We start from the raw sequence: 57,270 nt of genomic DNA, 5'->3' as shown, positions 1-57,270 counted from the left end.
AGATCGGATCAAGAGCGGCAGACCCGTCGGGCGCGCAGCCGACGAAATCATTGGTGAGGTTGGTGCCCCAGCCGAACGAGATACGGACGCGTCCCGCGAAATGGCGATAGGTCTCCTCGATCGAGTCGACATCCATGCCGTCGGAGAAAACCAGAAGCTTCTCTCTGGGATCGCGGCCCTTATGCTTCCACCACTTGATGATCTCCTCGCCGGCCGTGATCGGCGGCGCGCTGTCCGGGCGAAAGCCGGTCCAGTCGGCGACCCAGTCTGGTGCGTCGCGCAAAAACACCTTGGTGCCGAAGGCGTCGGGCAGGGCGATCAGAAGATTGCCGCCATAGGTGTGCCGCCACTGATCGAGAATGCGATAGGGCGCCCAGCGCAATTCCTCATCGGAATTCGCAAGCGCCGCTGCGACCATCGGCAATTCATGCGCATTGGTACCGATCGCTTCGAGATCGTTGTCCATCGCCAGCAGCACGTTGGAAGTGCCGGTGAACGAAGGCCCGAGGCCTTCCTTGACGGCCTCGACGCACCAGCGTTGCCAAAGATGCCCATGGCGGCGGCGGGTGCCGAAGTCGGAAAGCCGCAGGCCTTCGAGCTTGCGAAGCCGTTCGACCTTGGACCACAGCTTGGCCTTGGCGCGCGCGTAGAGCACGTCAAGCACGAAGCGGCCCTGTCCCTTGGTTGCCTGGCGCGAGCGCAGCTCGTTCATGATCGCAAGCGCCGGGATCTCCCACATCGTGGTGTGGGTCCACGGCCCGTGGAAGTGCAACTCGTACTGGCCGTCGACCTTGTTCAATTCGTATTCGGGCAGGCGGAAGTTGGAGAGCCAGTTGATGAAGTCGGGCGAGAACATCTGGGTCTTGCCGTAGAACGTATTACCCGCGAGCCAGATCAGCTCCTTCTTGGTGAAGCGGATGGAGCGCGCATGGTCGAGCTGCGCGCGCAGTTCGCCCTCGTCGATGATCTCGGCAAGGCGCACCTGCTTGGTGCGGTTGATGACCGAAAAGGTAACGCGCTGATCCGGATAGAATTCGCGGATCATCTGCTGCATCAAAAGCTTGTAAAAATCGGTATCGAGCAGGCTGCGCACGATCGGGTCGAGCCGCCAGCCATGGTTATAGGTCCGGGATGCAATATCGGTAACTGCCATGGCGGAACTCTATCGTGCCGGGGGCCGCCCAACCAGTGGGTTTTGCCGGCGGCATGGCTGCTCGGCGCGCTATTCCTGCCGAATCCGCCCGACCGCCGCCTGGATACCAGTCCAGGCAGGCTTGTCCGGGGCGAATTGCCGCCTGAGATAAGCGGCGAGTTCCGCGATCTGGCCGTCGGTCAGGCTGTCCCTGAAGGCCGGCATATAGCCGAGATCGGTTGCGGCCGGCTTGGCGATGCCGTGCAGGATGAGCTGGATCAGATTGTCGGGCACGGCGCTGTGCAGATTGCTGTTCAGCGCCAGCGACGGCCGGCTGCCGAACAGCGGTGCGCCGCCGACCTCGTGACACACCGCGCAGGCGCCCTGGTAGATCCGGGCGCCGGTGCCGGACGCAGCCGACGCGCGCGTGCCGGTCGAGGACTCCAGTTTCGCGGCGCGCGCTTGCTGTGCCGCGTGATCCATGGCGGTCTCGTTGAAGGAAGCGAGATAGGCCGCCATGGCGCGAATGTCGGAATCCGGAAGCGCTGTGAGCTCCTTCACCACGGGCGCCATCGGCCCGGCGGCGACGCCGTGAAGGCGCGACTCGCCGGTTCGCAAGTAAGCGTACAGCTCGTCCTCACTCCACGGGATCGGCGCCCGCGACAGCGATGTCAGCGCCGGCGCTTCCCAGCCTTCCGCGAATCCTCCGGCGAGGTAGGCGTTCGCCTTTTCCGCGCCCAGTGCATTGCGCGGCGAATGGCAGGCGCTGCAATGGCCGAGCCCTTCGACCAGATAGGCGCCGCGATTCCACGCTTCGGATTTGGCCGGGTTTGGCTGGAACGTACCGGGCTTGTGGAACAGCGCATTCCAGCCCGCCATCAGCGGGCGAACGTTGAACGGAAACGCCAGCGCAGTCCGCGGCGTCTCCGCGCGCACCGCCGGCTGTGCCATCAGATAGGCATAGAGCGCCTGCGTGTCGGCGTCGGTAGTCCTGGCGAAATGCGTGTAGGGGAATGCCGGATAGAGATGTCGTCCGTCGCGATGGATGCCCTCGCGCATCGCGCGCTCGAAGGCGGGATAGGACCACGCGCCGATTCCGGTTTCGACATCGGGAGTGATATTGGTGGAGTAGATCGTGCCGAAAGGCGTAGGCAGCGCCTTGCCGCCGGCGTTGAGGGTACCATTCGCCGACGTGTGGCAGACCGCGCAGTCGCCGAGCGCGGCGAGTTGCTGGCCTCGCGCGATGGTCGCGGCCGAATAGACCGAGGCATCGGGACGCGCGATGGGCGCGATCGCGCGCCATGGCAGCACGGCGGCGCCGATGCCGATCGCGGCAGCGCACAGGGCCGCGGCTGTCGCGAAAACGCCGCTGCGTCCGCCGAACGGATTCTGCCATCTGTTCTGATCGGGCTGCGGCGCGGATACCGGCGGCGGCAACGCTTCCGGCGTCGCCTGCGCCTCGCCGCGCAGCCCTCGCAGAATGCGATCCGGCGTGAACGGCAATTCGCGAAAGCGCACACCGGTCGCATCAAAGATCGCGTTGGCGATGGCAGCCGCGCTCGGGACCGAGGCGGATTCTCCGACGCCGAGCGGCGGCTGGTCCTGCCGCGGCAACATCAACACGTCGATCTCGGGGACGTCGGGGAATTTGATGATGGGGTAGGCGCCCCATTCGCGCGCCGTCACGGAGGTGCGGTCGAACGACACTTCCTCCATCAGCGCGCGGCTGGTCGACTGGATGACGTTGCCGTGGATCTGGTGCCGGACGCCGTCCGGATTGATCATCAGGCCGGAGTCCTGGCCTGCGACCACGCGCGTCACGCTGACGTCGCCGGTCGCCTTGTTGACCGCGACGTCCGCAATCCAGGCCGACCACGCCGCGCCATAACCGGGAAACTTGCTGTGTACATAGAGCGCATAGGCAAAGCCGCGTCCGCGAACGATGTTGCCCTCGGCTTCCAGCTTCTGCCGTACCGGCCGCGGCTTCCAGTCAGCACGCGCGGCCACCGCATTGACGAGATCAATCGCGCGCGGGTCCTTCAGGTAGCGCAGGCGATATTCGATCGGATCGACGCCGGCTTCGTCAGCGCATTCGTCGATCCAGGATTCATGCGCAAAGGTGTTAGGCAGCGCGGAGACGCCGCGCAGCCACGAAGCGCGCACGATCGGCGGCATGTCGTTCGCGACCACGCGCAGGTTCTCATAGTCGTAAGGCGGGATCGCGGTGCGGTCGCCCATCTCGAAGATGGCGGGCGTGTGCGGGATGGTTCCGGTCAACAGCAGCGCCAGCGTCGGCGCGCCGTTGGATGGATAGCGCGTGGCAAAATCATAACCGGCGACGCTGCCGTCGGCGTTCAATCCGCCGTTGACGTCCATCAACTGCGCGGTGCCCTTTGGCTCCCACGCATTTTCCTGCTCACGCGTCAATTGCACGCGAACGGGCCGGCCGACGGCCCGCGACAGCAACACTGCGTCGGCAGAAACGTCGTCGGCGCAATTGCGGCCGTAGCAGCCGGCGGCCTCCATCCGGATCACCTCGATCTCGGCTTCGCGGCGATGAATCAGCCGTGCCAGCTCGGTACGCAGATGATGCGGATTCTGCGTGCCGGACCAGACCCTGGTCTGATCTTCCTGATAGTCGGCGACCGCGCAGGATGGGCCGATCGAGGCATGCATCTGATAAGGCCAGACGTAGGTTCGCGGCATCGGCTTCGCGGCACCGGCAATCGCTGCATCGACGTTACCCTTGTCAATCAGCGTTCGCGGCGTCGACGGATTGGCGCGCAGCGCGGTTTCGATATCCCCGAGGTCGGGCAGCGTCGGCACCGGCTTCCAGATGACCTTCAATTGTGCCGCGGCCTTGATCGCGTTCTCCTCGCGCTCGGCGACGACGCCGACGAAGTCGCCGATACGGACTACAGCGACGAGGCCGGGAATGTCGCGCACCGAAGTCTCGTCGACGACGATCAGGCTGTTGCCGATGAAATCACCGACATCGACGCCGGCATAGGGCGGACGAACAACGCGGCCATGCAGCATGCCGGGCACGCGCATGTCGTGAACGTAAACCAGTTCGCCGGTCGCTTTCGCCGGCAGATCGACGCGCGGCACGGACTGTCCGACGATGCTGTAGGCATCGGCAGACTTCACGGGAACATCATCGGCCAGTTCAAGCTGGATGGTCTCGCCCGCGATCAGTTCGCCATAGCTGACGCTGCGATTGTCCTTGCCGCGGACCAGGCCGTCTTCAACGATGAGATCCTCGATCGGAAGCTCCAGCCGCGCCGCCGCGCGCGCGACCAGAAACTGCCGTGCCTGCGCCGCGGCCTTGCGCAGCGGCACGGCGGTGATCTGGATCGTTTCGCTGGCAATCGTCGCGCCCTGGTTGGGGACCAGCGATGTATCGCCAAGCACGACGACGACACGCGCGAAGGAGACGTCGAGTTCCTCCGCAACGATCTGCCCGAGCGCGGTACGAATGCCGGTGCCGAGATCGACATGGCCGTTATAGGCGGTGACCGATCCGTCAGCGGTGATTTTGATGAAGGTCTCGAACTTGACGGCCTCGACAGGCGAGGCAGGGCGAAAGACCGACAGCGTTCCCTGCGGTCGTTCACGATCCCCGAGAGAGTTCGGCGCCATCATCACGTCTGTGCCTCAACGGCACGGCCCGCGGCGCGCATTGCCGCGCGCATGATCTCGATGTGCGCGCCGCAACGACACAGATGATGCCGCAGCGCTTCCAGCACTTCGTCGTTCGACGGGTGAGGGGAACGCAACAGCAAAGCCTTGGTCGCGATGATCATGCCGTTGAGGCAATAGCCGCATTGCGCAGCCTGTTCGCGGATGAAGGCCTGCTGCACCGGATCGGGATGCTCGCGCGAGCCGAGGCCTTCGAGCGTTACGATGTCGCGCCCGCTGCAGCCCTCGATCGGGATCACGCAGGACCGCGCGGCGACGCCGTCGATCAGCACGGCGCAGGCGCCGCATTCGCCGAGACCGCAGCCGTATTTCGGTCCGTTCAAGGCGAGGTCGTTGCGCAGCACGTACAGCAGTGCAGTGTCGGGCGCGGCATCGACATCGCTGGTCTTGCCGTTGACGGTCAGGCGCATCGTGCTCTGCGTCATGCTCCCCTAAGCCTTCGTTGCGCTGCAAAACTCTGTGCGGAACGCCCGGGGAAAGATACCGTTTGTGTACAAACGTGCAAGTCGTGCGATCCCGCGCTGCAGCGCGCTGCTTGCTTTATGAACAGAGCGGCGAGGCAAATGCGGTATTATGCGGCAAGTCGGGCCTTTCGCTGCAGCGGCGGCTTGACAGCGTTTCCGTCCGCGCGCAACATCATTCGTATACGAACAAGATGGTCAACCCCGCGAAGCAGCGGGTATGATCGGCGCCTTCTCGACTGCAGGCTTGTTCATGACCGATGCGATGACCGCCGGCGGTGGCGACAAGATCCGCTGCGATGCCTGTCCGGTGATGTGCTACATCAAGCCGGGCTCGGCCGGCGCGTGCGATCGATACGCCAATCACAACGGCGAGCTGGTGCGCGTCGATCCGCATATCGTGCTGGAACAGACGGTGTCGCATGGCGGGCGGCTGGTGCCGTTCCAGGCCGGCGGCGATTGGGACGGCAAGATCGTCCACGAGCCGAACGTGTTCGTCACCGCCATCGGTGCCGGCACCACCTATCCCGATTACAAGCCGGCGCCCTTCATCGTGTCGTCGGAAGTCGATGGCGTCGACATGGTCACGGTCGTGACCGAAGGCATTTTCAGCTATTGCGGCGTCAAGGTGAAGATCGACACCGACCGCTATCTCGGCCCGGAAACGGCGACCGTCCGCGCGGAAGGCGAGGCGATCGGCCATGTGACAACCAGCGAATACGGCTCGCAGATGCTCTCCCTCGGCGGCGTGCATCATCTGACCGGCGGTTCCAAGAAGGAAGGCCGCGTCACCTGCGACGCGCTGATGGACCTTTCCAACTGCAAGCCGGTGGAGCTGACGATCGACGGTGGCGCCACGGTCGTGGTGCAGGCCGGCTATCCCCCCGTCGTCAATGGCGTTGCCGAAGAGCGCATGCGGGTGGGGTGCGGCTCGGCGACCATCGGCATGTTCGCCAAGCAATGGCATGGCAAGGTCGACGAGGTCGTGGTCGTGGACGACCACATCACCGGCGTTCTCAGTGAACACCAGGCCGGCAAGCTGCTCGATATTCCTGATACCGGGATCAAGATGAAGGGGCGGCGCTCGACGCCGGGCCGTTATTTCCAGGTCGCCGATCCCGGCACCGGGTGGGGCGGCACCAATATTTCCGATCCGCTGTCAGTGCTGGGGCCGTTCAATCCGAAGGAGGCGCGACCCGGGCTGACCATGCTGATGGTCTCGACCACGGGCGAGCACGCCGCTTATTACGAGCTTGATGAGGCGCTGCGGCCCATCGAGAAAGAGATGCCGCCCGATCTAAAATTCTCGGTCGAGCGTATCCAGGAAAATTGCGAGCCGGCGCTGTGCACGGTGCTGTTCATGGGCGGCGCCGGCGGCTCGCTGCGCGCCGGCGTCACCGACAATCCGGTGCGGCTGACGCGCTCGGTAAAGGACGCGCTGACGCGGGTCACCAGCGGCGGCGCGCCTGTCTATGTCTGGCCCGGCGGTGGCATCACCTTCATGGTCGATGTCACACAGATGCCGGCCGGCGCCTTCGGCTATGTTCCGACGCCGGCGCTGGTGGCGCCGATTGAGTTCACGCTGCGGCTTTCCGACTATGCCGCGCTCGGTGGCCACATGGATCACGTCCGTCCGCTGGCGTCGCTGCGGGACAACACTGAAACCCGTCCGATGCCCTATATGCCGGGACGGCGCGTATGAAACGGCTCCCGCAAATCGCGCTTCTTCCTGACGGCAAGCGGCTGCATTTGCAGGATGGTCCGATCGATCTGGTCATCGAGGCGAAGGGCAGGGAAGTCGACGTACGCACTGCCTACGAGGCTGCGGCGCGGCGCTTCACCGGCCTGCTCGATGAACTCTGCGAGGAGTTGGTTGGACTGCGAAGGGCCGCCGATCCAATTCAATGCTCGCTGAAAGGTGTCGTCGCGCGACGCATGCATGCGGCTGTCGCGCCGTTTGCAACGGCTGCCTTCATCACCCCGATGGCGGCGGTGGCGGGCTGCGTTGCGGAAGAAATTCTCGGCGCAATGCTTGCCGCGGCACGGCTCGACCGCGCTTACGTCAATAATGGCGGCGACATCGCGCTGCATCTCGCCGGGGACGAGCAGTTCACCGTCGGCCTGATGGACCGCCCCGACCGGCTCGGCGTGATGCGAACGATTGATATCGACGCCGACGATCCGGTGCGGGGCATCGCGACCAGCGGGCGGCACGGTCGCAGTTTTTCGCTCGGGATCGCGGATGCCGTCACCGTGCTGGCGCGCACGGCGTCGCAGGCCGATGCCGCCGCCACCATCATCGCCAATGCCGTCGATCTGCCCGGCCATCCCGCCGTGATCCGCTGCCCCGCCAACGAGTTGCAGCCCGACAGCGACCTCGGCACGCGCCTCGTCACTCGCGACGTCGGCGCGCTCCGAGAGAGCGAGATTGAGGACGCGTTGAGGGCCGGGGTTAGCCGGGCACAGCAATTGCTTGCGTCGGGATTGATCGAAGGTGCGGCCCTGCGTCTACTAGGCGAGACGGCTGTGGTGGGTGCAACAGGGATCAAGGCAGGCGCGTTGCCGGCATTTCATGAAAGCGCACTGGAAAGAATAGCCCATGTTTGATCGGGAGCGAGGCTGACAATGAGCGCGATCATTCGCAAGATCGTCACGGTGGTCGAGGAAACCCATCTGGAGATGGGACAAAAAATTGCACCACCGACCCGGCGCGCCGCAGCGATCGCCGTGATCGAGAATCCTTTTGCTGGCCGGTACGTCGAGGACCTTTCGCTGCTGATCGAAATCGGCGAGGAGCTCGGCGATCTGCTTTCGAAAAGAGCGGTGGCGGCGCTCGGCATCGACGGCGCCAAGGCGCATAGCTACGGCAAGGCCGCAGCCGTCGGCGAAAACGGCGAGCTCGAACATGCGGCGGCGATCCTGCATCCGAAGATGGGTGCGCCGGTGCGGAAAGTGCTGACCAAGGGCGCGGCGCTGATCCCGTCGTCGAAAAAGCGCAGCGGTCCGGGAACCACGCTCGACATTCCGCTCGGCCACAAGGACGCGGCCTTCGTGCGCAGTCATTTCGACGGCATGGAAGTGCAGATCAACGATGCGCCGCGCGCCAACGAGATCATGGTCGCGGTTGCGGTGACCGACAGCGGCAGGCCATTGCCGCGCGTCGGCGGGCTGACGGTTTCGGAAGTCAAAGGCGAAGACGGTTTGCGATAATTTCACAGGGTATTGGAGGTAGGGATGCGACGTAGACACGTACTGGGAGCAGGTTTGGCGATCGCGGTGGCGGGCATGGCGGGCAACGCCATGGCACAGAGCGAGATCAAGATCGGCGAGATCAACAGCTATTCGCTGTTGCCTGCCTTCACCGAACCCTACCGCAAGGGCTGGCAGCTCGCGGTCGAGGAAGTCAACGCGGCAGGCGGCATCAACGGCAAGAAGCTCGTCGTCATTTCCAAGGATGACGGTGGCAAGCCGGCCGACGCGCAGACCGCGGCCAACGAGCTGGTGTCGAGCGAGAACGTCGCGATGCTGACCGGCACGTTCCTGTCCAACATCGGTCTGGCTGTTTCCGATTTCGCCAACCAGAAGAAAGTGTTTTTCCTGGCGGCGGAGCCGCTGACCGACGCCATTACCTGGTCGAAGGGCAACCGCTACACGTTCCGCCTGCGTCCTTCCAATTACATGCAGGCGGCGATGCTGGTGGAAGAAGCCGCCAAGTTGCCCGCAAAACGCTGGGCGACGATTGCGCCGAACTATGAATACGGCCAGTCGGCGGTCGCGGTGTTCAAGAAGCTGATGTCGGAGAAGCGTCCGGACATCCAGTGGGTCGACGAGCAGTGGCCGCCGCAGGGCAAGATCGACGCCGGCCCGGTGGTGCAGGCGGTTGCCGCCGCGAACCCGGAAGCCATCCTCAACGTCACCTTCGGCGCCGACCTGGTGAAACTCGTTCGCGAGGGCAACACCCGCGGGCTGTTCAAGGACCGCGCAGTCGTCAGCTTCCTTACCGGTGAGCCGGAATACCTCGATCCGCTCAAGGACGAGACGCCCGCAGGCTGGATCGTCACGGGTTATCCCTGGTACGACATCAAGACACCGGACCACGACAAGTTCCTGAAGGCCTATCAGGCCAAGTACAACGATTATCCGCGGTTGGGCTCGATCGTCGGCTACCAGACCATCAAGGCGGCTGCGGCAATCCTTGCGAAAGCCAATTCGACCGATCCGGAGAAGCTGATGGCAGCAACCGAAGGCCTGTCGATGCCGTCGCCGTTCGGCGAGATCACCTTCCGCAAGATCGATCACCAGTCGACGCTTGGCGCCTATGTCGGCAAGACCGCGCTGAAGGACGGCAAGGGCGTGATGGTGGATTCGGTTTATCGCAAGGGCGCGGATTATCTGCCGAGCGATGCGGAAATTGGAAAGCTTCGCCCGAAGGAGTAACTCTCTCTTCTCCCTCGCCCCGCTCTTGCGGGGTCGAGACGAACGAAGCTCGCTCTTAGAGGGTCGGGGTGAGGGGCTCTCTCCGCGAGTTGTGCAAGTTGATCGACCTGTACCCCTCACCCGGATCGCAAGGGCGATCCGATCCGACCTCTCCCCGCAAGCGGGGCGAGGTAAAGCGACACCCAACCCGGACCGCCCATGGCCTTTTACTTCGTTCAGTTCCTGACCGGTCTCGCCAGCGCGGCATCGCTGTTCCTGGTCGCGTCGGGGCTGTCGATCATCTTCGGCGTGACGCGGATCGTGAACTTTGCCCATGGCGCGTTCTACATGCTCGGCGCCTATGTCGCGTTCACGCTGACCGAGCGCTTCTCCGGCGCGTTCGGGTTCTGGGGCGGCATCGTCGTGGCGGCGTTGGTCGTCGCGGTCGTCGGCGTGCTGGTCGAGATGGTGCTGCTGCGGCGGATCTACCATGCGCCGGAACTGTTCCAGTTGCTCGCGACCTTCGGCCTCACGCTGATGGTCCAGGATATCGTGGTGCTGATCTGGGGACCGGACGATCTGCTCGGCCGCCGCGCGCCGGGCTTCAGGGGTGCGGTCGATTTCTTCGGCCAGAATATCCCGAGCTATGATCTGTTCCTGATCGCGCTCAGTCCGGTCGTGCTCGGCGTGTTGTGGCTGTTGTTCCAGCGCACGCGCTGGGGCGTGCTGGTGCGCGCGGCGACGCAGGACCGCGACATGGTGGCGGCGCTCGGCGTCAACCAGAAATGGCTGTTCACCAGCGTATTTGTGCTCGGCGTCTTTCTCGCGGCGCTCGGCGGCGCGCTGCAGATCCCGCGCGATGCCGTGCATCACGCGCTGGACCTGCGCATCATCGTCGACGTGTTCGTCGTGGTGGTGATCGGCGGGCTCGGCAGCATCATCGGCGCCTTCGTCGCCGCCGTGCTGGTGTCCGAACTCAACGCCTTTGGTATTCTCATTTTCCCGAAGATCTCCATCATCCTGGTGTTTTTGGTGATGGCGGTGGTGCTGATCGTGCGGCCGTGGGGCCTGTTCGGCAAGCCGGAGGCCGCCGCGCGCCGCACGCCGGGCCTGACCGTCAATCCGTGGCGGCCGCTGACCTCGGGCGAGCGGATGGTGTCGATCGGCGCGCTGGTCCTTGCGGCGACGCTGCCGCTGTTCGCCGGAAATTACGCGCTCACCGTCGGCTCGGAGATCGCGACCTTCGTGATCTTTGCCGCCAGCCTGCATTTCCTGATGTCGGTCGGCGGACTCGCCTCGTTCGGCCACGCCGCCTATTTCGGGCTTGGCGCCTATGGTGTCGCATTCCTCGCCAAGGCAGCGGGATTGCCGATGATCGTCTCGCTGTTGCTCGGCCCGTTGCTGGGCCTGATGGGCGCCGCCGTGTTCGGATTCTTCGCCGTGCAATTGTCCGGCGTCTATTTCGCGATGCTGACGCTCGCCTTTGCGCAGATCGTCTGGTCGATCGCGTTCCAGTGGGTCACAGTGACCGGCGGCGACAACGGTATCCTCGGCGTCTGGCCGGACAAGTGGGCCGCCGGCCCGGCCAGTTTTTACTGGCTGTCGCTTGCGATCGCCGCACTCGCGGTCACAGTGTTGCGCGTGATCGTGTTCTCGCCGTTCGGCTTTGCGTTGCGCGCGACGCGGGACTCGCCGCTGCGTAGCGAAGCGATCGGCATCAACGGCAAGCGCGTGCAATGGACGGCCTTTGTCATATCAGGCACAGTTGCGGGTATTGGCGGCGCGCTGTTTGCCTATCTGAAGGGAAGCGTGTTCCCCGATAGCCTCGGCATCTCGCTGTCGGTCGATGCGCTGGTCATGGTGCTGCTCGGCGGCGTCGAGACGGTTTCCGGCGCAGTCGTCGGCGCCATCGTGTTCAAGGCGGCCAATATCTGGCTGGTCAGCCAGACTGATCTCTCGAAACTGGTGCTGGGTGGCTTCATCGTGCTGATGGTGGTGGCTTTCCCCAAGGGAATCGTCGGCACGCTGGAGGCGATCTGGAATCGCCGGCGGTCCCCCGAAGACAAGAAATCCGCGCTTGCCACCTCCCGGGTAGAGGTTGCCGAATGAGCATGGTCCCAACATTGCTGTCGGTTCAAAATCTCAGCAAGTCCTATGGCGGCGTGCATGCCGTGCGCGGCGTGTCGTTCGAACTGCGCGCGGGCGAAATCCTGGCGCTGATCGGACCCAACGGCGCGGGCAAGAGCACGTGCTTCGATATGCTCAACGGCCAGAACACACCAGACAGCGGCCGGATCACGCTGCTCGGCGAGGACACGGTCGGCCGGAAACCGCGCGCGATCTGGCGGCTCGGCGTCGGGCGCACATTCCAGATCACCGCGACATTCCCGACCATGACCGTGCGCGAGAACGTGCAGGTCGCGCTGGTGTCGTATGGACGGCAATTGTTCAATCTCTGGGGCTCGACCGCAAGTTACGCGCGCGAGGAGGCCGGCCGGCTGCTCGATCTCGTCGGCATGGGCGCCTATGCCGGGCGTCCGTGCGGCGAGCTCGCCTATGGCGATCTCAAGCGGCTGGAGCTTGCGATCGCGCTCGTCAACCAGCCGAAATTATTGCTGATGGACGAGCCGACCGCGGGCATGGCGCCGCGCGAGCGGATCGAACTGATGCGGCTCACCGCGCGCATCGCCCGCGAACAGTCGATCGGCGTGCTCTTCACCGAGCACGACATGGACGTGGTGTTCGAGCATGCCGATCGCATCCTGGTGCTCAACCGCGGCAGCCTGATCGCCGAAGGTTCGCCCGAGGAGGTCCGCGGCAACCCGCAGGTGCGCGCCATCTATCTCGGCGAAGGTCTGGTCTATGATGCGCGCCACCGCGAGGGAGCCGGCGCATGAAGTTGCAGGTCGCGGATCTCAACAGTTTTTATGGCCCGGCGCATATCCTGTTCGATATCGGGCTGGAAGTCGGCGAGGGCGAGGTAGTCGCGCTGCTCGGCCGCAACGGCGCCGGCAAGTCGACGACGTTCCGCTCCATCGTTGGCCTCGTCGAGAACCGCACGGGACGGATTGTCTTCGAAGGCAAGGACGTCTCGCGCGAGCCGACGCATGCGATCGTGCGCGGCGGGCTCGGCTACGTGCCGGAAGAGCGGCGCATCTTCACGGACCTGACGGTTGAGGAAAATCTCGAAGTCGGCCGGCAACCGAAGCGGCCCAACGCGCCGCAATGGACCCGTGAAAAGCTGTTCACGCTGTTTCCCAATCTCGGCGAAATGCGCAACCGCCCGGGCGGACGCATGAGCGGGGGCGAACAGCAAATGCTGACCATCGCGCGGACGCTGATGGGCAATCCGTCGCTAGTGCTGCTTGACGAGCCGTCGGAAGGGTTGTCGCCAAAAATCGTCGAACAGATGGTCGAGGCCATCCTCGCGATGAAGCGAGAAGGCGTCAGCATCGTGGTCTCGGAGCAGAACCTGCATTTCGCGCGGCTGATTTCGGATCGCGCCTACATCATCGAACGCGGCAAGATCTGCTTCGGCGGCACGATGGCGGAACTCGATGCGCGGCCGGATATCCGGGACGCGCATCTGTCGCTGTAAGCGGCTGGCAAGGGAAGGGGCGGGCGCAGATGGCAAGGAGTGTTTCGCCGAAACGAGCGGTCAAGCCTGCGCGGCCGTCCTACATTCTCGACGAGCAGATCGGCTTCGTCCTGCGCCAGGTCTGGCAGCGTCATGCCACCATCTTCGCCCGCGAAATCGGCATCAATTTGACGCCGACGCAATGGGCGGCGCTGGCAAAACTGACCGAGACCGGACCGTGCTCGCAGAACCTGCTGGGCCGTCTGACGGCGATGGACGTCGCCACCATCAAGGGCGTGATCGACCGCCTCACCGCGCGCGGCCTGACCGAGACCAGCCCCGACCCCGAGGACGGCCGCCGGCTGCTCGTGAGTCTCACGCGCGCCGGCCAGCAACTGGCCGAGAAGGCCGCGCCGAACGCGCTCGCGATCAGCCGCGAGACGCTGGCGCCGCTCGATGCAAAGGAGCGCGAGACCCTGATCGCGTTGCTCGACAAGCTGCGTTGAATGATGGCCTCTGTCTCTGCGCCAGGGCTGATGTAGCGAACCGGACTCAACGTGATCCGTCACCCTGAGAGCTTGTGACGCTTTTGGCCGCTGCGGAGCTTTGGAGCGAGGTGGCGGCTGCTCGTCGCGGCAAATGGCGGTTTTGGGGTTTGAGTTTGTCGATGAGCTCTCGTTTATGCACTGCAGAGGCGGTTGCCTTGCAGGATGTTGTTGGTGAGGGCGTACCAGAGCACGACGGCGCGGACCTTTTCGATGCCGCGCACGGTTAATTGCCGCAGGTCCCAGTTGCGCCAGCGGGCATGGATGCACTCGCAAATCGAACGGGGCTTGTACCGGGCCTTGCCCGCTTCGCTCGCCATTCGCGCGCGCCAGGCCAGTACCCCCGGGCCGTCGCCGCGCCGCGGCAGGTACGGATCGGTGCCGTGCTTGGATTGAGTGGGCGGACAAAAGACCTCGACGCCCTCGGCATGCGCCCATTCGATGTCCTCCGCGCTGCCAAAGCCGCCATCGACGAGATGGTCTTTGGGCAGACCGCCAGGGCGCGTGCGCTGCCGCTCCAGCATGGGACGCATCAGGCCGCGGTCGGACCCGGTGTTGCAAATCCTGGTGTCAACGACGATCTGCTGGCCGGCCGCACTCGTTACCTGCACGTTGTAAGCTGGGCGGAAGCCGCCGTCGGCCATCTTCATGACCCGTGCATCGGCGTCCGTCGTGGATGCGCGCGGCTCCTTCGGCTTCTTGCCATTGCCGCGCTTTTCTTCGCGCTCCTTGCGCTGCTGCTTGATCTCGGCCAGCGCCGTCTGCGCCGCTTTCACGCGCGCGCGGCGCTCCCGCGCGGCTCGCTCCTTGGCCGCCCGGGTGCGCTGATTGCTGGCGTCCGAGCGTGTATCGACCTCGCGCTTGAGATCTTCCACCGCTGCCTCAGCCTGTGCCAGGTGCCGGTCGAGTGTCGCCTCGCGCCGGAACGAGGCGGCTCCCGCGCTGGCCCGGACCCGCACCCCATCCTGCGCCAGCGTCTCCAGATTGACGAGGCCAGCCTTCGCCAGCGCCGCCAGATGCTCGCTGAGCAGCCGGTCCAGCAGATCGGCGCAACCGACCCGGAAGTCCGCCAGCATGTGATAGTTCACCGACACGCCACCGCACAGCCAACGATAGGCATCGTGGCTCTCGCACAGCCGTTCCAAGGCGCGTGCGCTGCCAACGCCCTCGCTGGTGGCATAGAGCCACAGCGCCAGCAAAAGCCGCGGCGATGTCGTGGGGTGACCGGGGCGGTCGCCCCTGGCTTTGATCCGGTTCTCCAGTTCACTCAGATCAAGCTCTTCGACATAAGACCAGATCAGGCGCACCGGATGGTCTTCCCCGATCAGGCTCTCGATATCCACCGCGCGCAACGCGATCTGGTCGCGTTGCGGTTCACGCAGCCGCGGCGCGCCGAGCGGCGCCGCTTCGGCTTGCGGCTTCGCCTGCTCCGGCAGGTCTCCAAACAATTCATCGGCAGCCATCATCGCCTCCCGCGAATCCATATCGCCAGAGAATCACACTGCATTAGCTATCGGCTAGACTGGCTTGCCCGACGTCAAAAAAATCACACTCTCTGAGGTGGCCGTGCGTAGCGCGGCCCTCGAAGGGCGACGGCCCGATCGGTGGCCGCTCATCCTTCGAGGCTCGCTTCGCTCGCACCTCAGGATGACGGAGTTAGCGGCTGCGCTAAACGAAATTGAGCAGCAGCGCGATCGCGCCGACCAGGATGAGGCTGACGGCCCAGATGGTGTCCAGATTTAACCAGCTTTGCGATATGAATTTGAGGCCGAGATAGCGGTAGGCGAGCCACGCGCAACATCCGCCGGCGGCGATCATCGCGGCGGCGTGGACGGTGGCAACGAGCACGGCCATGCCGAGATTGGCATTGATGAGCGTACCGGCGGCCTCATGGCTTCTGTCGAGGTCGGATTCCCGGCAGAGCCCGAGATAGATCGGCACCAGCATCAGCGCCGCGCCATGGGCGAGCGCGACGGCGAACGACCAAAGCCCCAATTGCGCCGGCGATATCCGCGCCAGCGCCCTTGGATGGCGCCGGTTGGCAAATCGAAATAGACCGAAGGCGATGACGAGGAGGCTGGCTCCGATCTGTATCGGGCGCTGCCATTCGACGACGGTAACCAGCAACGCGAAGGGAAGGATCACCAGGAGCATTGCGAGCAGATGGCCGGCCGTGAGTGGCCAAAGCGCGGCCACCAGCGCCCACGGGCTCTTCTCCATCAATCCGGCCGAAACGGCGAGCGGCCACCCCATGCCCGGGTTGACGCCGTGATAGAGGCCGCTCGCGATGACAGCCAGCCAGAGCCAGGCAGGTGTCCAATAGGCTGCGCTCAAACTCAAACCGAGGGATAGCAGAACGAATCCGTCGAACAGTCGCCGCCGTCGAGCCGGACTTGATGCGCGCGGTATCCGTCGGGGAAGTTGACCCAGTAGTCTTTTGCCAGTTCGAGGCCACCGTCCGGCTTCGCATTGGCCATCACCTGGGCGCCGGGCACGCCGTCGGGATAGAACTGATTGTCCCATGTCGAGTAGAGCGAGTTGGTCCAGTACACCCGCTTGCCGTCGCGGCTGATCTCGACCATCTGCGGACCGCCTCCAAACGTCTTGCCGTTCGGGTGCGGTGTGCGGCGTGCGATGCCGCCGATGTGTACCGATCCGGCAAGCTTCGGCTTTCTCGGCTCGCTGACGTCGTACTGACGCATCTCGCCGGTGCCCCAGCAAGCGACGTAGAGAAATTTGTCATCCATCGACAGGTCGATGTCAGTCACCAGCGGCGGCACTGCGCCAAAGCCCTGCAGCAGCGGCGGCAGTTGTTCCTTCGCCGCCGGCTCGGGTGGAATCGTCGCCGTCTTCTCGACGTGAAACTTGCCGCCCTCGCGCCACCAGGTCCAGATCGAGCCTTCGAGGTTGGTGGTGTCGACCACGGTGCCCAGAAAGCCGTATTCGCGAACCGGATCATGCGCGGGACGCACTTCCAGCCCCATCTGGTGATTGGCCCCGAGATCGATCGTCTGCACGTTTCGCCGGGCCCGCAGATCCCAGAAGTGAATATGGTGACCGTACTTGTTCGAGAGCAGATCCTCCGGCACGATTCCGTTCTCGAACTGCGGCGGCAACCCCCACTCGCTCGTCACCATGTAGTCGCGTGGCAGATTCCACCAGAAATCATAGTGCATTGTCTGGGGGCCGCGATCGATCTCCCACCGTCCGAGGACCTCGAAGGTCTCGCAATCCATGATGAAGACGCCGGGCGGTCCGTCAGTGCCGTTCTTGCCGCCGCCGCCGAGCGTAGAGACGTAAATGCCTTCCGGTCCGCAATGAACCGTGTGGGGCCGCGAATATCCGGTCTTCCTGAAGATTTCCTCCGGCTCGATGATTTTGTGGATCGCCGCCTTGGTGGGGTCCGGCTTGGTATCGACAATGTAGATGCGGGACGACCGCATGCCGGGGATGATGAGATAGCGGCGCTCGAGGAAGGCGTGGCCGGTCAGCGGCGACAGGGACGACGAGCAGGCGTTCCAGCCGAAATGGTGAAACTCGTCGCCCTTGTTGGGCATCATCACGGTGTGAACCACCTGGCCGTAGCTCGAGGAGCCCGGCTTGACGTCGATGACAGCAAGGGCGTCCGGTTTTGAAGCGTCCGGGCTGAGCAGCACGGTATAGGCGAAGCCCTCCGGCGGAGCTTCCATGGCAAGCCTTGGCGAAGCGTGAAACGTGGGGTCGGGCCGAATGTTCATCGTACTGCTCCCTGTTTGCCTCGATGTACAGCAACACGGCTCAGCGGCATGCAGCAGCAAGAAATTAACCGGCGCGTTGAGTTCCTCTTTTGAGAGTGCCGCCAGCCGGGGTTTGCTCGCCGACCATACACCGCAATGCGATCAGCGAAAATAACGATGGTGCTACCAGTCCGGTCGCAGTGTCGCATCGTGCAGCGCTTCGCGGGAGCGGCCAGCAAGCCTTCCTCGAAATAACCGTTACCGCTGTAGCATTCGGGCAATTGCGCAAGCAGCGACGGCGTGGGCTTGCAGTCCAGGACGTTGCGAGCGGCACGAGGAAGCGCGAGAGCAGGGCCTCGGCGCTATCGACCCTGTGTTTGCGCCGCGCGTTTGCGTGATCGGTCGATCGTCGCCTGCGGTAAAATCATCGTTACTATTGACTTCAACACAAATTAAATGATAACATCGTTATCATGAGCAAGCCCGCAACCGTTACCAAGGACTGGTCGGACGTCGTGAAGGGCGCGAAGCGCGAGCTTCTCCTGCGCGCCGCGCGCGATGAATTCGCCGAACAGGGGCTGGAAGGCGCCACCATGCGCGGCATCGCGGTTCGCGCGGGCTGCACCACGGGCGCGATCTATCCGCTGTTCGACAGCAAGGAGGCGATCTATGCCGAACTGCTGAAGCAGTCACTGGCGGCGCTCGATACCTACGTTGCCGAGGCTGTGGCTGCCGCGCGGAATCCGGAGGCGCAGGTCGAGGCGGCCTGCGGGGCCTTCCTGAACTACTACCTCGAACACCGGTTCGAGATAAATCTGGGCCTCTATGCGTTCCGCGGCCTCAAGCGGCTCGGCGTCGGCAAACCGTCGGATGAAGAACTCAACCAGGCGCTATGGAAGGTGCTGGAACGCATCGCCTTGCCGCTGACCGAGGTGCGCGGCCTCAAGCCTTCAGAGGTTCGGCCGTGGGTGGCGCTGCTCACCAGCCAGATGATCGGGGCCCTCGTGCTGCAGATCGCGGGCCGGCTGGATTTTCTGCAAACCGGTGCGCAGACGTTGCTTCGCATGATGCTGGCGCAATGCCTTGCCCCGACGGTGTCGAAGAACGTGAAGGCCGCACGCAAATCAAAACAGTAGGGGAGTAAGCGAAATGGTCCGGATCGAAAAGCAGGGTGCGGTGTGGACCGTCGTCCACAGCCGGTTTGCGGAAGCGCGCAACGCGATGGACCCCGACAGCGCGGACGCGCTGGTGCAAGCCTTCAGAGAATTCGACGCCGACGATTCCGCAAGCGTCGCGGTGCTGTGGGGCGAGGGTGGCGCGTTCTGCGCCGGCTGGGATCTCAAATTCGCCAGCACGCTCTCTGATCGCGATGCCTTCCAGCGCCACGTCGTCGATGGTCTGGCCTTCCCGACCGGCGCAAACCCTGCGCCGCGCGGTCCGCTTGGGCCGACGCGCCTCGAATTGTCGAAGCCGGTGATCGCCGCGGTGGAGGGGCCGGCAGTCGCCGGCGGCATGGAGCTTGCTCTGTGGTGCGATATCCGCGTGATGGCCGATAGTGCCTATTTCGGCGTCTATTGCCGGCGTTGGGGTGTTCCGCTGATCGATGGCGGCACCGTGCGACTGGCGCGTCTGGTCGGGCAGGGACGGGCAATGGAAATCATTTTGACCGGACGCAAGGTCCCGGCGGATGAAGCGCTGCGCATCGGCATGTGCGAGCAGGTTGTCGAGAGCGGTGGCGCCCGCGCCGCGGCCGAAGCGATGGCGCGCGAGATCGCGCGGTTTCCGCAAGCCGCCGTGCGGGCCGATCGCCGCTCGGTGGTGGAAACCTATGGCCTGCCGGTTCGCGAAGCCTTGCGGCAGGAATGGACCAACGGCGTTGAGGCCGTCTTCAAGGAAGGCGCCGACGGGGCTGCGCGCTTTGCCGGCGGCAAGGGCCGCCACGGCGACTTCGCGAAAATCTGATCCATTTTCGAGGGGAGCCGCACATGGCCAAAGTCCTCTACGAGCGTGATGGCCGCATCGCGCGCATTACGCTGAACCGGCCCGAAGTCATGAATGCGATCGACGACGAGTTGCCGGATGCGCTCGCCGACGCAGTTGCCCGCGCCGACAACGATCCGGACGCGCATGTGATCGTGCTTGCGGGGGCGGGCCGAGCCTTCTGCGCCGGATACGACCTGACCGCCTATGCCTCCGGCGACAGCGCCAACCGCTATACGCAGGAAATGCCGTGGGATCCGATGAAGGATTACGCGGCGATGTCCGACAATACCAACAAGTTCATGAGCCTGTTCCGCTCGAAGCGCCCGGTGATCTGCAAGGTGCACGGGTTTGCGGTGGCCGGCGGCTCCGATATCGCGCTGTGCTCCGACATGATCGTGATGGCGGAAGATGCGCGCATCGGTTATCCGCCGGTTCGGGTCTGGGGCTGTCCGACCACCGCCATGTGGGTCTATCGGCTCGGCGCCGAGAAGGCCAAGCGCATGCTGTTCACCGGCGACAAGATCACGGGCATCGAGGCGGCGGCGCTCGGCCTCGTGCTGAAGGCCGTTCCGGCCGACAGGCTCGACGATGAGGTGGACGCGCTCGCGCACCGGATGGCTACCGTGCCGCAGAACCAGCTCATGATGCAGAAGCTGATGGTCAACCAGGCGCTTTACAATATGGGCCTGATGGGCACGCAGATGATCGCAACCGTGTTCGACGGCATCACCCGGCATTCTCCCGAGGGGCTGAACTTCAAGCGGCGGTCCGAGAAAATGGGCTGGAAGCACGCGGTCGACGAACGCGACCAAGGTACCTTCGACTGGACCACCAATCAGCCGATCACGCAGAACAGGTAATTCGAGGCCAGCAGTTCTATTTGATCGTCACGGTAATTTTCTGCGAGACCACCGGGGGATTGAACGGAAAGTGGTCGGCATCCCCCAGCACGAGTTGAAGCGTGTGCTTGCCGGGTGGAAGTTCGATCCGCGCTTCGGTCTGACCCGCCCCGAAATGAAGATGTGACTTGTCTTGCGGGATCGGCTCATTGGGATTGAGCGGCTCATTGACGTCGATCAGAAGGTGATGATGGCCGCTGTTTGAGTAGTTGTCGCCCGCGTGCGTTATGCCCATGTTGCGCAGACCAAAGCGGCACCAGAATCCGCCTTTAATGGTGGTTCCGTTCTGCGGCCACACGAAATAGAGAAGAGCATCCTTGTGTGCAGGCTTGCCTTGGGCGAATGCCGCGAATGGCAAGCAAGTGAGCGCTGCTGCAAGAACGATGCGCCGCATGTATTTCATGACCGTCCTCTTCAACGCTCCCTAGGGGGAAAGTGCGACGCGGAACCCGTGCGTGGGATATCGCACGTTGGTGTCATAGCTGCCGCGGTTTGATGCCCGGGCATAGCTCGAGTCGTTCCGCCAGGAACCGGAACGGATGACGTGCGAGGAGCATTCGTTCTCCACCCACGCTGATCCGTCCGTGGGAGCGCCCTGATAGTTTTTATGCCAGCAATCCTCGACCCATTGATCGACGCCGCCGCCCATATCGAAAAGCCCAAAGGGATTTGGCTTCAGGCTGCCGACCTTGACCGGCTGATCGTTGGCTGGAATGTCACTGCAGTTCCTGCAGTTGACCATGCCTTGCTGAAACTGATCGCCCCACCAGAATTTGGTTTGCGTGCCGCCGCGCGCTGCATATTCCCATTCAGCTTCGCTCGGCAGTCGATACGGCTTGCGGGTGGTTTCCGCGAGCCACGCGACATATTGCCTTGCGTCGCTCCAGCTGACGTTTGCAATGGGCGCATCGTCCTTTCCGGTGGCGGTAAATCCGCAGGCCTTTGCGGCCGCGCATGCGTTCCATTCCCGCACGGAGACCGGAAATTTCCCCATCGCAAACGGCTTGACCGTTACCTGACGGACCGGCTTTTCCGAAACATCTTCATTGCTGCCCATCGTGAAGCTGCCACCCCGAAGCGAGATCATCTCAGGTTCTCGAACCGACGCGGCTGCCTGCGTGGCGGGAGAGGGAGAGGCGGGCGGCGGTAGGGGCGCGGCCTGTTGGGGTGCCGGAGAGGGGGCAAGTTTGGGTGCCGGAGAGGGGGCAGGCTGAGGTGTCGCCTGCTGCTGAGTTGGGGCCGCGGTCGGCGGCGCAGGCTGAGCGGGCGGCGCTGGTCGTTTTGCGGCGGGCGCATTCTGCACTTCAGCCGGAGGTGAAACGGGAACCGAAACCAGATTTGGCAGCTTGCCGGTTGGCGAGAACGTGTACCAGAGAACGCCGCCCGCAATGAGCAGCAGCGCAAGGATCAGCAAGGAGGCCAGAATGCCTTCGCGCCGCTTCCGGTTTTGCAGGAGCGCAGCCGGATCGGAAAGCACCCGATAGACCCGCACCGGGTCGGTGATGTTCTTGACATGGCGATCACCGAGCGATTCATATCCGCAAACCAGCTTATGCTTTATCTGTTCGTAGATCCCGCCGGAGATATAGACTTCGCCGGGCCGGGCGATGCCTTCAAGCCGCGTGGCAATATTGACGCCATCGCCGTAGACGTCGTCGGTTTCGATGATGACATCGCCGAGGTTGACGCCAATTCGATACTCGATCCAGTGATGCTTCGGCAGTGACGTGTTGCGTCCCACCAGATTTTGCTGAATCACGATGCTGCAGCGAACAGCCTCGACAGGACTATCGAAAATCGCAATGAACCCGTCGCCGGTGGTTTTAACAAGCTTGCCGTGATGTTCCACGATGCTGGGTTCGATAAGATCGCGCTCGATGCGCTTGACACGGTTGTGCGTGCCTTCTTCGTCGATCTGCATCAGGCGGCTGTAACCGGCGATATCGCCTGCTACGATGGCCGCAAGGCGGCGTGGCATTGGGTCGCGCGGTGGCGCGCCAACTCGGCCCTTTTTGAAATCGCGAATCTCGGCCATCGCTCAGATTGGTGTCCTTGAGCTGTTGCAATTACAGCGTTTGGCAAACAATCTTTCCAGCATCCAAAGCGTACCATGCTGGCTGTTCGCCGCAAAGCAGCCATGTTTGGGTTCCACGGCGGCTGGTAGGGGCAATAGGTCAATAAGAACACGAGAACATGAGAATGAGTGTGATCCAGATCATAGGTTCTGGATATGAGCTTCAGCCCTGAATACCGGCAAACGAGTCAGGCCAAGCATCCGCCGAAAATCTGCCGGGAATTCTTCACGCCTTCCTTGATGACTTAAGCAAAATAGGCCGCCACCAGGGCAGCCCGCTTTTGTCGGGGCCGGCTGGCAATTCGTTCACCGCTTTCAGGGGACGATCGTAGGTTTGTCAGCCGTGTCCCGGCGACATTTGAGTCAATTCGGCAGGCTCACTGCCCGATGATGATCTCCGGCACCTTCCCGGCCGGCGGGGTATTGCGGCTGCGCTGGGTGCGGACGATGCCGTCGATGATGGTCATGCCGATGCCGGGGAGGTCGCCGAGCTGCACGCTCTCCAGGATGTTTTTGCCCGGTGAATGCTGCGCCTTGTCCATCAGCACGAAATCGGCGGAGCGGCCGACTTCGATGATGCCGCAATCGAGTTCGCGCATGCGGGCGGTGTTGCCGGTCGCGAGGCAGAAGGCGAGTTCGGCGGGCAGGTCGCCGAGCGAGGACAACATCGAGACCATGCGCAAAATGCCGAGCGGCTGCACGCCGGAGCCGGCTGGTGCATCCGTGCCGAGGATGACGCGATGCAGGTCGCCCATCTCGCGCGCGGTACGCAGCGTGAACAGCGCCGAGCGTTCGTTGCCGTTGTGAACCAGCTCCAGCCCGCGCTTGCAGCCCTCGCAAATACAGCGGATCTGGTCGTCGGGCAGGGCTGTGTGGCCGCCATTGATATGGCCGACCACGTCGGTGTCGGCCTCCAGCACCACGTCCTTGTCGATCAGACCGGAGCCCGGGATCGAGGGACCGCCGGTGTGGATTGTGCTCTGAATGCCGTATTTGCGCGCCCAGCCCACCATCTTGCGTGCGGTCGGGCCGTCCTTGACGCCGCCCAGACCCACTTCGCCGAGCAGCTTGACGCCGGCCGCGGCCAATTCCTTGAAGTCGTCTTCGACCATCTCGCATTCGATGACTGGCGCGCCGGCGTGAACCTTCACGCCGCCCGGGCGCAGCGTCCAGAACGCGCGCTGCGCAAAAATCGCCATTGCCTTCAGGCCGACGACGTCGCGGGGACGGCCCGGCATGTGGACCTCGCCCGCGGAGATCATGGTGGTGACGCCGCCGTGGAGATAGCTGTCGATCCAGTTGATCTGGTTCTGCCGCGGCGTCCAGTCGCCGGCGACGGGATGGACATGGCTGTCGATCAGGCCCGGGGCGACGGTGGTGCCGTTGGCGTCGACCACGGCGGTGGCGTCTTCGGTGTTGACGTCCTTGAAGCGTCCGATGGCGGTGATCTTGCCGTTCTCGGCCACGATCGTATCGCCGTCCAGGATCGGCTTCTCCAGGGCCCCCGACAGCAGCAGCCCGATATTGCGGATCACCAGCTTGCTCGGGCCGGTCGCCTGGGATGCATCGTGGGCCATGGTTTTTCCTTTTGGTTCAATGCCTTCGCCGGACATTCTGCCCGGCTTGACGATCGGATCAAGCTGGATTATTCATTCGTATACGAATGATCGTATACGAATGATTGAGCCGGTCAATCCGGCGCGCAGGTCAGGGAACGGTGCGATGAGCAATTTCAACCAGGAAAGCGTTCTGAGCGTCCATCACTGGACCGATACGCTATTCAGCTTCACCACCACGCGCGATCCCTCGTTCCGTTTCCGCAACGGCGAGTTCACCATGATCGGCCTGAAGGTCGGCGAGAAGCCGCTGCTGCGCGCCTACTCGGTCGCCAGCGCCAATTACGAGGACCGCCTCGAATTCTTCTCGATCAAGGTGCCGGACGGCCCGCTGACCTCGCGGCTCCAGCATTTGAAGCAGGGCGACGAGATCATCGTCAGCCGCAAGGCCACCGGCACGCTGGTCATCGACAACCTCGAAGACGGCCGCAACCTCTATCTGATCGGCACTGGCACGGGCTTGGCCCCGTTCCTTTCCGTGATCAAGGATCCCGAGACCTATGAGCGGTTCGAGAAGGTGGTGCTGCTGCACGGCTGCCGCCGCGTGAAAGAACTCGCCTACGGCGAGATGATCACTGAAAGACTGCCGAACGACGAACTGATCGGCGAATACATCCGCAACCAGCTGGTCTATTACCCGACCGTGACGCGCGACCCGTTCCGCAACCGCGGCCGCATCACCGACCTCATCAACTCCGGTAAGCTATTTGCCGATATCGGGCTGGCCTCGCTCGATGCTGCATATGACCGCGTCATGATCTGCGGCAGCCCGGCGCTGGTGACCGACACGCGTGCGCTGCTCAACGGCAAGGGTTTTGTCGAGGGCAATCACGGCGAGCCGGCCCAGTTCGTGGTCGAGAAGGCTTTCGCAGAGCGGTAGGTATCTGCGACGCTAGGGTCTGACCGCCGGCGCTTCCATCGGCATGCCGCGCGCCCGCGACATCAGATACAGCTCGAGTTCGACCAGTTCCGGCGCGCCGTAATCATAGGCCTGCGCGCGGATGCCTGACATGCAGGCGCGCAGGCGCCGCTGCAGCGATCCCAGCGACTGCCATTCCAGCCGGTAGAGCGGGTAGCCGGTCGGGTGCCCCTGCGTGATCGCGGAGCCGGCGAGCCGCTTGTCCCAGTTATCGTCATGGCAATTGGTGCAGCCGAGATTTAGCTGTCCCTGCCGCTGCATGTAGAGCTCGCGGCCCTTGGCAATGAACGGTGCGAGTTGCGGGTCGGCGCCGGTTTCGATGGCGGTGCCCTGCGACTGGCGTGCGACAAAGGCCGTAAGCGCCAGCAGTTCGCGGCTCTCGAAAGGCAGCGGCGTCGCCTGCTGGTGGTTGCTGCGGCAAAGATTGATGCGCTGCTCCAGATCGACGGGACGGCCAAGCGCCATACCGAAAGCAGGGTAACGGGCCGCCACGCCCTTCATGCTGGTGCGGGCATCGTCGTGGCAATCGGCGCAGGCCATGCTGGCGGCACCCAGCTTTCGCTTCCAAAGCGCCTCGCCGTCGAGCGCCCAGAGCATGCCGGGATTGGCGGTATCCTCGTCCTGCATTGCCCTGGTGTCCGGCTTCATGAAGTCGTAGCCGGACCGGCGTTCGGCTTGCGGGATTTCGGCGGCGAAGGCGGTGCCCGCGATCAGCAGCGCAACGGCTATGGCGCCGGAAAATCTCATTCGACCGATATCGAAGCCGACGCGGTCTCGGAAAATCCCTGGTCACCGATCCATTCGAACTCGAACTTGCCGCTCTCGGTTGCGGTGGTGAAGAAGGTGATGAAGGGATTGGCGGCGATCGCCGGAAACAGGTCGGCGCGGAAAATCTCGTTCCCGTTGAATCGGCACATAAAGCTCGTGATGATGTCGCGCGGAACGACTTCGCCTGACGCCATATGGCGATAGCCGGTTTCCATGATGTGCGACATCAGCGTCTTGATCTCGATAATGTCGCCGCGCTTGGCTTTCGCTGGAACGTTGATCAGGGCGGATGCCATCAGATCACCTCCTCGGTGCAGGCTGCCAGCGTCACCACGACATCGACGCTGGCCGACCAGAACGAGCCGTCCGAGAGCTTTGCGATCGCGACGATCTTCTGGCTGTCGGCGAGGCGGATGCGGGTCGAAACCTGCGCGCGGCCGTTATGCGGACCGAGATGGAAATTGGCGATGTTCGGCTGCGGGTTCTTTTCGTTGAAGACGTAAATGCTCCGGACGTGATCCTCCGGGGCCATCGGGTGCGCGACGCTGACCGTCATCGGCACCGTGTTGCCGTTCTCGACCAGCGGCGGGATGTCGAGCTTGACCTTGCCGGTCCGCACCACCGCGCCGCCGGTGACATTCTGGATCGCCGAGGCCAGCATCGCAGGCGTCGCCTCGGCGGGACGTAGGGTCACGATGGGGATCGCGCCGAGCACGGCTGCGCCACCGGCGAGGCCGAGGAACTGGCGGCGTGATGAATTTGGCGGTTGCTGCATCATTGCTTCCTATTCGCGCATGCTTCCGAGATACGCCACGATATCCTCGATCTGTTCGGCCGACAGAATCGGCTTGCCGCGCCACGTCGTCCCGACGCGATCGAGGCCGTCGACGCGATAATAGGACGGCATGATGGTCGCGGCATTGAGGCGGGACGCATCCACCAGCCGAAGCCGAAGCTGACCCTCGGACCAGCGGCTGCCGGAACCGGAAAGGTCAGGCGCCAGGTCGCCCTGGAACTTCTGTTCGGGAAATGGGCCGCTGTGGCAGAGGATGCAAGTGCTGGAACGTTCGACGACAAGGGCGCGCCCGCGCACCACGTCGCCTCGCGCATTCGTGAGCGGTTCCGGAATGGCGTCGCCGACGACGGTATAGGGCCGCAGCGCCTGCGCGCCGGCCGGGCCGGGCAGGGCAAGCAACGCGGCCGCAATCCACGTCCCGATATGGCGCGCCGATCTAGCCAAAGGTTTCCACCGTGATTGTCTTGAACCAGTTTTCCGCACTTTCCGCTTCGCGCTGACGAGTCTCGCGCGGCGCGTTGACCGGGCTCGTCGCGCCTTCGGCTTCGACGAACTGACCGTCCTTCGGCTGATAGACGCCTGACAGCGAGAACGCGTAGCCCGGCGCGACCGTGTTGTAGCAGGCGCCGCTCAACCGGGGTGTCTCGGGCGCTTTGCCCGATATCATGGCCACGATACCGGCCGCGCAGGCCTTGCCTTGCGCGCTGGCGGCCGACGCCGCTTTCGGAATTTGCCCGGCAATGCAGGCGTCGCCGATGACATGGATATTAGGCACCAGTTTCGAGGCGAAATTCGTCGGATCGATCGGGCACCAGCCGGTATTGTCGGCGGCGCCCGCAAGCTCGGCGATGCGCCCGGCCTTCTGCGGCGGGATCACGCTTGCGACATTGGCGACATAATTGCCGAAATCGGTGATGATGGTGCTGGTCGCAGGATCGACCGAGGTCACCCGTCCGCCTTGCGAGAGCGCGATCCGCTCGATCATGCCGGGATAGAGCTCCTTCCACGCCGCCTCGAACAGCCTTTGCTGCGAAAAACCGTCCTTGGCGTCGAGGATCAGGACTTTTGAGCGCGGCTTTCGCGTTTTCAGGTAATGCGCGATCAGGCTGGCGCGCTCGTAAGGCGCGGGCGGGCAGCGCAGGGGGGCCGCGGGCACTGCGATTACCACCGTGCCGCCATCCTCCATGGCTTCGAGCTGCCTGCGCAGCATGAGCGTCTGTTCGCCGGCCTTCCATGCATGGGGCATTTTGGCGGAGGCGGCTTCGTCATAACCGGGCAAGGCGTCGAAGCGGAGATCGATGCCGGGCGACAGCACCAGGCGCTCGTAGACGAGCGAATTGCCATCGGCCAGCGTGACGATACGCTTCTCGGGATCGACCTTCGCGGCGGCTTGCGGAATGACGGTCACGCCTGCAGCGGCGATCTTGTCATAGTTGAATTGCTGCGCCGGCAGTTCCCGCATACCCACGATCACCTCATTACTGAAGGGGCAGGCGGTAAAGGTTTGATTTGGCTCGATCAGGCTGACCTGAAGTTTTGGATCAAGCTTCCGCAGCGCCCGCGCGCAGCTTGCGCCGCCGAAGCCGCCGCCGATCACGACAATCCGCGCCGCTCCTTGCGCAAATGACGGGCAGGGCAACGCCGCCACCGCAGACGCGGCGATGCCGCGAGCGACATCCCTGCGCGTCATCGGGCGCGTGGCGTCCATGGCTGCAATCCGGAAAAAAGGGGCGGCGGCCGGATCGGGCCGCCGCCCGCTATTGTCAGGCAAAGGTGATGTTCTGGTCCCGCAGCGGGATTGAACGGATGCGCTTGCCGGTGGCTGCGAAGTAGGCGTTGAGCACGGCTGGTGCGGCAACCCCGATGGTCGGCTCGCCGACGCCGCCCCAGAAGCCGCCGCTCGGTGCCATGACGGACTCCACCTTCGGCATCTCGGCGATGCGCATCGAGTTGTAGGTGTCGAAATTGGTCTGCTCGATCTTGCCGTCCTTCACGGTGCAGCCGCCATAGAACAAGGCGGAGAGGCCATAGACAAAGGACCCCGCGATCTGCCGCTCGACCTGCGCCGGGTTGACGACGTAGCCGGGATCGGTGGAGGCGACGATGCGATGCACCTTGATCTTGCTGCCCTCGGTGACGGAGATTTCCGCGGCACCCGCGACATAGCTGCCATAGCCCATCACCTGGGCAATCCCGCGATAGACGCCTTGCGGCGCGGGCTTGCCCCAGCCGATTTTGTCGGCCACGGCGTTGAGCACGGCGAGATGCTTTGGATGCTTGCTCATCAGCTTGCGGCGGAATTCCAGCGGATCCTGGCCGACCGACTGCGCCAGTTCATCCATAAAGCATTCCAGATAGATCGCGTTGTGATTGACGTTGACGCCGCGCCAGAAGCCGGGCGGGACGTGCGGGTTGCGCATGGAATGCTCGACCAGCAAATTCGGCACGCTGTAGCCGATCGCCGCTTCGCCCGTGGCATTGAGGCCCTGGAAGGCGGCGGGGTCCTTGCCGTTTTCCAGCGCGGCCGGACGGACCGAGAACAGGATCGACTGGCCGGACAATCGCACGTGCAGCGCCGTGAGATTGTTGTCGGCATCGAAGGCCCCCGTCAGTTTGCATTGCGTGACCGGATGGAATTTGCCTTGCGCCATGTCCTCTTCGCGCGACCACAGCAGCTTGACCGGCGTTCCGGGCATCTGCTTGGCGATCGTCACCGCCTGGCGGACATAATCGGTCATGCCGCGGCGGCCGAAGCCACCGCCCAGCATCAGCTTGTGCACCTCGCATTTTTCGGCCGGCAATCCCGACGCTTCCAGCGTAGCTGCAAATGCCGCCTCGCCGTTTTGCGTGCCGCACCAGACCTCGCATTTGTCCGACGTATAGAGCGCCGTGGCGTTCATCGGCTCCATCGTGGCGTGGTTCTGGTAGGGATAGTTGTAGACCGCTTCGACCTTCTTGGCAGCGCCGGCAATCGCGGCCTTGGCGTCGCCGTTCTGGTTGCCGATGTAAGCCGGCTGTGCGTTGTCGAGGCCCTCGGCCAGCCATTTGGCGATGGACTCGCTGGAGACCTTTGCGTTCTCGCCTTCGTCCCAGACGATCGGCAGCGCATCCAGCGCCGTCTTGGCGTGCCACCAGGTATCGGCGACGACCGCGACGCTGCTGTCGCTGACGCGCACGACCTTCTTGACGCCCTTCATGGCCATGACCTTGGCTTCGTCATAGCTCTTCAGCTTGCCGCCGAACACCGGACAATCCTTGATCGCGGCGTTGAGCATGCCGGGCAGCTTGACGTCGGCGCCGTAGATCATCGCGCCTGTCGTCTTGTCGACGGTGTCGAGCCGCTTGACGCCCTTGCCGATGATCTTCCAGTCCTTCGGGTCCTTCAGCTTCACCTCGGCCGGCGGCTCGAGCTTCGCCGCGGCTTCCACCACCTTGCCGTAGGTCGTGGTCTTGCCCGTCGGCGGGTGGGTGATGACGCTGTTGGCGGCGGTGCATTCCGAGGCCGGCACCTTCCATTCGTTCGCGGCGGCCTGCACCAGCATCACGCGCGCGGTGGCGCCGCCCTTGCGGACATATTCCTGGCTGGTGCGGATGCCGCGGCTGCCGCCGGTCGAGAAATCGCCCCAGGCGCGCTTGCGTGCGACACTTTGACCCGGCGTCGGATACTCGGTGACGACTTTCGACCAGTCGCATTCGAGCTCTTCGGCGACGAGCTGGGCGAGGCCGGTGAGGGTGCCCTGACCCATTTCCGAGCGGGCGATGCGAATCACGGTGGTGTTGTCGGGGCGGATCACCACCCAGACATTGACCTCAGGCGAGCCGTCGGCAGCGCGGACCACGGTCGGCCCGCCAAAAGGAATATCGAGGCCGATCGCAAGGCCGGTGCCGGCCGCAGCCGTGCCGATCACGAAGCCGCGGCGAGTGAGTTTGGGCATGACGTGCTTGTTCATGGCATCCCCCTCAAGCGTTCGCAGCGGCGTGGATTGCCTCGCGGACCTGCTGAAAGGTCCCGCATCGGCAGATATTGGTGATGGCCTCGTTGATGTCCTGGTCGGTCGGCTTCGGCTTCTCCTTGAGAAGGGCTGCGACCGCCATGATCATGCCGCTCTGGCAATAGCCGCATTGCGGCACGTCATTGGCCACCCAGGCCTCCTGCACCTTGTGCAGCGCGCCATTGCTGACGAGACCTTCGATCGTGATGATCTGCTTGCCGACGGCTTCGCTGACCGTGACGCCGCAGGAGCGCATCGCGACCCCATCGACATGGACGGTGCAGGCGCCGCATTGTGCAATGCCGCATCCGTATTTGGTGCCGGTCAGCCCGACGTTCTCGCGGATTGCCCAAAGCAGCGGCGTGTCGTCCTCGACGTCCACGCTGATTGATTTGCCGTTAATTGTGAGGTTTGCCATCGCTTATCCCCTGTTAGCTCAATCCATCGAGAGAGCTGCGCGCGGGAAGATGGCCCGCCACTTGGAATAGTTCAAATCAAGAAAATGCGTTTGTGCGCAGGATGAAAGCCGATCCGCCGGTGTTGCGTGGGCATGTGCCCCGGCATGGCTGTCATGTCCGTTCTGCACCGACAACCTGGGGCGCTATGGTTTGGCCTTGAAGGCGCCGAGAATCTCGGCGCAGACGGGCCCCGACCGGGTGCACCAGGCACGCTGTGCCGCCGCCGCGCCCGTTCGCAGCGCTTCAACGATCAACGGCTCGGGATTTGAATCGATCGTGACGCCGTTCTGGCGCATGCGTTGATAGTTTTCCTCCAGCCGGGTCGCGAGAGCGAGCCACAATTCGCTCTCGGTTTGACGGCTGGCGGCATCGACCGCGGCTCGTGTGTCCGGGCTCAAACTGTCATAGGCCGCCTGATTGACGCTCGCGATCGAAAGCGGCAGCGAATAGGTGATTTCACTGAAACAGGGCAGATACTCCCAAAGTTTGCGGCCGGCGCCGCCGTCTCCCGACGACAACACCGCGTTGATGCTGCCGTCGACCAGTTTCGGTATCGTGTCCGCGAAACTGATCGATGCGGCCTTGGCGCCGACGCTCAGGAATACCTCGGTTGAGGTCTTGTCATAGGTGCGGATCGAAAGGGTGGTCAGATCGGGCGGCGACGTCAGCGGTGTCTTCGACCAAATGCCGGAAGGTGGCCAGGGCGTCAGATAAAGCAGCCGCAGGCCTTTCTTCTGCAGCGCCGCTGCAAGATGCGGCCGCGCGATATCGGCAAGGCGTTTGGCGTCGGCCGTCGACGTCACCAGAAACGGCAGCGAAGGCAGCGCAAAGATCGGGTCTTCTGCCTCGAGCGCGCCGGCGAAGGCATCGCCGGCCTGCACCCGGCCTTCCGCAATCGCTGTGAGCATGCCGGCCGATTTGATGCCAGCCTTGGCGTCGAAGGTCGGCCTGATCTCGAGTTTGCCTGCGCTGGATTCGGCGACATGTTTTGTGAAGGCCGTCAGGCCAACGCCCGGCATCGCGTTTTGCGGATATTCCGTTGGCATGTCCCAGACTGTCTGGGCCTGAAGGGCGGCCGGAAACAGCAGGAGACACGCGCCGGCCAGCATACTGAGAAGTCGCAACTCGTCCTCCAAATCCATCGCGTCGGCCCGATCGCCGCCGGGCGATGACAGTCATGTATTGCGCGGAGCACCCACGGTCAGACGCAGGAAACTCATCACGCTGCCGAGCGCAGCAAACCCGGCGCCGAGCGCCAATGCAAGCGTCGCGCCATCATGGCCGGCAAGGCCAAAACACAGGGCGGCGAGCGCGGCGCCGAGCGTCTGCCCGGTCAAGCGAGCGGTTGCGACGATGCTGCTCGCGCTTCCACTGCGGTGCGGCGGCGCGCTCGACATCAGTGCCCGCAAATTGGGCGTCTGAAAGAAACCGAATCCGATCCCGCAAACCACCATGCGCCAGACGATGTTGGCGATGCCGGGGTCTGGTGGCAGCGTTGCCAGCAGCGCCATGCCGATGCCGAGCAGCACCAGCCCGAGGCCGCCAAGGATGCCGACGGGATAGCGGTCCGACAGCCGGCCTCCGATCGGCGCCATGATCGCGACCACCAGCGGCCAGGGCGTCATGAAGAAGCCGGTCTCGACCTGGGACCGGTGCAGCACGTCTTCGAAGTAGAACGGCAGCGAGACGAAGGCCAGTCCCTGCACCGCGAATGAACAGACCGAGGTTGCGGCCGACAGCGCGAACATCGGCCGTCGAAACAGGTCGATCGGCAACATCGGCGCCGGATGGTCCGCATCTCTGCGGATCATCATCCAGCCGAGCAGTAATGCAGCGCCGAGTTCCAGTCCGACCAGGGCGGGAGGCGCCTGATGCGCTGCGCTGCCTATTCCAATAATAAAGAGTCCAAGACAGCTTGCGGTCAGCGCTGCGCTCGTGAAATCGAATGCGTGCTTGGCGCGTGGCGTATTCGGCAGGGTCTTCAGGCCGATCCAGATGGCGATCACGCCGAAGGGAATGTTGATCGCGAACAGCCACGGCCATGTTCCGATCGCAAGGATCGCAGAGGCAATCGTCGGTCCGAACGTGAAGGCCGTTCCAACCACCAGCGCGTTGTGGCCGAAGCCGCGGCCGAGCATGTGGGTCGGGTAGACGAAACGGACCAGCGCCGCATTCACGCTCATGAGGCCGCTGGCGCCCAATCCCTGCAGCGCGCGGGCCGCCGTCAGGCTGGGCAGCGACCAGGCCAGGGCGCAACCCAGCGAGGCCAGCGTGAACAGCAGCAGGCCGCCGAGATAGATCCGCTGATGGCCGACGATCTCGCCGAGCGCGCCGAGCGGCAGCAGCGTCGCAACCAGCGCGATCTGGTAGATGTTGACCACCCAGACCACGTCGGCGGGGCTGACATGGAGGTCGGCGGCGATGGCGGGCAGGGCGACGTTGGCGATCGCCGTATCCAGCGAAGCCATCGCCAGCGCGGTAAAGATCGCCGCGACCGCCCAGCGCCGGAGTTCCGGGGGCAGGCCGTCCATGGTTGTGACTGACGGCTTTGCGGTTGTATCCAGTGACATCAGACAGGGCTCTCCACGCGGGGCGGTCGCGCCCACCGCGGCGTGTACTACGGACGCGGCACAAGCCACAGGCACGCCGCTGCATGATGCGTATGCGAAGGGACGGCCGCCGCGCCATATCCGCGCGCCGACTTTCGGATACCTTTCCGTGCGCCGCGCAATCGACTAGGCTTTTGCGTATCGCGACCGCAATTCCATAAAAAGACGGTCACCGGCGAGGGGAAAGCGCGTTGAACGGACAGACGAGCCGGCGCACCGAAGTCATGCGTAGCGCCAGTGAGGGGCGGCACGCGTGGGCCGGCTTGTGGGTCACGGTCCTGCTGGTGATCCTCGGCTTTCTGGTCATCTACCCGATCCTGATGCTGCTGCTCGGCGCGCTCACCGACACCAATCCGGTGGTCGAGGGCATCTCGCTCCGTCATCTCTCGGTCACCAACTTCCTCACCGTGCTGGCGAACCCGAATGTCGCCGAGGCGCTGGCGAACACGCTGATCGCCTGTGGCGGCGGAACGCTGATCGCGGTCGTGGTCGGCCTGCTGTTTTCCTGGATCGTCGTCCGCACCAACACGCCGTTCAAGGGGGTCATCGCGGCAGCCAGTATTCTGCCGCTGTTCGCGCCGCCGCTGGTCGCGGGCGTCGCATGGGCGATCCTCGGCTCACCTAAAACGGGCCTGATCAACACCATGTTCAAATGGATCGGGCTGGACTGGCGCGTCGATTTCTATTCGATGTGGGGCCTGGTGTTCGTGTTCGGCATCTACTATGCGCCGTATGTCTACATGTTTACCGCATCGGCCCTGCGTAACATGGACCCCAGCCTGGAAGAGGCTGCCGAGATATCCGGCGCCAGCGCGTTCGCGACGCTGTTCTCGGTGACGTTTCCGCTGATCATGCCGGCGATTGTCTCGGGCATGTTGCTGTCGTTCATCGTCATGCTCGGGATCTACGGCATTCCCGCCGTGCTGGGCGCGCCGACCAACCTTGCCGTACTGACAACCTACATTTTCAAGCTCACCAACTGGTCACCGCCGCTTTACAACACGGCCGCAGCTGTTGCGATCATTCTGATGGTCGTCACCGGCCTGCTCGTGTTCCTGCAGCAGAAGGTGCTGAGCGGCCGCAGCTACACCACCGTCGCCGGCAAGGCGTTCCGCCCGCGCAGCCTGGATCTCGGGCGCTGGCGCTGGTTCACCTTCGGCCTTGGCATCGTCTATCTCCTGGTCGTGGTGGTGCTGCCGTTGCTCGCGCTTATCGTCGCGGCATTTCGAAAATTCATGTTCATCCGCGACGTCAGCAGCCTGTTCGACGCCAGGCAGTATTCCCTGATGCATTTTCAGAGCATCTTCGACAATCCGCTGACCATGCGCTCGATCTATAACTCGGTTGAGGTGGGGCTGATCACCGCTGTAGTCGGCGGCGCGCTCGCCTTCGCCATCGGCTACACCATTCACCGCACCCGGGTGACGGGCCGGCGCTGGATCGATGTGATTTCGACTTTGCCGGTCGCGATCCCCGGCCTTGTGGTCGGCGTCGCCTATCTTTGGGCCTGGATCGGCATTCCGGGCGGTCTCTACGGCACGATCTGGATTCTGGCGCTGGCGTTCATCGCGCGCTTCATGCCTGACACGGTCAAGTCGTTGTCGACCTCGTTCCTGCAGATTCATCGCGAGCTCGAGGAAGCGGCCTGGGTCTGCGGCAAGGGCGTGCTCGGCACGATCAGGACAATCGTGCTGCCGTTGGCGCGTCCGGGCGTGATCGCCTCGATGACACTGCTGTTCGTGCTGGCGATCCGCGAACTTGGTTCGTCGTTGTTTCTCTACACCAGCAACACCATGGTGATGTCGGTGCTGTTGCTCGACTATTACGAAGGCGGAAACCTCGGAAAGACCGCCGCCTTCAGCCTGGTGCAAACCGTTCTGCTCGGCGTTCTCATCGGCGGCGCCAACTGGCTGTCGCGCGGTGCGGCGCAGGGCAGTGTCGCCCGAGCCGGATAACAAGACGAACGGGAGGATTGGCTATGACTGGAAGGACCTTCGGCAACATTGCCGCAATCGTCGGCATTGCTGGCCTGGCGCTGACATGGAGCGCCGCGGCGCAGGCGCAGGAGTTCGGCTCGCCCGAATTGATTGCCGCTGCGAAGGCCGAGGGCAAGCTGGTATTCTACACCGCGAATTTCGCCGAAGTGGAACAGCAGGTCATCAAGGCCTTCAACAAGCGCTTCCCCGAGATCAAGGTCGAGATGGTGCGCGCGCCCGGCGGCCAATTGATCACGCGCGTGAAGACCGAGGCCGCTGCCGGCAAGTTGATCGCCGACGTGGTCGATCATTCCGACCGTGCGCTGATGCAGCCGCTGGCGGACATGTTCCAGGACTACGCGCCGCCGAACGCGGCCGACTACAATCCCGACGCGCAGATCGCGCCGCAGCTCTGGCCGCGCGCCACGCTGGTATGGTCGATCGCCTACAACACCGAACTGGTCAAGAACCCGCCAAAAACCTGGATGGACCTCACCAAGCCAGAATACAACAAATTGACCGGGCAGGTGATCGCTCCGTCGGGCGGCACCACGTGGACGCGGGTGATGTTCGAGCGCCAGGTGCTCGGCGAGGATTATTGGGCCAAGCAGGCGACGACCCATCCGGTCCTCTATCCATCGGGCGCGCCGATGTCGGATTCGCTGGTGCGCGGCGAAATCGCCATGGGACCTTTGCTCTACAACGCGATCTATCCGAAGCAGAAAGACGGCGCGCCGATCCAGATCTTCTTTCCGCCGGAAGGCGCACCGGTCAATCCCTATGCCACGGGCATTCCGAAAACCGCCGCTCATCCCAACGCGGCAAAGCTGTTTCTCAACTGGTGCCTGTCGAAAGAGGGACAGACGTTCATGATCAAGGAACTCGGCAACCTCACGTCACTGAAGGTGCCGCCGGCATACCCGGAAGGCTTTGATCCCAAAGTGGTCAAGGTCTGGTTCCCCAAGTTCGATCAGTATGTGAAGTTGCAGGCGGCGTGGATTGCCGATTGGAACAAGACCTACGGTTACGCGCAATGATCGTTACATCAGGGAAATCATCGAACCGATGACGGCAACCCTCGAAGTCACCGACCTGCGCAAGCAGTTTGCGATCGGCCGGCCGGCGATCGATGGCGTCAGTTTTGGCGTGCCGGCCGGCGAGATCGTGGTTCTGCTCGGCCCCTCCGGCTGCGGCAAGACCACCACGCTGCGCTGTGTCGCGGGGCTGGAACACCCGACATCGGGCGAAATCAGCATTGCCGGCAGGATCGTGTCGTCGCCCGAACGCGGCATCCTGGTGCCGCCACGTCTGCGCGATCTCGGCATGGTGTTTCAGTCCTATGCGGTGTGGCCGCATATGACGGTGCGGCAGAACGTGGTCTATCCGCTCAAGCACCGAAAACTTTCGCGCGCCGACGCCCGCCACAAGGTCGACGAGGCGCTCGAACTGGTCGGCCTGTCGGAATATGCCGACCGGCCGGTGGTCGCATTATCGGGCGGCCAGATGCAGCGCGTGGCGCTGGCGCGCAGCATCGTGTACCGGCCGCAATTGCTGCTGCTCGACGAGCCGCTGTCGAACCTCGACGCCAAGCTGCGCCTGCGGCTGCGCGATGATCTTCGCGTGATCCTCAAGCAAACGGGGATGACTGCGCTCTACGTCACCCACGACCAGGCCGAAGCGGTGGTGCTCGGCGACCGCATCGGCGTAATGCGCGACGGCAAACTGCTGCAGATGGATACGCCTGATGCGATCTATAACCGTCCGGCAGATTTGTTCGTCGCCAATTTCACCGGCGCGACCAATGAGCTTCCAGGCACGCTGGTATCGCGCAACGGCGTATTCGGCACGGTCGATTTCGGCGAGGGGCGGCGAGGTGAGGTGGCATTGCTGCATTCGCTCAGCCCGGATGAGAAGGTACGCATTGCGCTACGGCCGGAGAACATCTCGATCGGCCAACATGGCGGTGCCAACGTCTTTCCCGCTCGCGTCCTCGACCGCCGCTATCAGGGCACGCAGACCGCCTACGGCATCGAACTGTTCGGCCGGCGGCTGGAGGTGGTCGAACTCGGTACCGCGGCCCGGCATCAGGTGGGTATCGAGACCCAGGTTTCGCTGCCAAAGGAGAGTTGCTGGGCCTATCGCGATACCGGACCTGTGGCATTTGAGTAGCCTGGACGATTGCGGCCGGGCAGGCGATCTCTGACATTCCGGGTCGGACAGCGGGGAGAGAAGTATTGAAGGGTTTGAGATTTGCCTTGCTGCTGCTCGCGCTTGCCGCGCCGATCGCGCCGGCCCAGGCTGGTCAAAGCGTGAGCCTCATCCTGAACTGGACGCCGGCCGCGGATCACTCGCCATTTTATTACGCAAAATCGCAGGGCTGGTACCAGAAGGCTGGCATCGATCTCAGCATTGAGGTCGGCAAAGGATCGGGCGTTTCGTCGCTCAAGGTCGGCTCGGGTGGCGCGCCGTTCGGCATTTCGGATCTCGCGACCATGCTGGTCGCCCGCAGCAAGGGCGCCGATGCGGTCGCGCTCATGAGCATCTATGCCAACACCGGCCAGACCTTCTACTGGCTCAAGAGCTATGGCGTGAACGGCCCGAAGGATTTTGCCGGGCGCAAGATAGGCAACCCTCCCGGTGATGCCTCGCGCGTGATGTGGCCGGCCTTCGCCAAGGCCGCGGGCCTCGCGCCGGACTCGGTCTCCTTCGTCAATGTCGGGCCGACCGCGAAGTCGGCCGCACTGAAAGGCCGTATCGTCGAAATCATCAGCGATTTCTATAATTCGCACGATATCAAGCTGAGGGAGTTTGGCAGCGATCTCGGGTCACTTAACTGGAAGGACATCGGCCTCAATTCCTACGGCAATTCGCTGATCGTCAACGGTGCCTTCCTCGAGAAGAACCCGAAGCTGTCGGAGGATTTCGTTCGTATCACGCAGAAGGCCTATGCCGCTTGTGTCGCCGACTTCGAGCCTTGCCTGAAGGCGCTGCTCGACCAGGTGACCGGTCTCGACCGCGAAGAGCAGTTGCTGCAATGGGGCCGCATCAAATATCTGATGGCGGATGAATTTACGACGACCAAGGCGCTGGGCTGGATCGACGAGGGACGGATGCGGAAGGACTACGATCTCGTGCAGACCTACCTCGGTATCGAAAAGCCGTTTGCGGTCGAGAGTTCCTTCACCAGCAGGCTGCTCGATCCCGCCGTCAAGATGGATGCCAGCAAGATTGAGAAGTGAGGCTCAAGCGCCTGCACTCAATCCCAGACCCGCATAGATCCGTCGCGCGTAAGTGCCGAATTCGTCCGTGGTCTTGATCGGCAGTCCGCGCGGGAACGGCAATTCGATCGGGAAATATTCTGCCATCCGCGCCGGGCCGGCGGTGAGCACGGCGCAATGCGAGGCGAGGAAGACGGCCTCCTGGATGCTATGCGTCACGAAAATGATCGTCTTGCCGCTTTCGCGCCAGATCCGCAGCATTTCGAGGTTCATCTGTTCGCGGGTCAGCGCATCGAGCGCGCCGAACGGCTCGTCCATCAGGATCAGTTTTGGATCGTGGATAAAGGCGCGCGCGATCGCGGTTCGCTGCTGCATGCCGCCGGACAATTGCTGCGGATATTTGTCTTCGTAACCGGCGAGCCCGACCAGGTTGAGCAGCTCCCGGGCGCGGGTTCGCGCGGCCTTCATCGGCAGGCCGACGATTTCGGCCGGCAGCAATACATTGTCGAGGATGGTTCGCCATTTCAGCAGCAAGGCCTGCTGGAACACCATGCCGATATCGCGCGCCGGATCGAACGGCGTTTTCGAATTGCCGATTTTGATGGTGCCGCCGTCGGCCTCGTGCAGCCCGGCCAGGATCTTCAGCACCGTGGTCTTGCCGCAACCGGACGGGCCGACCAGCGAGACCAGTTCGCCTTCCCTGACGTCCATGGTGACGTCGGAGACGGCAAGGAACTCGGAGCCCTTCGACCGATAGACCTTGCGGACGTTCTGCAGGCTGATGAAAGGCTCGTCGGCGCTCATACCAGCCATTTCTGCAAGTTCGTCTTCACGAAGGCGTCGTCGGAGAGATCGGCATGCTCGCGACAGACGCGGTCGATCTCGGTCATCTGCCCGGGGCTGAGACCCTCGGCAGGATCGAGGCACCACAGCCCTTGCATCAATCCCTGCCGCCGCAGGATTTCATGACAACCGGCGATGCAGCCGTGGAAATTGTTGGCGACATCGAAGAACGCGCTGTTGCAATCGGTGACGCGGGCGTCGAGCGCCAGCAGGTCGGCCGGCACGCTGTCCTTGCCGCGCGCCGTCTTGCACATCTCGAACTGCTTAATGGCGCTCGCGGTCCAGACCGACCAGTGCCCGAGCAGGCCGCCCTTGAACCAGGCGCGGGTGGTGACGCCGTTGTCGCGCAGGTCGAACGGCAGCATCAGATCGAGCAGGATGTGATCGTCATTGCCGGTATAGAGCGCGACGCGGTCAAGGGCGCCGGCGGCGGCCACCCCGCGCAGCACGTCGAGTGTCCGATAGCGGTTGAACGGCGCGATCTTGATGGCGATGACGTTGTCGATGGCGGCAAAGTGCCGCCAGAAATCGGCACTGAGGATGACGCCGCCGACCGCCGGCTGCAGATAGAAGCCGACCAGCGGGATCTCCCGCGCCACCGCCTCGCAATGGGCGATGATCTCATCCTCGGATGCCGATTTCATCGCGGCAAGGCTGAGCAGGCCGGCGTGATAGCCGATGCCGCGTGCCGTTTGCGCTTCCGCAACGGCTTGTGGGGTCGGTCCGGCGAGCCCCGCGACCATCGCGACCGGCCGCTTGGTCCAAGAAGCTGCGGTCTCCGCCGCCAGCTCCAGCACCGGGCGGTACAGGCCGACGTCGCGGATCGCAAACTGCGTGGTGTGGACGCCGACGGCCAATCCGCCGGCGCCGGCATCGAGGTAATAGCGCGTTAGCGCTCGCTGGTGCCTCGCGTCGAGTGTGCGATTGGCATCGAGCGCGAGCGGATGCGCCGGGAGTACGGTGCCGTCGGCGATCAGCTTCCGAACGTCGGCTTTGATTTCGCTATGATGCATGACGCGCTTCCTATCCAAATTCCGGTCCGGCCACGGCGAACGGCAATTGCGCAGGGGGCGCGGTGGCACGGCCAAAGCGCATGCGTTGAAATGGCCGCTCGATGTTCCAGCCTGACTGAACAAGCCCGTTCAGAAACTCGCCCTCGGAATAGACGGCGTCGATCAGCCAGGGGCCGGTTTCTGAGCTAACGATGGCTTCCACCAGCGCAAGCGCCTGATCGGCGCGATCGGCCAGCAGCGGACCGATATGACGCGCGGTGCGTCCATTGCGGACGAGGGCCATGGCGCGGTCATCAGACACGATGCGAGAGCCCGGACGCACGGAAAATTCCGACAGCAATGTGCTGCGGTCGAATCCCATGGCGCTGCCATCGCGAGCGGCCAACGCGTCGAGGTTGCCGGCCGATAGCGGCCGAGACGCCCCGGTGTCTCGCGGCTTCGTTAGCCGCAACCGTCTCAGTTGCAGCGTCGGCATGAAGCCGAGCGGCTCGTAGACGGTGGCGCCGGCGGTGGTCGCGTCCAGCCAGGTCGTCAGACAACGCCTTGCCGCCACGTTGAGGCAGGCATCGACGAGTTTTGTCGCAATGCCGCGCCGGCGGAAGTCCGCGGTCACCAGCACCATGCTGATCCAGGCATTGCCGGCCGAGTAGGGCAGCAGCGCGGCAGTCGCTACCAGCCGCGCGCCGTCGCGCATGCCGAACACGACGCCCTGGCTCAGGAAGAACCGCCAGTCGGCCTCGTTCTGGTTCCAGCCCGCCTCAGTGGACAGCACAAGTCCGGCCTGCGCGTCGCCGACACCGAGCTCGACGATGTCGATCGGCTCAATAGCGGCCATCGCGCACCTCATACTTGGTGGGCTTGCCGAGGCTCGGCATCGATCGCGACACCCAGTCGGCGGTCCAACTGACGAGCTGCTCGGTATCGACAATAGGCAAGCCGAACAGCTTCACCGCCTGCGAGGTATTGGTCAGCCATGCCGTCGGCTCTTCCTTGCCGACGATCACGGGCGCGCGGCCGAAACGCTGACCGAATTTCGCGGCGAGGTCGCGCACGGCAAGTATTTCATGGCCGCTGACATTGATCGGCGAGGTCGGCGTGTCGCAATGCGCGAGGCAGCGCAGCGCCTGCGCAGAAGCATCACCCTGCCAGATGAAATTGACATGGCCGAGGCTGACGTCGATCGGCTTGCCCTGGAGGACCTTGCTTGCGATGTCGTGCAGCACGCCGTAGCGCATGTCGATCGCATAGTTGAGCCGGAACAGCCGGCCGGGCGTCGAATACTTTTTCGAGAAATACTCGAACATGCGCTCGCGCCCGACGCAGGATTGTGCGTACTCGCCGGGCGGATTGGGGGCCATGTCCTCGTCCGAGCCTTTGCCGTCGACCGGCACGAACGGATAGACGCAGCCGGTCGAGAACGCGACGATACGTGAACCCGCAAATGCCTGCGCGACCAGGGCAGGGACGTGCGAATTCATCGCCCAGGTCAGCGAGAGGTCACCCTCGGCGCCGAATTTGCGCCCGGCCATGAACACGATATTTGGAATTTTCGGCAGCGCCTTGATCGCGGCTTCGTCGAGCAGGTCGCAATTTAGCGTCTCGACGCCGCGCGCCTGCAGCCAGTCCTCGACGGCGGGATCGCTGAATCGGGCGACGCCGATCACGCGGCACTCCGGCACGGCGGCCTTGGCAAGGCCCGCCAGCGTCGGCCCCATCTTGCCGGCAACGCCGAGGATCATAATGTCGCCGTCGACCTTGCGGAGATCGTCGATCAGCGCCTGGCTCGGGCGGCACAGCAATTCGTCGAGTGCTGCGATATCCGAAATCGTCTGCGGCAGGTTTTCACGCGTCAACAGCATGCTTCTTTCCCGTTTTCCTATTGCAGCCGGATGTCACGGACAACGAACATCCGCTCCAGGCCGAGCACGAGCCCATACAGCGCTACGCCCAGCAACGTCAGGAGCACGACGGCCATCACCATCGCGGGCGTATCGAGCGACGACTGCACCTGAATCATGAGATAGCCGAGCCCACGCTCGGAGGCGATGAACTCGCCGACGATCGCGCCGGCTACCGCCAGGATCGCGCCCACCTTCATTCCAGAGAACACGTAAGGCAGCGCGCCCGGCAACTGGATCTTTCGGAACAGCGTCCAGCGCGAGCCGCGCAGCGATTTTACGAGATCCAACAGATCCGGCTCGACCTCGCTCAAGCCGCGTGCGGTCGTCAGCAGGATCGGAAAGAAGCAGATCGAAAACGCGATCAGGATGTTCGGGAAGATGCCGTAGGAGAACCAGACGATGAACAGCGGCCCAAGCGCCACTTTCGGAATCATGTTCAGCGTCACGAACAGCGGCAGCAGCAACAGGCTGATCAGTGGCGACCAGGTGAACATCACCGCCAGCATGACGCCGACCAGCGCACCAAGACAGAACCCGCCGAGAATTTCGACAGCGGTCACCGCGAGATTGGAAAGCCAGGCATAGTTCGGCGAGGCCAGCGTCTTGATGGTTGCAAGCGGCGAGGGCAGGATGAATTTCGGTATCTGGAAGGCGTCGACCAATACCTGCCACAGCACGATCACAGCCAGATGCACGATCAGGATGATCGCGAAAGACCGTGCCGATCCGCCGTCACCGCTGAACACCGTGCACTCCCTTGCTCACGCGCCCGGTTCCCGGTCGCGTGGCGACAATCTATCGCGGCCGCCTTCACTAATCAACCATCTGGTTGATTACGGCCGAAGCGAATGCATCACCAGATCGACCACGTGCTTGCGGCGTGCCTGCCGGGCGGTCCGGCTCGACAGGTCCTTGCCGAAGATCGCCGACAGCGTCGGCGTGTTCGAAAAGTAGAAATAGCTGAGCCCTGCAATCGAGATATAGAGATGTACAGGATTGATCCCTTTGCGGAATATGCCGGCCTTGACGCCCTCGCCGAGAATGGTCGAAACCAGGCTGACCAGCGGCGAATGCATTGCCTCCAGCTTGCGCGAGCCGCGCACATGGCGGGCGCCGCCGCGGTTCTCATCGTTCAGCAGCACGATGAAGTCGGGATGCGCGGCGAGGTGATCGAAGGAGCTTTCGATCAGCTTCTTGATCGCCTGCTCGGGCGGCAATCCTTCGAGATTGAGCTTGCGCTCCTGGGCGCGGATCTCCTCGTAGACCCATTCCAGCACCGCCAGATACAGCGCATCCTTGTCGCCGAAATAGTGATAGACGAGCTGCTTGTTGACGCCCGCACGCGCGGCGATCTCGTCGACCCGGGCGCCGGCGAGACCGCTATCGGCAAATTCGCGCCGCGCCGCCGTCAGCAGTTTTTTGCGGGTTGCCGCCGGATCGCGCCGCTGCGGCTTGATATCGTCAGATCGTTTTTTGGGCATTTCCAACCAAATAGTTGACAAGTCGTCTGGTCCCTTGTTGCATTGGTAGCGTCACGGGAACGCGGCGACAAGATCGGTTGCAAACGAGGAGGGTGCAATGAAGGCTTTGCGAATTGCGGGACTGGCGCTTGCGCTGGCTCTGCCGGCTGCGCCGTGCGGGGCCGCCGAGGCCGTCAACCTGATCCTGAACTGGACGCCGACGGCAGATCATTCGCCGTTCTATTACGCCAAGTCGCAAGGCTGGTACGAGAAGGCGGGCATCGACCTGACCATCGAGGTCGGCAAGGGCTCCGGTGTCTCCTCGCTGAAGGTCGGCTCCGGCGGCTCGCCGTTCGGCATCGCCGACCTCGCGACCATGCTGGTGGCCAAGAGCAAGGGCGCCGACGTGGTGGCGCTGATGAGCATCTACGCCAATACCGGGCAGACTTTCTACTGGCTGAAGAGTTACGGCGTGAACGGGCCAAAGGACTTTCCGAACCACAAGATCGGCAATCCGCCGGGCGATGCCTCGCGGGTGATGTGGCCGGCCTTTGCAAAGGCCGCCGGCATCGCGCCTGACTCAGTGAATTTCGTCAATGTCGGCCCGACCGCCAAGATCGCGGCGCTGAAGAGCCACACCGTCGATATCATCAGCGATTTCTACAATGAGCATGATCTCAAGGCGATCGAGTTCGGCGCCGATCTCGGCTACGTCAACTGGAAGGATATCGGGCTGAACCCCTACGGCAACTCGCTGATCGTCAACGGCGCTTACCTGGCGAAGAACCCGAAACTGGTCGAAGAATTCGTCAAGATCAGCCAGAAGGCCTACGCCGCCTGCGTCGCCGACGTTGCGCCGTGCCTCAAGGCGCTGCTCGACCAGGCTTCCGGCCTCGACAAGGAAAACCAGCAGCGTCAGTGGGAGCGCATCAAATTCCTGATGACGGACGAATTTACCACGACCAAGGCATTGGGTTGGATCGACGCCGAGCGGATGAAGAAAGACTACGAGCTGGTGCAGACCTATCTCGGCATGGAAAAGCCGTTTGACGTGGACACAGCGTTTTCGGTCAAGATGCTGGATACGAACGTGAAGATGGATGCCAGCAAGGTCAAGAAGTGAAGATTGAGCTGTAAAGCTTCTCCACCGTCATTGCGAGCGTAGCGAAGCAATCCATCCATCCGTTATGCCGTGAAATGGATTGCTTCGCTTCGCTCGCAATGACGGGGCGAGGCCTGCGGGCGTCCTCACTGCAGGGCCATGCCTGAGGTCGCAATGACCTTGAACAGGTGATATGGAGTAAGCCATGCTTGCAGGACAGCTTGCGACGATTGTCGCCGCCGCGTTCGCCGGAGCCGCGTTCTACGTCAATCTCGCCGAGCAGCCGGCGCGTCTCAGCCTCGATGACCGGAGCCTCTTGAGGCAATGGAAGCCAAGCTACGACCGCGGCCTCATGATGCAGGCGAGTGGCGCGGTGATTTCGGGCGTGCTCGGCCTGATCGCCGCCTGGCTGACGCAGGATTGGCGCTGGCTTGTCGGCGCGGTGCTCATTCTTGCCAACTGGCCGTATACGCTGTTGGGCATCATGCCGACCAACCACGCACTGAAGGCGATTGCTGAGAACGAGGCCGGTCCACAATCACGCGCGCTGATCGTGAAGTGGGGAAGCCTGCACGCGGTCAGAACGGGTCTCGGGATCGCGGCGACGCTGGCCTATCTGTGGGCGCTCAATTAGCGGCAGGACCGGCTGTGCCTTTTGCGGGCCGCGTCACTGCAGCGCCATGCCCGAGGTCGCGATTACTTTCGTCAGCTTCTCGTGGTCCGTCTTCATCAGCGCGGCGAGGTCGACGAGTGCCATCGGCTTGCCCGGAATATTGGCGACCGCGAGCTGGCGCTGCACTTCCGGGTTTTGCAGCGCCTTGTTGATGCCGTCGTTGATCTTCGCGACGATGGCATCCGGCGTCCCCGCCTGAACATAGATGCCGTACCAGGGCACATAGGTGGCTTCCGGAAATCCCGCTTCCGCAATCGTCGGCAGGTCGGGCAGGTCGGCGACACGCTTGTCGGTCATCACGGCAAGCGGCTTCACGCTGCCTGCCTTGATGTGCGGAAGCGCCAGTTCGAGCGAGACGATCTCGAAGTGCATCAGGTTCGTCATCAGGTCGATCAGCGCCTGCGGCTGGCCCTTGTAGCCGACATTGGTCAGCTTGATGTTCGCGGCCTGAAACAGCTTCTGCGCGCTCAGGTCGATCGAAGAGCCGGTGCCGGGATTGCCGAAATTCAGCTCGCCGGGTTTTTTGTGCGCGATCTCCACGAATTCGGCGATGGTCTTGGCGGGCATCGACGGGTGCACGACCGCGACGCTTTGATTCCAGACCGCGAGGCCAACGCATTTGAGGTCCTTCAGCGCGTCCCAGCCAGCGTCCTTGTAGAGCGTCGGGTTGACCAGCGCGGCCGGGCCAGTGACGAGCCAAGTGTAACCGTCCGGCTCGCTGCGTGCCACCGCGGCGGTGCCGATGTTGCTGTTGCCGCCCGGTCTTGCTTCGACCACGACCGTTTGCTTCCAGTCGCGGCCGACCTGTTCGGTCACGGCGCGCGCGACGATGTCGACGATGCCGCCGGCGGGGTAGGGCACGACGATGCGGATCGGGCGGTTCGGATAATTGCTCTGCGCCTGCGCGGCATTGGCGAGCAGCATGGCCACGCCCAAAGCAACACTCACGGCGAAGCCCAGCGCGGTTTTGATCCGGCTCATTCTTCCCTCCCCGTATGTTGCGCACCAGTCTAGCGATGCGCCTTTTGCCCCTCTGCCGGGGTATTCAGTCGTTGGCCGCCAGCGAGCGGATGCTGCGCGCCAGCCCCAGCATGCGGGGCCCGCATTCACGCTCGATCTGTTCGGCGTTGAAGCGAAACGAGGGGATGCCGCAATTGACGGAAAGGCAGTCGCCCGACGCCGTGCGGTACAGCGGTGCGGCAACGCCAAAAATTTCGCGCCGCCATTCGCCGAGCGAAATCGCAAAGCCGCGCTCCCTGCAAAGCTCGACATCCGGCAGCGTCCGCGCTTGCACATAGTCGGCTTCTTCCGGCCGTTCGGCTTTCACGTTCGCCACATAGGTGTCGAGCTCTTCGCTGGTGAACAGCGACAGCAGCGCGCGGCCGACCGCGGTCGGCGCCAGCGAACTCGCAAAGCCGACATCCGGCAAATGTGTCACGGCGTCGGTGGTGCGCAGCGTCTCGACATAGATGAAGTCGAGCCCGAATGGCATCGCGATGGAAACCGTGCCGCCGGTGTAGGCGGCGAAATCGCGCATCAGGGGACGCGCCAGTTGCCGGACTTTTAGCGCCGACAGCACCGGATAGGCGGCGGCCAGAATGCCGAGCCCGAGCTGGAAGCGTCCTTTGGCATCGCGCTTGAGATAGCCGAGTTGCGCCAGCGTGTAGGTCAGCCGCGACACCGTCGGCCGCGACAGGCCGGTATGCAGCGCGAGGTCGGCGTTGGACAGCGAGCCGCTGCGGTTGCGGAAAGCCGCCAGCACGTCGAGCCCGTGCGCCAGCGTGGTTGCGAAGGCGGGATCGGCGTGGTCTTCCGGCGTTCGGGGCCGGGCGGAAGGATCGGCGGTGGAAAGGGTTGCCATATCAAAAGATTGGTCAAAATTCGGAATTCTGTCAATATACCGAAATGAATTTGCAAATCGTGTCGATATACGCTTAGGTTCCGCTTCAAAAGACGGGAGGCGACATGGATTTCGATCTTTCCGGTCGGTCGGAAGCATGGCTGGAGAAGCTGCAGGCCTTCTTCGATCAGGAAGTGCTGCCGCGCCACCGCGTCTGGCTTGCTCACGTCGCCAAGGGCGAGGCCGCGCCCTTCATGGGCGACCTTCAACGAAAAGCGCGGGCAGCGGGGCTGTGGAATCTTGGCCTTCCCGAACTGGCTGATGACGAGCCCGGCACCCGGCTTTCCAATCTCGAATATGCGCCGCTGGCGGAAATCATGGGCCGGCTGTTCTGGGCGCCGGAGATCTTCAACTGTCAGGCGCCCGACGTGCCCAACATGATCGCGCTGCAGAATTGCGCGACGCCTGAACAGAAGGCGCGCTGGCTGCAGCCGCTGTTGGAAGCAAAAACCCGCTCGGCCTTCGGCATGACCGAACCGGACGTGGCTTCATCCGATGCCACCAACATCGCCACGCGCATGGTCCGCGACGGCGACGACTACGTCATCAACGGACGGAAATGGTTCATCACCGGCGCGGCGCATCCGCGATGCAGTTTTCTGATCGTGATGGGCGTGACCGATCCCGGTGCGGACCGCACCGGCCGCCATTCCTGCATCATCGTGCCGATGGATATGCCGGGCGTTCGTCTGGTGCGTCGGCTGCGCTGGATGGGATGTGAGGATCATGTCGCCCCGATCGGCGAGCTTACGTTCGATGATGTGCGCGTGCCCCGTTCGAATCTGCTCGGCGCCGAGGGCGAGGGCTTCAAGGTCGCGCAAATTCGGCTGGGGCCGGCGCGCATCCATCATTGCATGCGCTCGATCGGGCTCTGCGAGCTCTTGATCGAACTGATGATGGTGCGTTCGTCGGAGCGCTCCGCCTTCGGCCGCACCGTGATCCAGTACGACACCGTGCAGCGCTGGATCGCCGAATCCCGGGTCGAGCTCGAACAGGCACGGTTGCTCGCCTATCGCTGCGCGTGGCGGCTCGATCAGGCCGGCCATCAGGGCGCCTGGCGTGACGTCTCGCTGATCAAGGTCGCGGTGCCGGCGATGCTGCAACGGATCGCTGACCATGCCATGCAGGTATTCGGCGCGATGGGCGGCTCCGACGATACACCGATCCATCAGGCGCTGGCCTGGGGCCGCCTGCTGCGTATCGGCGACGGCCCCGACGAAGTACATCTGCGGCAGATCTTTCGCATGGAGCCGATGCCGTCCTGGTCGATTGCAAACTCGCCGTATCTGTCCGCACATCCGTCCTGAGCGGTGGTAAGACGACAAACGTCTCGTAATTCCTTGAAAGGGCGTCTTCGGATGACGATCACAGATCAACCCCGGGCCTCGCAGAACGCTTCGATCGCCAAGGAGCGGCTGCGCCAGAAATATCTGGAGGAGCGCAACAAGCGGCTGCGTCCCGATGGCAACGACCAGTATCTCCGCGTCGCAGGACAACTCGCGCATTATCTCGACGATCCCTATACGCCGGTCATCCCGCGCGATCCGAAGACCGACCATGTCACCTTTGCCTTCATCGGCGGCGGCTTTGCCGGGCTAGCCACCGCAGCGCGGCTGTCCGAAGCCGGCATCAGGGATGTCCGCATCATCGAAAAGGGCGGCGACTTCGGCGGCACCTGGTACTGGAACAGGTATCCGGGCGCGCAATGCGATACCGCGTCGATGGTGTATATGCCGCTGCTCGAAGAGACCGGCCACATGCCGTCGGAGAAGTATGCGCACGCGCCGGAAATCCTGGCGCACTGCCAGCGCATCGGCAAGCAATACGGTCTGTACGACAACGCGCTGTTTCACACCGAGGTCGTGAGCCTCGATTGGGACGAAGCACAATCTCGCTGGAATATCCGCACCACTCGCGGCGATGCCTTCAGCGCGCAGTTCGTCGGCATGGGGACGGGGCCGCTGCACGTGCCAAAACTTCCCGGCATCGAAGGTATCGAGTCCTTCAAGGGGCATTCGTTCCACACCAGCCGGTGGGATTACGACTACACCGGCGGCGACGCCAAGGGCGCGCTGATGGAGAAGTTGAAGGACAAGCGCGTCGGCATCATCGGCACCGGCGCTACTTCCGTGCAATGCGTGCCGCATCTCGCGCGCGCCTGCAAGGAGCTCTATGTGTTCCAGCGCACGCCATCCTCCGTCGATATCAGAGCCAATGCGCCGATCGATCCGAAATGGTTTGCAGGCGTAGCGACATCAGGCTGGCAGCAGCGCTGGCTGGAGAATTTTACCGCGAACCAGGCCGGCGGCTCCGCGGAAGAAGATCTGGTGCAGGACGGCTGGACCGATCTGTCGCGACGCATTCGCGCAAAAGTTATGGATTTGCCGCGCGAGCAGCGCACCCCGCCAAACATGCTGGCGGCGTTCGAGGATTCCGATTTCGAGAAGATGGAGGAAATCCGCGCCCGGGTCGATGCCATCGTCGGCGACCGCGAGACGGCCGCGAAGCTGAAAGCCTGGTATCGCCAGCTTTGCAAGCGGCCGTGCTTCCATGACGCGTATCTGCAGGCCTTCAACACGCCGGGCACGCATCTGATCGATACCGACGGCAAGGGCGTCGAGCGCATCACCGGGAACGGCGTCGTCGTCGCGGGCAAGGAATACGCGCTCGATTGCATCATCTATGCATCCGGCTTCGAAGTCGGCACCGAATACAAGCGGCGCGCTGGCTTCGATCTGACCGGCCGTGGCGGCGTCAAACTGTCGGACCATTGGGCCTCGGGCATGCGCACCAAGCACGGCATCCACGTCCATGGCTTTCCGAACGCGTTCTTCGTCCAGCCGACGCAAGGCGCCAATCTCATCTCCAACGTACCTCACAATCTGACCGAGGCGGCGAAGACGATCGCGTTGATGATCCGGCATGCCCAGGCGAACGGTCACAAGGAAATCGAAGTGAGAAAAGAGGCCGAGGACCACTGGGTCGAGCTGCTGCTGACCGGTGCGGGCCGCATGATCGGCTCGCCCGACTGCACGCCGGGCTACTACAACAATGAAGGGCGCGAGCCGGGTCGGGCGGCCAAGCTCAATGTCGGCCATCCGGCGGGACCGATGGCCTACTTCAAATATATCGACGGATGGCGCAACAGCGGCCAGTTCGAGGGGCTGCAGTTCCGCTGACGTCGTTCCGATTATTGTTTGCGCAAGGGAGTACAGAACAATGAGCCAACCAGCCTCCACGGAAACACCCAAGGAATCTCCGAAGCAGGCATCCGCTTCCGTCATCGCGCAGCACGCGGCGACGCTGAAGGCGCTGCCGTTCTCCGACGTCAGGGATTTCGACGACGCGGCGCGCGGCTTCCTCGGCACCGTGGAGAACGCGAAGATCACGTCGGCGCAGGGCAGGGTGGTCTGGAGTCTGGAGCCCTACGGCTTCCTCTCCGCCGAACAGGCGCCGCCGACGGTTGACCCCAGCCTGTGGCGGCAGTCGCGGCTCAACATGCATCACGGCCTGTTCGAAGTCGTACCCGGCGTCTATCAGGTGCGCGGGCTCGACATCGCCAACATGACGCTGATCGAGGGCGACAGCGGCGTGATCGTGGTGGACACGCTGACCTCGATCGAGGGCGCGCGGGCCGCGATGGAACTTTATTTCCAGCACCGCGGCAAGCGGCCGGTCGCCGCCGTGATCTTTACCCACACCCATACCGACCATTGGGGTGGCGCGCGGGGCGTGCTCGACGACGAAGCGCTCGCCGGCGGCAAGGTGCCGATCATTGCGCCCAATCTGTTCATGGAGCACGCAGTCTCCGAAAACATCATTGCGGGACCGGCGATGTTGCGCCGCGCGATGTATCAGTTCGGGCCACTGCTGGCGAAGGGCGTGCGCGGGCAGGTCGATTGCGGGCTCGGCAAGACCATGGCGGCGGGTGCGGTCGCGCTATTGCGCCCCACTGATCTGATCATCGCAACCGGTGACAAGCGAACCATCGACGGCGTGGAATTCGAATTCCAGATGGCGCCGAACAGCGAAGCACCGGCGGAAATGCATTTCTTCATCCCGCGCTACAAGCTTTTGAATCTCGCAGAAAACTGCACGCACAATTTCCACAATCTGTTGCCGTTCCGCGGCGCCGATGTACGCGACGCGCTGGCCTGGTCAAAGTATCTCGGCGAAGCCCTGCAGATGTGGGGCGGCAGGGCGGATGCGATGTGCGGTCAGCATCATTGGCCGGTCTGGGGGCATGAGCGGATCGACACCATGATCCGCCAGCAACGCGACCTCTATAAATTCGCGCATGACCAGACCATCCGCCTGATGAACCACGGGCTCACCGCTGCTGAAATCGCGGAGGCCATCCGCTTGCCGGCGAGCCTCGAAGGCGCCTGGCACGGCCGCGGCTATTACGGGCACATCAGGCACAATGTGAAGGCGATCTACCAGAAGTACCTCGGCTGGTACGACGCCAATCCAGTCAATCTCGATCCGCTGCCGCCGGTCGAGTCCGGAAGGAAATATGTCGCGTATATGGGTGGCGCGGAAGCGATCCTGGCGCGGGCGGCGAAGGATTTTGCCCGGGGCGAATTCCGCTTCGTGGCGCAAGCCGTGAGCCATCTGGTGTTTGCCGAGCCGGACAATCAGGCGGCGCGCGCGATGCTCGCCGATACGTTCGAGCAGCTCGGCTACGCTTCGGAGAGCTCGACCTGGCGCAACGCCTATCTGTTCGGCGCGCAGGAATTGCGACAGGGCATGCCCAAGGTGCCGCCGCGTTCGTCAATGCCGCGCGAAACGCTGGCCGCGCTGCGCACCGAACAGCTATGGGACGTGCTCGGCGTGCGCCTCAATGGCCCCAAGGCCGAAGGCAAGCGCATCGTGCTGAACTGGAATTTCACCGATACCCATGAGACCTTCATCCTCAACCTGGAAAACTGCGCGCTGACCTATGCCGCCGGCGCGCAGGCCGCCGACGCCGACGCCGGCTTCACGCTGGCGCGCGGCGTGCTCGACGAAGTGATCGCCAAGTTGACGACGTTTCCGGAAGCGGTCAGCTCCGGCAAGATCAAGGTGACAGGCAATCCGGTGCGGCTCGGCGAGTTGATGGCGCTGATGGATGAGTTTCCGCGAATGTTCGAGATCGTCGAACCGAAACGGACGGCCGTGAGCTGAAATAGGTCGTCATGCCCGGGCTTGTCCCGGGCATCCACGTCTTTCTCTTTGTGAAGGCAAAGACGTGGATGGCCGGGACAAGCCCGGCCATGACGGCGAGTGTGGTAGCGCCGCAGCCTATTCCGCGCTGCTGACCAGCTTGATCCGCGGCTCGGCTTCCTCCATCAGGCCGCGATAGGCGGCAAGATAGTCGAGCGCCATGCGGCGCGCGGTGAAGCGCTTTTCGAACTGCTTGCGGATGGCCGCCCGATCCAGCGTGGCGAGACGGCCGACCACGGCAACGGCGCTGGTTTCGTCTTCGACGACGAAGCCGGTGAGGCCGGGGTCGATGATCTCCGGGACCGAACCGCGGTTATAGGCTATAACCGGCGTGCCGCAGGCCATGGCTTCGATCATCACGAGGCCGAACGGCTCCGGCCAGTCGATCGGTACCAGAAGGCCGATCGCGCCACTGAGGAAATCGGGTTTCTCGCGGTCGCTGATCTCGCCGATGAATTCGACCAGCGGGCTGGCCTTGATGAGCGGGGAGATCAGCTCGTCGTAATATTCCTGGTCGGCGCGATCCACCTTGGCCGCGATCTTGAGCGGAATACCGCATCGGGTAGCGATACGGATGGCGCGATCCACGCCCTTTTCCGGCGCGATCCGCCCGAGCACCGCCAGATAGGACGGCTGAACCGGCTGCGGCGTCAGCAAATTCTCCGGCAATCCATGGTGAATGGTCCGCATCCAGTTGGCTTGCGGTACCGGCCGGCGCTGCGCGTTGGAAATCGATATCACGGGAATCTTGGAGAAGGTGGTGAACACCGGCTGATGCTCCGGCAGGTCCAGCCTGCCATGCAGAGTCGTCACGAACGGCGTCGGCTGCCGGTAGAACAGCGAGAATGGATAGTAATCGAGATGAAAGTGGAGAAAATCGAACTCCTCATCGTCACATTTCTGCCGCACGCGCTCCAGCATCTCCATATGTAGTGCGTAGGGGTCGCGGACCGAGCCGTCGAGGCGCAGTGCCTTCGGCCAGGCCGCGTCCAGTTTCGCCGAGGTGCGTGAATCGCCGCTGGCAAACAGCGTGACATCGTGCCCCAATGCCACAAGTTCCTCAGTTAGCCAGTGCACCACCCGCTCGGTGCCGCCGTACAATTTGGGGGGGACAGCCTCCGTCAGCGGGGCGACCTGCGCGATGCGCATATTTGCGTCTCCTGTTTGGAATGGTGGTTGAACAAAGCCCTCAGCCCCTTGATCGACACCGGCGTAGAAGGCCCGTGCCAAAACCGGCGTGTCAGTAACGGGAACGTTCCCGCATCTGCGAAGTTCCTTTAGTCAGCACATCTTGCTTCCTCCACACGGCTGTCTTGCTGATGCCATCTGACACGAACAGATTTAAGGCCGTCTCGATGCTGCAAAATTGTTGCGCGGTGATGGCCACGCGCGCGGAAACCCGAAGCGGCATTCTTCACGTCATCGTGTGCGATACGCGGTAGGGATTCTCGTTCACTCTCAACAGGTTTGCGGAACTCATGGACAATCTTTCAGGATATGTGCGACGCCCGTTTCCATTCGTGCTGCGCTATCTGCGCCGGCGTCGCGCGGCCCATGTGGTCATCGTGTCTGCCGTCGTTGGAGCGGTTGCCTGCTCGGTGGGCACGCAATACGGCGTGAAGAATCTGGTCGACAGCCTGACGGCCGGTTCGTCGCAAGCGAACAACGTATGGCTGGCATTCGCTTTTCTCATGTCGCTGATCGCGGCAGATAATCTGCTGTGGCGGGTCGCGAGCTGGACGGCGAGCTTCACCTTCGTCGGCGTCACCGGCGATCTCCGGCGCGATATGTTCCGCCATCTGACCGGTCACGCCCCCAGCTATTTCTCCGATCGGCTGCCGGGCATGCTGACCAGCCGTATCACCGCGACGTCGAATGCGGTGTTTACCGTTGAAAACATGTTTGTCTGGAACGTGCTGCCGCCGTGCATCGCGACCGTCTCGGCGATACTGCTGATCGGGACCGTCAGCCTGGCGATGTCCGCGGGGCTGATCGTCATCGCTGGTATCATGTTGATGGCGATGTTCCGCCTGGCTGCGGCAGGCAAGCCGCTGCATGACGACTTCGCCGACAAGGCGGCTGCGGTGGACGGCGAGATGGTCGACGTCATCAGCAACCTGCCGCTGGTCCGCGCATTCTGCGGCCTCAGCTACGAACACGACCGCTTCGACGCCACCGTCGAGCGGGAACTCGACGCCCGTGGACGCAGCCTGCGCTATCTCGAGAAGCTGCGGCTGCTTCACGCCGTCGTGACAATCGTATTGACGATTGCGCTGATGGCATGGGCCATCGCGCTCTGGCAGAACGGCGCGGCAACGACCGGCGACGTCGTGCTGGTCTGTACGCTCGGGCTTTCAATCCTGAGCGCGACGCGCGATCTTGCGGTGGCGCTGGTCGATGTGACCCAGCACGTCGCCCGCCTGACCGAAGCGATTGCGACCCTGTTGCTGCCGCACGAGCTGAAGGATCATCCGGAGGCCGAGCCGCTGATCCGCAGCGGCGCTGCCGTCGCCTTCAACAATGTCGCGTTCCACTATCCCGGCGGTGCTCAGGTGTTCGAAAAGTTCTCCTTGCGCATTCAGCCGGGACAACGGGTCGGGCTGGTCGGTCATTCCGGTGGCGGAAAATCCAGCCTGTTCGCGCTGTTGCAGCGGTTCTACGATATCCAGCGCGGCAGCGTCACGATCGACGGCCAGGACATTTCGCGGGTGACGCAGCAAAGCCTGCGCGAGGCGATCTCGGTGGTGCCGCAGGACATCTCGCTGTTCCACCGCTCGATCATGGAAAACATCCGCTACGGGCGGCCGAACGCGACCGATGACGAGGTGCTGCGCGCGGCGATCGCGGCGCGCTGCGATTTCATCGAGAATCTCCCCGAGGGCATGTCGACCATGGTCGGTGATCGCGGTATCAAGGTCTCCGGCGGGCAGCGGCAGCGCATCGCCATCGCGCGCGCCTTCCTGAAGGACGCGCCGATCCTGCTGCTGGATGAAGCGACCGCATCGCTCGACAGCGAATCCGAAGAGGCGATCCGCGAGGCGCTGTCTCGGCTGATGCGCGGGCGCACCGTGATTGCCATCGCCCATCGTCTCGCCACATTGCGCAATTTCGATCGCGTGGTGGTGCTGCAGGGCGGGCGAATCATCGAAGACGGACCGCCGGATATTCTCGTGCAGGGAAGGGGCCCTTACCGCGAATTGGTCGCGCGCGAAATGGGCCGCCTCGCCAGCCATGCGGCTTGAGCCGCGGCAGTAGCGTTTGCGTCCCGATGCGTCCGTCGCAACGCAAGAAAGTCGCTTGAGGTCCAAATGACGGCAGAAGTCACTCAACTCATCACCATTGAGGCTGCCGAACACGTCGCGGAATCTCCGTTCTACATCCCGATGACAGGCCCGGCGACGCGGCAGCGCCGCTCGCTCAAGCACGACGATACATTCATCGTCCTGGACAGCCATGGCGATATCGGCGCCTCTGCCGGCGGACCCGACGGTCTGTTCAACGCCGATACGCGCTATCTCGCCCGGCTGGAGATGGTGCTCGATGAAGTCCAGCCGCTGTTGCTCGGTTCCAATCTGCGCGACGACAATTCGGCGCTGACCGTCGATCTCACCAATTCCGACGTATACCGCAACGGCAGGCTGGCGCTGCAAAAGGACACGCTGCACATCGTGCGCTCGATTTTCCTGTGGCGCGGCACGGCCTACCAGCGTATCGCGCTGCAAAATCACGGCGACCGGCAGGCGAGCTTCGATCTGACACTGCTGTTCGACAATGATTTCGCCGATTTGTTCGAGGTGCGCGGCGAACGCCGGCCGCGTAGGGGGGTGGGCTCCAGCCGGTTGCTCGGCCCCGCCGATGTCGTGCTGGAATATAGCGGGCTCGACGGTCAGGTCCGCATTACCGCCCTGCATTTCGAGCCGCGGCCGACACGGCTGGCCACCCACTCGGCGACCTTTCATTTCGAACTGGAGCCGAAGGAAGCGACCGCATTGTTCGTCGCGGTATCCTGCAACAAGCCGATCATGCAGAAGCCGGCGCCGTTCTTCCGCGGCCTGTTGGCGCACCGTCGCGAGATGCGGCGCTCGACATCGGGCGCGGCCAGCATCGAGACCTCGAACGATATTTTCAACGAGGTGCTGTGCCAGGCGATGGCCGACCTCAACATGCTGATGACGGAAACGCCGCAGGGGCGATATCCTTATGCGGGGATCCCCTGGTATTCGACCACGTTCGGCCGCGACGGACTGATCACCGCGCTGCAGATGCTGTGGGTCGATCCGCGCATTGCCCAGGGCGTGCTGCGGCGGCTCGCTTTC

At 63.4% G+C, this 57,270-nt stretch carries 50 protein-coding genes (2 of these 50 cut by a window edge); 23 read left to right on the top strand and 27 right to left on the bottom strand.

From position 1 onward, the window contains the following. From pncB to V1283_RS23765, 3 genes are all read right to left on the bottom strand, one after another. Nucleotides 1-1,153, bottom strand: partial view of a nicotinate phosphoribosyltransferase gene (gene pncB, locus V1283_RS23775; RefSeq protein WP_334388913.1) — the 5' portion only. 152 nt of this gene lie to the left of the window's left edge; the window shows 1,153 of its 1,305 coding nt (coding positions 1-1,153); the start codon lies at nucleotides 1,151-1,153; its stop codon lies off the left edge, out of view. Nucleotides 1,154-1,222: 69 nt separating this feature from the next. After that, the gene (locus V1283_RS23770) at nucleotides 1,223-4,777 is read right to left on the bottom strand and encodes a molybdopterin cofactor-binding domain-containing protein (RefSeq protein ID WP_334388912.1); all 3,555 of its coding nucleotides are present in this window, start codon (nucleotides 4,775-4,777) and stop codon (nucleotides 1,223-1,225) included. Continuing rightward, on the bottom strand, nucleotides 4,777-5,259 hold the full coding sequence (locus tag V1283_RS23765; RefSeq protein ID WP_334388911.1) for a (2Fe-2S)-binding protein: 483 nt from the start codon (nucleotides 5,257-5,259) through the stop codon (nucleotides 4,777-4,779). The genes V1283_RS23770 and V1283_RS23765 overlap by 1 nt, the downstream gene beginning before the upstream one ends. A 289-nt stretch (nucleotides 5,260-5,548) precedes the next feature. Between V1283_RS23765 and V1283_RS23760 the strand changes: the two genes are divergently transcribed. From V1283_RS23760 to V1283_RS23725, 8 genes are all read left to right on the top strand, one after another. After that, the gene (locus V1283_RS23760) at nucleotides 5,549-6,997 is read left to right on the top strand and encodes a 6-hydroxynicotinate reductase (protein WP_334388910.1); all 1,449 of its coding nucleotides are present in this window, start codon (nucleotides 5,549-5,551) and stop codon (nucleotides 6,995-6,997) included. Then, a complete protein-coding gene (locus tag V1283_RS23755; RefSeq protein WP_334388909.1) occupies nucleotides 6,994-7,902 on the top strand; it encodes a UPF0280 family protein in 909 nt (302 codons plus the stop codon). Before V1283_RS23760 ends, V1283_RS23755 begins: the two co-directional genes overlap by 4 nt. A gap of 18 nt (nucleotides 7,903-7,920) precedes the next feature. Further along, complete coding sequence (locus V1283_RS23750) at nucleotides 7,921-8,505, top strand: amino acid synthesis family protein (RefSeq protein WP_334388908.1); 585 nt, start codon at nucleotides 7,921-7,923, stop codon at nucleotides 8,503-8,505. A gap of 24 nt (nucleotides 8,506-8,529) precedes the next feature. Then, the gene (locus V1283_RS23745) at nucleotides 8,530-9,732 is read left to right on the top strand and encodes an ABC transporter substrate-binding protein (RefSeq protein WP_334388907.1); all 1,203 of its coding nucleotides are present in this window, start codon (nucleotides 8,530-8,532) and stop codon (nucleotides 9,730-9,732) included. Nucleotides 9,733-9,930: 198 nt separating this feature from the next. Next, a complete protein-coding gene (locus tag V1283_RS23740) occupies nucleotides 9,931-11,820 on the top strand; it encodes an ABC transporter permease (RefSeq protein WP_334388905.1) in 1,890 nt (629 codons plus the stop codon). Next, nucleotides 11,817-12,608: an ABC transporter ATP-binding protein gene (locus V1283_RS23735; protein WP_334388904.1), complete on the top strand. Its 792-nt coding sequence runs from the start codon at nucleotides 11,817-11,819 to the stop codon at nucleotides 12,606-12,608. The genes V1283_RS23740 and V1283_RS23735 overlap by 4 nt, the downstream gene beginning before the upstream one ends. Further along, a complete protein-coding gene (locus V1283_RS23730; protein ID WP_334388903.1) occupies nucleotides 12,605-13,309 on the top strand; it encodes an ABC transporter ATP-binding protein in 705 nt (234 codons plus the stop codon). The genes V1283_RS23735 and V1283_RS23730 overlap by 4 nt, the downstream gene beginning before the upstream one ends. A gap of 29 nt (nucleotides 13,310-13,338) precedes the next feature. Then, nucleotides 13,339-13,794 (top strand): MarR family winged helix-turn-helix transcriptional regulator, encoded by a 456-nt coding sequence (locus tag V1283_RS23725; RefSeq protein WP_334388902.1) that lies wholly within the window; start codon nucleotides 13,339-13,341, stop codon nucleotides 13,792-13,794. Nucleotides 13,795-13,967: 173 nt separating this feature from the next. Here V1283_RS23725 and V1283_RS23720 read toward each other — a convergent pair whose 3' ends face one another. The 3 genes from V1283_RS23720 to V1283_RS23710 form a co-directional block, all read right to left on the bottom strand. Next, entirely contained in the window at nucleotides 13,968-15,299 is a 1,332-nt protein-coding gene (locus V1283_RS23720) for an IS1182 family transposase (RefSeq protein WP_334388901.1), read from the bottom strand. 202 nt (nucleotides 15,300-15,501) lie between these two features. Beyond that, nucleotides 15,502-16,167 (bottom strand): hypothetical protein, encoded by a 666-nt coding sequence (locus V1283_RS23715; protein WP_334388900.1) that lies wholly within the window; start codon nucleotides 16,165-16,167, stop codon nucleotides 15,502-15,504. Between the two features lie 2 nt (nucleotides 16,168-16,169). Next, entirely contained in the window at nucleotides 16,170-17,570 is a 1,401-nt protein-coding gene (locus tag V1283_RS23710) for a selenium-binding protein SBP56-related protein (protein ID WP_334388899.1), read from the bottom strand. Between the two features lie 452 nt (nucleotides 17,571-18,022). Here V1283_RS23710 and V1283_RS23705 point away from each other — a divergent pair, with 452 nt between their 5' ends. The 3 genes from V1283_RS23705 to V1283_RS23695 are packed head-to-tail and all read left to right on the top strand — an operon-like array spanning nucleotide 18,023 to nucleotide 20,392. Continuing rightward, a complete protein-coding gene (locus tag V1283_RS23705; RefSeq protein ID WP_334388898.1) occupies nucleotides 18,023-18,685 on the top strand; it encodes a TetR/AcrR family transcriptional regulator in 663 nt (220 codons plus the stop codon). 13 nt (nucleotides 18,686-18,698) lie between these two features. After that, nucleotides 18,699-19,511, top strand: a complete 813-nt coding sequence (locus V1283_RS23700; RefSeq protein ID WP_334388897.1) for a crotonase/enoyl-CoA hydratase family protein — start codon at nucleotides 18,699-18,701, stop codon at nucleotides 19,509-19,511. 23 nt (nucleotides 19,512-19,534) lie between these two features. Further along, nucleotides 19,535-20,392: a crotonase/enoyl-CoA hydratase family protein gene (locus tag V1283_RS23695; protein ID WP_334388895.1), complete on the top strand. Its 858-nt coding sequence runs from the start codon at nucleotides 19,535-19,537 to the stop codon at nucleotides 20,390-20,392. Nucleotides 20,393-20,408: 16 nt separating this feature from the next. Here the strand turns inward: V1283_RS23695 and V1283_RS23690 are convergent, their stop codons facing one another. The 3 genes from V1283_RS23690 to V1283_RS23680 all read right to left on the bottom strand — a co-directional run bounded on the left by V1283_RS23690 (nucleotide 20,409) and on the right by V1283_RS23680 (nucleotide 24,082). Then, complete coding sequence (locus V1283_RS23690) at nucleotides 20,409-20,834, bottom strand: DUF4399 domain-containing protein (protein WP_334388894.1); 426 nt, start codon at nucleotides 20,832-20,834, stop codon at nucleotides 20,409-20,411. A gap of 21 nt (nucleotides 20,835-20,855) precedes the next feature. Then, a complete protein-coding gene (locus V1283_RS23685) occupies nucleotides 20,856-22,466 on the bottom strand; it encodes an SUMF1/EgtB/PvdO family nonheme iron enzyme (protein ID WP_334388893.1) in 1,611 nt (536 codons plus the stop codon). Between the two features lie 416 nt (nucleotides 22,467-22,882). Next, complete coding sequence (locus V1283_RS23680) at nucleotides 22,883-24,082, bottom strand: amidohydrolase family protein (protein WP_334388891.1); 1,200 nt, start codon at nucleotides 24,080-24,082, stop codon at nucleotides 22,883-22,885. Between the two features lie 145 nt (nucleotides 24,083-24,227). Between V1283_RS23680 and V1283_RS23675 the strand changes: the two genes are divergently transcribed. Next, nucleotides 24,228-25,001 (top strand): ferredoxin--NADP reductase, encoded by a 774-nt coding sequence (locus tag V1283_RS23675; protein ID WP_334388890.1) that lies wholly within the window; start codon nucleotides 24,228-24,230, stop codon nucleotides 24,999-25,001. A 12-nt stretch (nucleotides 25,002-25,013) separates the two neighbouring features. On the opposite strand, the gene soxA is transcribed toward V1283_RS23675, so the two are convergent. The 9 genes from soxA to V1283_RS23630 form a co-directional block, all read right to left on the bottom strand. Next, nucleotides 25,014-25,787, bottom strand: a complete 774-nt coding sequence (soxA, locus tag V1283_RS23670; RefSeq protein WP_334388889.1) for a sulfur oxidation c-type cytochrome SoxA — start codon at nucleotides 25,785-25,787, stop codon at nucleotides 25,014-25,016. Then, complete coding sequence (gene soxZ / locus V1283_RS23665; protein WP_334388888.1) at nucleotides 25,784-26,104, bottom strand: thiosulfate oxidation carrier complex protein SoxZ; 321 nt, start codon at nucleotides 26,102-26,104, stop codon at nucleotides 25,784-25,786. Before soxZ ends, soxA begins: the two co-directional genes overlap by 4 nt. Then, nucleotides 26,104-26,583: a SoxY-related AACIE arm protein gene (locus tag V1283_RS23660; RefSeq protein ID WP_334388887.1), complete on the bottom strand. Its 480-nt coding sequence runs from the start codon at nucleotides 26,581-26,583 to the stop codon at nucleotides 26,104-26,106. The genes soxZ and V1283_RS23660 overlap by 1 nt, the downstream gene beginning before the upstream one ends. 9 nt (nucleotides 26,584-26,592) lie before the next feature. Continuing rightward, on the bottom strand, nucleotides 26,593-27,048 hold the full coding sequence (gene soxX, locus V1283_RS23655; RefSeq protein WP_334388886.1) for a sulfur oxidation c-type cytochrome SoxX: 456 nt from the start codon (nucleotides 27,046-27,048) through the stop codon (nucleotides 26,593-26,595). Further along, the gene (locus V1283_RS23650; RefSeq protein ID WP_334388885.1) at nucleotides 27,041-28,312 is read right to left on the bottom strand and encodes an NAD(P)/FAD-dependent oxidoreductase; all 1,272 of its coding nucleotides are present in this window, start codon (nucleotides 28,310-28,312) and stop codon (nucleotides 27,041-27,043) included. The genes soxX and V1283_RS23650 overlap by 8 nt, the downstream gene beginning before the upstream one ends. A 55-nt stretch (nucleotides 28,313-28,367) precedes the next feature. Beyond that, nucleotides 28,368-30,554, bottom strand: coding sequence for a xanthine dehydrogenase family protein molybdopterin-binding subunit (locus V1283_RS23645; RefSeq protein WP_334388884.1), 2,187 nt, complete (start codon nucleotides 30,552-30,554; stop codon nucleotides 28,368-28,370). Between the two features lie 10 nt (nucleotides 30,555-30,564). Then, entirely contained in the window at nucleotides 30,565-31,014 is a 450-nt protein-coding gene (locus V1283_RS23640) for a (2Fe-2S)-binding protein (RefSeq protein WP_334388883.1), read from the bottom strand. A gap of 183 nt (nucleotides 31,015-31,197) precedes the next feature. Next, entirely contained in the window at nucleotides 31,198-32,178 is a 981-nt protein-coding gene (locus V1283_RS23635; protein WP_334388881.1) for a TRAP transporter substrate-binding protein, read from the bottom strand. Between the two features lie 51 nt (nucleotides 32,179-32,229). Then, complete coding sequence (locus V1283_RS23630) at nucleotides 32,230-33,624, bottom strand: MFS transporter (protein WP_442895774.1); 1,395 nt, start codon at nucleotides 33,622-33,624, stop codon at nucleotides 32,230-32,232. Between the two features lie 230 nt (nucleotides 33,625-33,854). On the opposite strand from V1283_RS23630, the gene V1283_RS23625 reads away from it, so the two are divergent. The 4 genes from V1283_RS23625 (at nucleotide 33,855) to V1283_RS23610 (ending at nucleotide 38,878) form a co-directional block, all read left to right on the top strand. Continuing rightward, entirely contained in the window at nucleotides 33,855-35,618 is a 1,764-nt protein-coding gene (locus V1283_RS23625) for an ABC transporter permease (RefSeq protein WP_334388880.1), read from the top strand. A 23-nt stretch (nucleotides 35,619-35,641) separates the two neighbouring features. Further along, the gene (locus tag V1283_RS23620; RefSeq protein ID WP_334388878.1) at nucleotides 35,642-36,676 is read left to right on the top strand and encodes an ABC transporter substrate-binding protein; all 1,035 of its coding nucleotides are present in this window, start codon (nucleotides 35,642-35,644) and stop codon (nucleotides 36,674-36,676) included. Nucleotides 36,677-36,704: 28 nt separating this feature from the next. Beyond that, nucleotides 36,705-37,808: an ABC transporter ATP-binding protein gene (locus V1283_RS23615; protein WP_334388877.1), complete on the top strand. Its 1,104-nt coding sequence runs from the start codon at nucleotides 36,705-36,707 to the stop codon at nucleotides 37,806-37,808. Nucleotides 37,809-37,873: 65 nt separating this feature from the next. Next, nucleotides 37,874-38,878, top strand: a complete 1,005-nt coding sequence (locus V1283_RS23610) for an ABC transporter substrate-binding protein (RefSeq protein ID WP_334388876.1) — start codon at nucleotides 37,874-37,876, stop codon at nucleotides 38,876-38,878. Between the two features lie 3 nt (nucleotides 38,879-38,881). On the opposite strand, the gene V1283_RS23605 is transcribed toward V1283_RS23610, so the two are convergent. The 6 genes from V1283_RS23605 to V1283_RS23580 form a co-directional block, all read right to left on the bottom strand. After that, entirely contained in the window at nucleotides 38,882-39,670 is a 789-nt protein-coding gene (locus tag V1283_RS23605; protein ID WP_334388875.1) for an ABC transporter ATP-binding protein, read from the bottom strand. Then, a complete protein-coding gene (locus V1283_RS23600) occupies nucleotides 39,658-40,713 on the bottom strand; it encodes a dihydrodipicolinate synthase family protein (RefSeq protein WP_334388874.1) in 1,056 nt (351 codons plus the stop codon). Before V1283_RS23600 ends, V1283_RS23605 begins: the two co-directional genes overlap by 13 nt. Before the next feature lie 10 nt (nucleotides 40,714-40,723). Continuing rightward, nucleotides 40,724-41,548: a GNAT family N-acetyltransferase gene (locus V1283_RS23595; protein ID WP_334388872.1), complete on the bottom strand. Its 825-nt coding sequence runs from the start codon at nucleotides 41,546-41,548 to the stop codon at nucleotides 40,724-40,726. Continuing rightward, nucleotides 41,535-42,572: an NAD-dependent epimerase/dehydratase family protein gene (locus V1283_RS23590; RefSeq protein ID WP_334388871.1), complete on the bottom strand. Its 1,038-nt coding sequence runs from the start codon at nucleotides 42,570-42,572 to the stop codon at nucleotides 41,535-41,537. Before V1283_RS23590 ends, V1283_RS23595 begins: the two co-directional genes overlap by 14 nt. Nucleotides 42,573-42,589: 17 nt before the next feature. Then, on the bottom strand, nucleotides 42,590-43,360 hold the full coding sequence (locus V1283_RS23585) for an ABC transporter permease (RefSeq protein ID WP_334388870.1): 771 nt from the start codon (nucleotides 43,358-43,360) through the stop codon (nucleotides 42,590-42,592). 87 nt (nucleotides 43,361-43,447) lie between these two features. After that, nucleotides 43,448-44,095 (bottom strand): TetR/AcrR family transcriptional regulator, encoded by a 648-nt coding sequence (locus V1283_RS23580; RefSeq protein ID WP_334388869.1) that lies wholly within the window; start codon nucleotides 44,093-44,095, stop codon nucleotides 43,448-43,450. Between the two features lie 97 nt (nucleotides 44,096-44,192). Here V1283_RS23580 and V1283_RS23575 point away from each other — a divergent pair, with 97 nt between their 5' ends. After that, the gene (locus tag V1283_RS23575; RefSeq protein WP_334388867.1) at nucleotides 44,193-45,197 is read left to right on the top strand and encodes an ABC transporter substrate-binding protein; all 1,005 of its coding nucleotides are present in this window, start codon (nucleotides 44,193-44,195) and stop codon (nucleotides 45,195-45,197) included. A gap of 184 nt (nucleotides 45,198-45,381) precedes the next feature. Next, nucleotides 45,382-45,810, top strand: coding sequence for a DUF1772 domain-containing protein (locus tag V1283_RS23570; RefSeq protein WP_334388866.1), 429 nt, complete (start codon nucleotides 45,382-45,384; stop codon nucleotides 45,808-45,810). Nucleotides 45,811-45,843: 33 nt separating this feature from the next. On the opposite strand, the gene V1283_RS23565 is transcribed toward V1283_RS23570, so the two are convergent. Together V1283_RS23565 and V1283_RS23560 are read right to left on the bottom strand one after the other, a co-directional pair. After that, a complete protein-coding gene (locus V1283_RS23565; protein WP_334388865.1) occupies nucleotides 45,844-46,830 on the bottom strand; it encodes a Bug family tripartite tricarboxylate transporter substrate binding protein in 987 nt (328 codons plus the stop codon). A gap of 64 nt (nucleotides 46,831-46,894) precedes the next feature. Continuing rightward, nucleotides 46,895-47,710 carry an IclR family transcriptional regulator gene (locus V1283_RS23560; protein ID WP_334388864.1) on the bottom strand — a complete coding sequence of 272 codons (816 nt, stop codon included), beginning with the start codon at nucleotides 47,708-47,710 and terminating at the stop codon, nucleotides 46,895-46,897. A gap of 104 nt (nucleotides 47,711-47,814) precedes the next feature. Between V1283_RS23560 and V1283_RS23555 the strand changes: the two genes are divergently transcribed. The 3 genes from V1283_RS23555 to V1283_RS23545 are packed head-to-tail and all read left to right on the top strand — an operon-like array spanning nucleotide 47,815 to nucleotide 52,915. Continuing rightward, nucleotides 47,815-49,056, top strand: coding sequence for an acyl-CoA dehydrogenase family protein (locus V1283_RS23555; protein WP_334388863.1), 1,242 nt, complete (start codon nucleotides 47,815-47,817; stop codon nucleotides 49,054-49,056). A 51-nt stretch (nucleotides 49,057-49,107) separates the two neighbouring features. Continuing rightward, nucleotides 49,108-50,928, top strand: coding sequence for a flavin-containing monooxygenase (locus tag V1283_RS23550; RefSeq protein ID WP_334388861.1), 1,821 nt, complete (start codon nucleotides 49,108-49,110; stop codon nucleotides 50,926-50,928). A gap of 40 nt (nucleotides 50,929-50,968) precedes the next feature. Then, on the top strand, nucleotides 50,969-52,915 hold the full coding sequence (locus V1283_RS23545) for an alkyl/aryl-sulfatase (protein WP_334388860.1): 1,947 nt from the start codon (nucleotides 50,969-50,971) through the stop codon (nucleotides 52,913-52,915). 117 nt (nucleotides 52,916-53,032) lie between these two features. Here the strand turns inward: V1283_RS23545 and V1283_RS23540 are convergent, their stop codons facing one another. Beyond that, nucleotides 53,033-54,103: a glycosyltransferase family 4 protein gene (locus tag V1283_RS23540; RefSeq protein ID WP_334388859.1), complete on the bottom strand. Its 1,071-nt coding sequence runs from the start codon at nucleotides 54,101-54,103 to the stop codon at nucleotides 53,033-53,035. 329 nt (nucleotides 54,104-54,432) lie between these two features. On the opposite strand from V1283_RS23540, the gene V1283_RS23535 reads away from it, so the two are divergent. Next, nucleotides 54,433-56,196 (top strand): ABC transporter ATP-binding protein, encoded by a 1,764-nt coding sequence (locus V1283_RS23535; protein ID WP_334388858.1) that lies wholly within the window; start codon nucleotides 54,433-54,435, stop codon nucleotides 56,194-56,196. Between the two features lie 66 nt (nucleotides 56,197-56,262). Continuing rightward, a protein-coding gene (locus V1283_RS23530) for an amylo-alpha-1,6-glucosidase (RefSeq protein ID WP_334388857.1) crosses the window boundary here: on the top strand, nucleotides 56,263-57,270 show its 5' portion. It continues 1,191 nt past the right edge of the window; the window shows 1,008 of its 2,199 coding nt (coding positions 1-1,008); it begins with the start codon at nucleotides 56,263-56,265; its stop codon lies off the right edge, out of view.

The sequence above is a fragment of the Bradyrhizobium sp. AZCC 2262 genome (assembly GCF_036924535.1).
In the GTDB taxonomy this organism is placed as follows: Bacteria; Pseudomonadota; Alphaproteobacteria; order Rhizobiales; family Xanthobacteraceae; genus Bradyrhizobium.
This window is presented reverse-complemented; position numbering and strand designations above follow the sequence as displayed.

Excerpts from the sequence above, each read along its gene's own strand:
- V1283_RS23590 (WP_334388871.1), bottom strand. The coding sequence starts at position 42,572 with ATGCTGTTGACGCGTGAAAACCTGCCGCAGACGATTTCGGATATCGCA.
- V1283_RS23760 (WP_334388910.1), top strand. The coding sequence starts at position 5,549 with ATGACCGATGCGATGACCGCCGGCGGTGGCGACAAGATCCGCTGCGAT.
- V1283_RS23725 (WP_334388902.1), top strand. The coding sequence starts at position 13,339 with ATGGCAAGGAGTGTTTCGCCGAAACGAGCGGTCAAGCCTGCGCGGCCG.
- soxA (WP_334388889.1), bottom strand. The coding sequence starts at position 25,787 with ATGAGATTTTCCGGCGCCATAGCCGTTGCGCTGCTGATCGCGGGCACC.
- V1283_RS23545 (WP_334388860.1), top strand. The coding sequence starts at position 50,969 with ATGAGCCAACCAGCCTCCACGGAAACACCCAAGGAATCTCCGAAGCAG.
- V1283_RS23770 (WP_334388912.1), bottom strand. The coding sequence starts at position 4,777 with ATGATGGCGCCGAACTCTCTCGGGGATCGTGAACGACCGCAGGGAACG.
- V1283_RS23565 (WP_334388865.1), bottom strand. The coding sequence starts at position 46,830 with ATGAGCCGGATCAAAACCGCGCTGGGCTTCGCCGTGAGTGTTGCTTTG.
- V1283_RS23560 (WP_334388864.1), bottom strand. The coding sequence starts at position 47,710 with ATGGCAACCCTTTCCACCGCCGATCCTTCCGCCCGGCCCCGAACGCCG.
- V1283_RS23540 (WP_334388859.1), bottom strand. The coding sequence starts at position 54,103 with ATGCGCATCGCGCAGGTCGCCCCGCTGACGGAGGCTGTCCCCCCCAAA.
- V1283_RS23720 (WP_334388901.1), bottom strand. The coding sequence starts at position 15,299 with ATGATGGCTGCCGATGAATTGTTTGGAGACCTGCCGGAGCAGGCGAAG.
- V1283_RS23695 (WP_334388895.1), top strand. The coding sequence starts at position 19,535 with ATGGCCAAAGTCCTCTACGAGCGTGATGGCCGCATCGCGCGCATTACG.
- V1283_RS23710 (WP_334388899.1), bottom strand. The coding sequence starts at position 17,570 with ATGAACATTCGGCCCGACCCCACGTTTCACGCTTCGCCAAGGCTTGCC.
- V1283_RS23570 (WP_334388866.1), top strand. The coding sequence starts at position 45,382 with ATGCTTGCAGGACAGCTTGCGACGATTGTCGCCGCCGCGTTCGCCGGA.
- V1283_RS23660 (WP_334388887.1), bottom strand. The coding sequence starts at position 26,583 with ATGCAGCAACCGCCAAATTCATCACGCCGCCAGTTCCTCGGCCTCGCC.
- V1283_RS23705 (WP_334388898.1), top strand. The coding sequence starts at position 18,023 with ATGAGCAAGCCCGCAACCGTTACCAAGGACTGGTCGGACGTCGTGAAG.
- V1283_RS23645 (WP_334388884.1), bottom strand. The coding sequence starts at position 30,554 with ATGAACAAGCACGTCATGCCCAAACTCACTCGCCGCGGCTTCGTGATC.
- V1283_RS23620 (WP_334388878.1), top strand. The coding sequence starts at position 35,642 with ATGACTGGAAGGACCTTCGGCAACATTGCCGCAATCGTCGGCATTGCT.
- V1283_RS23690 (WP_334388894.1), bottom strand. The coding sequence starts at position 20,834 with ATGAAATACATGCGGCGCATCGTTCTTGCAGCAGCGCTCACTTGCTTG.
- V1283_RS23680 (WP_334388891.1), bottom strand. The coding sequence starts at position 24,082 with ATGGCCCACGATGCATCCCAGGCGACCGGCCCGAGCAAGCTGGTGATC.
- V1283_RS23535 (WP_334388858.1), top strand. The coding sequence starts at position 54,433 with ATGGACAATCTTTCAGGATATGTGCGACGCCCGTTTCCATTCGTGCTG.
- V1283_RS23700 (WP_334388897.1), top strand. The coding sequence starts at position 18,699 with ATGGTCCGGATCGAAAAGCAGGGTGCGGTGTGGACCGTCGTCCACAGC.
- V1283_RS23745 (WP_334388907.1), top strand. The coding sequence starts at position 8,530 with ATGCGACGTAGACACGTACTGGGAGCAGGTTTGGCGATCGCGGTGGCG.
- V1283_RS23595 (WP_334388872.1), bottom strand. The coding sequence starts at position 41,548 with ATGGCCGCTATTGAGCCGATCGACATCGTCGAGCTCGGTGTCGGCGAC.
- V1283_RS23765 (WP_334388911.1), bottom strand. The coding sequence starts at position 5,259 with ATGACGCAGAGCACGATGCGCCTGACCGTCAACGGCAAGACCAGCGAT.
- V1283_RS23730 (WP_334388903.1), top strand. The coding sequence starts at position 12,605 with ATGAAGTTGCAGGTCGCGGATCTCAACAGTTTTTATGGCCCGGCGCAT.
- V1283_RS23580 (WP_334388869.1), bottom strand. The coding sequence starts at position 44,095 with ATGCCCAAAAAACGATCTGACGATATCAAGCCGCAGCGGCGCGATCCG.
- V1283_RS23675 (WP_334388890.1), top strand. The coding sequence starts at position 24,228 with ATGAGCAATTTCAACCAGGAAAGCGTTCTGAGCGTCCATCACTGGACC.
- V1283_RS23575 (WP_334388867.1), top strand. The coding sequence starts at position 44,193 with ATGAAGGCTTTGCGAATTGCGGGACTGGCGCTTGCGCTGGCTCTGCCG.
- V1283_RS23650 (WP_334388885.1), bottom strand. The coding sequence starts at position 28,312 with ATGGACGCCACGCGCCCGATGACGCGCAGGGATGTCGCTCGCGGCATC.
- V1283_RS23640 (WP_334388883.1), bottom strand. The coding sequence starts at position 31,014 with ATGGCAAACCTCACAATTAACGGCAAATCAATCAGCGTGGACGTCGAG.
- V1283_RS23755 (WP_334388909.1), top strand. The coding sequence starts at position 6,994 with ATGAAACGGCTCCCGCAAATCGCGCTTCTTCCTGACGGCAAGCGGCTG.
- V1283_RS23735 (WP_334388904.1), top strand. The coding sequence starts at position 11,817 with ATGAGCATGGTCCCAACATTGCTGTCGGTTCAAAATCTCAGCAAGTCC.
- V1283_RS23685 (WP_334388893.1), bottom strand. The coding sequence starts at position 22,466 with ATGGCCGAGATTCGCGATTTCAAAAAGGGCCGAGTTGGCGCGCCACCG.
- V1283_RS23750 (WP_334388908.1), top strand. The coding sequence starts at position 7,921 with ATGAGCGCGATCATTCGCAAGATCGTCACGGTGGTCGAGGAAACCCAT.
- soxZ (WP_334388888.1), bottom strand. The coding sequence starts at position 26,104 with ATGGCATCCGCCCTGATCAACGTTCCAGCGAAAGCCAAGCGCGGCGAC.
- V1283_RS23605 (WP_334388875.1), bottom strand. The coding sequence starts at position 39,670 with ATGGCTGGTATGAGCGCCGACGAGCCTTTCATCAGCCTGCAGAACGTC.
- V1283_RS23555 (WP_334388863.1), top strand. The coding sequence starts at position 47,815 with ATGGATTTCGATCTTTCCGGTCGGTCGGAAGCATGGCTGGAGAAGCTG.
- V1283_RS23550 (WP_334388861.1), top strand. The coding sequence starts at position 49,108 with ATGACGATCACAGATCAACCCCGGGCCTCGCAGAACGCTTCGATCGCC.
- V1283_RS23615 (WP_334388877.1), top strand. The coding sequence starts at position 36,705 with ATGACGGCAACCCTCGAAGTCACCGACCTGCGCAAGCAGTTTGCGATC.
- V1283_RS23600 (WP_334388874.1), bottom strand. The coding sequence starts at position 40,713 with ATGCATCATAGCGAAATCAAAGCCGACGTTCGGAAGCTGATCGCCGAC.
- V1283_RS23740 (WP_334388905.1), top strand. The coding sequence starts at position 9,931 with ATGGCCTTTTACTTCGTTCAGTTCCTGACCGGTCTCGCCAGCGCGGCA.
- V1283_RS23630 (WP_442895774.1), bottom strand. The coding sequence starts at position 33,624 with ATGTCACTGGATACAACCGCAAAGCCGTCAGTCACAACCATGGACGGC.